This is a genomic window from Allobosea sp. P4_C6 (genome assembly GCF_056402015.1).
Genome location: NZ_JBFUIF010000018.1, coordinates 56,411 through 111,162, shown reverse-complemented (window position 1 = coordinate 111,162; position 54,752 = coordinate 56,411). Strand labels below are relative to the sequence as shown.

General features: G+C 67.1%; 54 protein-coding genes and 1 pseudogene (1 of these 55 cut by a window edge). 31 read left to right on the top strand and 24 right to left on the bottom strand.

Going from position 1 to position 54,752, the window contains the following annotated elements:
- From AC1DVA_RS15265 to xdhA, 5 genes are all read right to left on the bottom strand, one after another.
- Window positions 1-600, bottom strand: a 600-nt coding sequence (locus AC1DVA_RS15265; protein ID WP_476806407.1) for an ABC transporter permease, incomplete at its 3' end; no start/stop codon positions are given.
- Complete coding sequence (locus AC1DVA_RS15260) at window positions 593-2,137, bottom strand: ABC transporter ATP-binding protein (protein ID WP_476806406.1); 1,545 nt, start codon at window positions 2,135-2,137, stop codon at window positions 593-595. The genes AC1DVA_RS15260 and AC1DVA_RS15265, both read right to left, overlap by 8 nt.
- Complete coding sequence (gene xdhC, locus AC1DVA_RS15255; protein ID WP_476806405.1) at window positions 2,121-2,963, bottom strand: xanthine dehydrogenase accessory protein XdhC; 843 nt, start codon at window positions 2,961-2,963, stop codon at window positions 2,121-2,123. Before xdhC ends, AC1DVA_RS15260 begins: the two co-directional genes overlap by 17 nt.
- A 175-nt stretch (window positions 2,964-3,138) precedes the next feature.
- On the bottom strand, window positions 3,139-5,499 hold the full coding sequence (gene xdhB / locus AC1DVA_RS15250; protein WP_476806404.1) for a xanthine dehydrogenase molybdopterin binding subunit: 2,361 nt from the start codon (window positions 5,497-5,499) through the stop codon (window positions 3,139-3,141).
- Window positions 5,492-6,982, bottom strand: coding sequence for a xanthine dehydrogenase small subunit (gene xdhA, locus AC1DVA_RS15245; protein WP_476806403.1), 1,491 nt, complete (start codon window positions 6,980-6,982; stop codon window positions 5,492-5,494). The genes xdhB and xdhA overlap by 8 nt, the downstream gene beginning before the upstream one ends.
- Window positions 6,983-7,225: 243 nt before the next feature.
- Between xdhA and guaD the strand changes: the two genes are divergently transcribed.
- Window positions 7,226-8,551, top strand: coding sequence for a guanine deaminase (guaD, locus tag AC1DVA_RS15240; RefSeq protein WP_476806402.1), 1,326 nt, complete (start codon window positions 7,226-7,228; stop codon window positions 8,549-8,551).
- Window positions 8,552-8,634: 83 nt separating this feature from the next.
- On the opposite strand, the gene AC1DVA_RS15235 is transcribed toward guaD, so the two are convergent.
- The 5 genes from AC1DVA_RS15235 to AC1DVA_RS15215 all read right to left on the bottom strand — a co-directional run bounded on the left by AC1DVA_RS15235 (window position 8,635) and on the right by AC1DVA_RS15215 (window position 15,071).
- Window positions 8,635-9,492, bottom strand: coding sequence for a D-amino-acid transaminase (locus AC1DVA_RS15235; RefSeq protein WP_265052460.1), 858 nt, complete (start codon window positions 9,490-9,492; stop codon window positions 8,635-8,637).
- A gap of 112 nt (window positions 9,493-9,604) precedes the next feature.
- Window positions 9,605-11,206, bottom strand: coding sequence for a peptide ABC transporter substrate-binding protein (locus AC1DVA_RS15230; protein WP_476806401.1), 1,602 nt, complete (start codon window positions 11,204-11,206; stop codon window positions 9,605-9,607).
- A 143-nt stretch (window positions 11,207-11,349) separates the two neighbouring features.
- Window positions 11,350-13,650 (bottom strand): NADP-dependent malic enzyme, encoded by a 2,301-nt coding sequence (locus tag AC1DVA_RS15225; protein WP_265052462.1) that lies wholly within the window; start codon window positions 13,648-13,650, stop codon window positions 11,350-11,352.
- A 247-nt stretch (window positions 13,651-13,897) separates the two neighbouring features.
- Complete coding sequence (locus AC1DVA_RS15220) at window positions 13,898-14,134, bottom strand: Lrp/AsnC ligand binding domain-containing protein (protein ID WP_038361355.1); 237 nt, start codon at window positions 14,132-14,134, stop codon at window positions 13,898-13,900.
- Between the two features lie 112 nt (window positions 14,135-14,246).
- Entirely contained in the window at window positions 14,247-15,071 is an 825-nt protein-coding gene (locus AC1DVA_RS15215; RefSeq protein ID WP_265052463.1) for an alpha/beta hydrolase, read from the bottom strand.
- A gap of 140 nt (window positions 15,072-15,211) precedes the next feature.
- On the opposite strand from AC1DVA_RS15215, the gene AC1DVA_RS15210 reads away from it, so the two are divergent.
- A complete protein-coding gene (locus AC1DVA_RS15210; RefSeq protein ID WP_476806400.1) occupies window positions 15,212-16,210 on the top strand; it encodes an asparaginase in 999 nt (332 codons plus the stop codon).
- Window positions 16,211-16,217: 7 nt separating this feature from the next.
- Here the strand turns inward: AC1DVA_RS15210 and AC1DVA_RS15205 are convergent.
- Both AC1DVA_RS15205 and meaB read right to left on the bottom strand, forming a co-directional pair.
- Window positions 16,218-17,528 (bottom strand): annotated as a pseudogene (locus tag AC1DVA_RS15205) (TIGR03808 family TAT-translocated repetitive protein).
- Window positions 17,529-17,683: 155 nt separating this feature from the next.
- On the bottom strand, window positions 17,684-18,670 hold the full coding sequence (gene meaB / locus AC1DVA_RS15200; RefSeq protein WP_476806399.1) for a methylmalonyl Co-A mutase-associated GTPase MeaB: 987 nt from the start codon (window positions 18,668-18,670) through the stop codon (window positions 17,684-17,686).
- Between the two features lie 117 nt (window positions 18,671-18,787).
- Between meaB and AC1DVA_RS15195 the strand changes: the two genes are divergently transcribed.
- Window positions 18,788-19,951, top strand: a complete 1,164-nt coding sequence (locus AC1DVA_RS15195; RefSeq protein ID WP_476806398.1) for an alpha/beta hydrolase — start codon at window positions 18,788-18,790, stop codon at window positions 19,949-19,951.
- Between the two features lie 132 nt (window positions 19,952-20,083).
- Window positions 20,084-21,088 carry an alpha/beta hydrolase gene (locus AC1DVA_RS15190; protein WP_265052468.1) on the top strand — a complete coding sequence of 335 codons (1,005 nt, stop codon included), beginning with the start codon at window positions 20,084-20,086 and terminating at the stop codon, window positions 21,086-21,088.
- Here AC1DVA_RS15190 and AC1DVA_RS15185 read toward each other — a convergent pair whose 3' ends face one another.
- On the bottom strand, window positions 21,089-21,559 hold the full coding sequence (locus AC1DVA_RS15185; RefSeq protein WP_442864920.1) for an Lrp/AsnC family transcriptional regulator: 471 nt from the start codon (window positions 21,557-21,559) through the stop codon (window positions 21,089-21,091).
- Window positions 21,560-21,689: 130 nt separating this feature from the next.
- Here AC1DVA_RS15185 and AC1DVA_RS15180 point away from each other — a divergent pair, with 130 nt between their 5' ends.
- Window positions 21,690-22,973 (top strand): cystathionine gamma-synthase family protein, encoded by a 1,284-nt coding sequence (locus AC1DVA_RS15180; protein ID WP_265052470.1) that lies wholly within the window; start codon window positions 21,690-21,692, stop codon window positions 22,971-22,973.
- Window positions 22,974-22,997: 24 nt separating this feature from the next.
- On the opposite strand, the gene AC1DVA_RS15175 is transcribed toward AC1DVA_RS15180, so the two are convergent.
- The 3 genes from AC1DVA_RS15175 to AC1DVA_RS15165 form a co-directional block, all read right to left on the bottom strand.
- Window positions 22,998-23,321 (bottom strand): type II toxin-antitoxin system PemK/MazF family toxin, encoded by a 324-nt coding sequence (locus tag AC1DVA_RS15175; protein ID WP_476806397.1) that lies wholly within the window; start codon window positions 23,319-23,321, stop codon window positions 22,998-23,000.
- The gene (locus AC1DVA_RS15170; RefSeq protein WP_476806396.1) at window positions 23,318-23,539 is read right to left on the bottom strand and encodes an antitoxin MazE-like protein; all 222 of its coding nucleotides are present in this window, start codon (window positions 23,537-23,539) and stop codon (window positions 23,318-23,320) included. Before AC1DVA_RS15170 ends, AC1DVA_RS15175 begins: the two co-directional genes overlap by 4 nt.
- A gap of 72 nt (window positions 23,540-23,611) precedes the next feature.
- Entirely contained in the window at window positions 23,612-24,349 is a 738-nt protein-coding gene (locus tag AC1DVA_RS15165) for a DUF3750 domain-containing protein (RefSeq protein WP_265055043.1), read from the bottom strand.
- A 285-nt stretch (window positions 24,350-24,634) separates the two neighbouring features.
- On the opposite strand from AC1DVA_RS15165, the gene AC1DVA_RS15160 reads away from it, so the two are divergent.
- The 5 genes from AC1DVA_RS15160 (at window position 24,635) to AC1DVA_RS15140 (ending at window position 29,206) form a co-directional block, all read left to right on the top strand.
- The gene (locus AC1DVA_RS15160; protein ID WP_476806412.1) at window positions 24,635-25,699 is read left to right on the top strand and encodes a polyamine ABC transporter substrate-binding protein; all 1,065 of its coding nucleotides are present in this window, start codon (window positions 24,635-24,637) and stop codon (window positions 25,697-25,699) included.
- Between the two features lie 25 nt (window positions 25,700-25,724).
- Window positions 25,725-26,879, top strand: coding sequence for an ABC transporter ATP-binding protein (locus AC1DVA_RS15155; RefSeq protein ID WP_476806395.1), 1,155 nt, complete (start codon window positions 25,725-25,727; stop codon window positions 26,877-26,879).
- A 181-nt stretch (window positions 26,880-27,060) separates the two neighbouring features.
- Window positions 27,061-27,954, top strand: a complete 894-nt coding sequence (locus AC1DVA_RS15150) for an ABC transporter permease subunit (RefSeq protein WP_265052474.1) — start codon at window positions 27,061-27,063, stop codon at window positions 27,952-27,954.
- Complete coding sequence (locus AC1DVA_RS15145) at window positions 27,951-28,739, top strand: ABC transporter permease (protein WP_476806394.1); 789 nt, start codon at window positions 27,951-27,953, stop codon at window positions 28,737-28,739. Before AC1DVA_RS15150 ends, AC1DVA_RS15145 begins: the two co-directional genes overlap by 4 nt.
- 194 nt (window positions 28,740-28,933) lie before the next feature.
- The gene (locus tag AC1DVA_RS15140) at window positions 28,934-29,206 is read left to right on the top strand and encodes a hypothetical protein (protein WP_265052476.1); all 273 of its coding nucleotides are present in this window, start codon (window positions 28,934-28,936) and stop codon (window positions 29,204-29,206) included.
- 65 nt (window positions 29,207-29,271) lie between these two features.
- Here AC1DVA_RS15140 and scpA read toward each other — a convergent pair whose 3' ends face one another.
- The 4 genes from scpA to AC1DVA_RS15120 form a co-directional block, all read right to left on the bottom strand.
- On the bottom strand, window positions 29,272-31,434 hold the full coding sequence (gene scpA / locus AC1DVA_RS15135) for a methylmalonyl-CoA mutase (RefSeq protein ID WP_476806393.1): 2,163 nt from the start codon (window positions 31,432-31,434) through the stop codon (window positions 29,272-29,274).
- Window positions 31,431-32,255: a bifunctional hydroxymethylpyrimidine kinase/phosphomethylpyrimidine kinase gene (gene thiD / locus AC1DVA_RS15130; protein ID WP_476806392.1), complete on the bottom strand. Its 825-nt coding sequence runs from the start codon at window positions 32,253-32,255 to the stop codon at window positions 31,431-31,433. The genes scpA and thiD overlap by 4 nt, the downstream gene beginning before the upstream one ends.
- A 13-nt stretch (window positions 32,256-32,268) precedes the next feature.
- A complete protein-coding gene (locus AC1DVA_RS15125) occupies window positions 32,269-34,245 on the bottom strand; it encodes a methylmalonyl-CoA mutase subunit beta (RefSeq protein ID WP_476806391.1) in 1,977 nt (658 codons plus the stop codon).
- A gap of 159 nt (window positions 34,246-34,404) precedes the next feature.
- Window positions 34,405-34,791 carry a DUF2267 domain-containing protein gene (locus tag AC1DVA_RS15120; RefSeq protein WP_476806390.1) on the bottom strand — a complete coding sequence of 129 codons (387 nt, stop codon included), beginning with the start codon at window positions 34,789-34,791 and terminating at the stop codon, window positions 34,405-34,407.
- A 153-nt stretch (window positions 34,792-34,944) separates the two neighbouring features.
- On the opposite strand from AC1DVA_RS15120, the gene AC1DVA_RS15115 reads away from it, so the two are divergent.
- On the top strand, window positions 34,945-36,486 hold the full coding sequence (locus AC1DVA_RS15115; protein ID WP_265052481.1) for a helicase HerA-like domain-containing protein: 1,542 nt from the start codon (window positions 34,945-34,947) through the stop codon (window positions 36,484-36,486).
- A 9-nt stretch (window positions 36,487-36,495) separates the two neighbouring features.
- On the opposite strand, the gene AC1DVA_RS15110 is transcribed toward AC1DVA_RS15115, so the two are convergent.
- The gene (locus tag AC1DVA_RS15110) at window positions 36,496-37,839 is read right to left on the bottom strand and encodes an Nramp family divalent metal transporter (RefSeq protein ID WP_265052482.1); all 1,344 of its coding nucleotides are present in this window, start codon (window positions 37,837-37,839) and stop codon (window positions 36,496-36,498) included.
- 186 nt (window positions 37,840-38,025) lie between these two features.
- Between AC1DVA_RS15110 and AC1DVA_RS15105 the strand changes: the two genes are divergently transcribed.
- From AC1DVA_RS15105 to AC1DVA_RS15070, 8 genes are all read left to right on the top strand, one after another.
- Window positions 38,026-39,408 carry a M20/M25/M40 family metallo-hydrolase gene (locus AC1DVA_RS15105; RefSeq protein WP_476806389.1) on the top strand — a complete coding sequence of 461 codons (1,383 nt, stop codon included), beginning with the start codon at window positions 38,026-38,028 and terminating at the stop codon, window positions 39,406-39,408.
- The gene (locus tag AC1DVA_RS15100) at window positions 39,405-39,986 is read left to right on the top strand and encodes an LOG family protein (RefSeq protein ID WP_265052484.1); all 582 of its coding nucleotides are present in this window, start codon (window positions 39,405-39,407) and stop codon (window positions 39,984-39,986) included. The genes AC1DVA_RS15105 and AC1DVA_RS15100 overlap by 4 nt, the downstream gene beginning before the upstream one ends.
- Before the next feature lie 159 nt (window positions 39,987-40,145).
- Window positions 40,146-40,523 carry a hypothetical protein gene (locus AC1DVA_RS15095; RefSeq protein WP_476806388.1) on the top strand — a complete coding sequence of 126 codons (378 nt, stop codon included), beginning with the start codon at window positions 40,146-40,148 and terminating at the stop codon, window positions 40,521-40,523.
- Window positions 40,486-41,787, top strand: coding sequence for a DNA-packaging protein (locus AC1DVA_RS15090; protein ID WP_476806411.1), 1,302 nt, complete (start codon window positions 40,486-40,488; stop codon window positions 41,785-41,787). The genes AC1DVA_RS15095 and AC1DVA_RS15090 overlap by 38 nt, the downstream gene beginning before the upstream one ends.
- 148 nt (window positions 41,788-41,935) lie before the next feature.
- Window positions 41,936-43,117 carry a phage portal protein gene (locus AC1DVA_RS15085; RefSeq protein ID WP_476806387.1) on the top strand — a complete coding sequence of 394 codons (1,182 nt, stop codon included), beginning with the start codon at window positions 41,936-41,938 and terminating at the stop codon, window positions 43,115-43,117.
- Complete coding sequence (locus AC1DVA_RS15080) at window positions 43,114-43,314, top strand: hypothetical protein (protein WP_265052487.1); 201 nt, start codon at window positions 43,114-43,116, stop codon at window positions 43,312-43,314. Before AC1DVA_RS15085 ends, AC1DVA_RS15080 begins: the two co-directional genes overlap by 4 nt.
- Before the next feature lie 172 nt (window positions 43,315-43,486).
- Window positions 43,487-43,993 (top strand): HK97 family phage prohead protease, encoded by a 507-nt coding sequence (locus AC1DVA_RS15075; RefSeq protein ID WP_476806386.1) that lies wholly within the window; start codon window positions 43,487-43,489, stop codon window positions 43,991-43,993.
- A 23-nt stretch (window positions 43,994-44,016) separates the two neighbouring features.
- Window positions 44,017-45,276 (top strand): phage major capsid protein, encoded by a 1,260-nt coding sequence (locus AC1DVA_RS15070; RefSeq protein WP_476806385.1) that lies wholly within the window; start codon window positions 44,017-44,019, stop codon window positions 45,274-45,276.
- A 6-nt stretch (window positions 45,277-45,282) separates the two neighbouring features.
- Here the strand turns inward: AC1DVA_RS15070 and AC1DVA_RS15065 are convergent, their stop codons facing one another.
- Together AC1DVA_RS15065 and AC1DVA_RS15060 are read right to left on the bottom strand one after the other, a co-directional pair.
- A complete protein-coding gene (locus AC1DVA_RS15065; RefSeq protein WP_476806384.1) occupies window positions 45,283-46,128 on the bottom strand; it encodes a S1 family peptidase in 846 nt (281 codons plus the stop codon).
- A 59-nt stretch (window positions 46,129-46,187) separates the two neighbouring features.
- Window positions 46,188-46,964, bottom strand: a complete 777-nt coding sequence (locus tag AC1DVA_RS15060) for a S1 family peptidase (protein WP_476806383.1) — start codon at window positions 46,962-46,964, stop codon at window positions 46,188-46,190.
- 81 nt (window positions 46,965-47,045) lie between these two features.
- Here AC1DVA_RS15060 and AC1DVA_RS15055 point away from each other — a divergent pair, with 81 nt between their 5' ends.
- Genes AC1DVA_RS15055 through AC1DVA_RS15020 form a run of 8 tightly spaced genes read left to right on the top strand, consistent with a single transcriptional unit; the run spans window position 47,046 to window position 50,624 of the window.
- Complete coding sequence (locus AC1DVA_RS15055; protein WP_476806382.1) at window positions 47,046-47,615, top strand: head-tail connector protein; 570 nt, start codon at window positions 47,046-47,048, stop codon at window positions 47,613-47,615.
- Window positions 47,616-47,651: 36 nt separating this feature from the next.
- Window positions 47,652-47,957 (top strand): phage head closure protein, encoded by a 306-nt coding sequence (locus tag AC1DVA_RS15050; RefSeq protein ID WP_476806381.1) that lies wholly within the window; start codon window positions 47,652-47,654, stop codon window positions 47,955-47,957.
- The gene (locus AC1DVA_RS15045; protein ID WP_476806380.1) at window positions 47,954-48,364 is read left to right on the top strand and encodes a DUF3168 domain-containing protein; all 411 of its coding nucleotides are present in this window, start codon (window positions 47,954-47,956) and stop codon (window positions 48,362-48,364) included. The genes AC1DVA_RS15050 and AC1DVA_RS15045 overlap by 4 nt, the downstream gene beginning before the upstream one ends.
- 19 nt (window positions 48,365-48,383) lie before the next feature.
- Window positions 48,384-48,794 carry a phage major tail protein, TP901-1 family gene (locus tag AC1DVA_RS15040; RefSeq protein ID WP_265052495.1) on the top strand — a complete coding sequence of 137 codons (411 nt, stop codon included), beginning with the start codon at window positions 48,384-48,386 and terminating at the stop codon, window positions 48,792-48,794.
- Between the two features lie 10 nt (window positions 48,795-48,804).
- Window positions 48,805-49,149, top strand: coding sequence for a gene transfer agent family protein (locus AC1DVA_RS15035; protein WP_476806379.1), 345 nt, complete (start codon window positions 48,805-48,807; stop codon window positions 49,147-49,149).
- Window positions 49,146-49,343, top strand: a complete 198-nt coding sequence (locus tag AC1DVA_RS15030; RefSeq protein ID WP_476806378.1) for a rcc01693 family protein — start codon at window positions 49,146-49,148, stop codon at window positions 49,341-49,343. Before AC1DVA_RS15035 ends, AC1DVA_RS15030 begins: the two co-directional genes overlap by 4 nt.
- Window positions 49,344-49,379: 36 nt before the next feature.
- The gene (locus AC1DVA_RS15025; RefSeq protein WP_476806377.1) at window positions 49,380-49,973 is read left to right on the top strand and encodes a phage tail tape measure protein; all 594 of its coding nucleotides are present in this window, start codon (window positions 49,380-49,382) and stop codon (window positions 49,971-49,973) included.
- Between the two features lie 12 nt (window positions 49,974-49,985).
- A complete protein-coding gene (locus tag AC1DVA_RS15020; RefSeq protein WP_476806376.1) occupies window positions 49,986-50,624 on the top strand; it encodes a phage distal tail protein, Rcc01695 family in 639 nt (212 codons plus the stop codon).
- Window positions 50,625-50,640: 16 nt separating this feature from the next.
- On the opposite strand, the gene AC1DVA_RS15015 is transcribed toward AC1DVA_RS15020, so the two are convergent.
- Window positions 50,641-51,588 carry an IS110 family RNA-guided transposase gene (locus tag AC1DVA_RS15015; RefSeq protein ID WP_476806375.1) on the bottom strand — a complete coding sequence of 316 codons (948 nt, stop codon included), beginning with the start codon at window positions 51,586-51,588 and terminating at the stop codon, window positions 50,641-50,643.
- Window positions 51,589-51,776: 188 nt separating this feature from the next.
- Here AC1DVA_RS15015 and AC1DVA_RS15010 point away from each other — a divergent pair, with 188 nt between their 5' ends.
- From AC1DVA_RS15010 to AC1DVA_RS14995, 4 genes are all read left to right on the top strand, one after another.
- Window positions 51,777-51,974 carry a baseplate hub domain-containing protein gene (locus tag AC1DVA_RS15010; RefSeq protein WP_476806374.1) on the top strand — a complete coding sequence of 66 codons (198 nt, stop codon included), beginning with the start codon at window positions 51,777-51,779 and terminating at the stop codon, window positions 51,972-51,974.
- A 10-nt stretch (window positions 51,975-51,984) separates the two neighbouring features.
- Window positions 51,985-54,207: a baseplate megatron protein TIM-barrel domain-containing protein gene (locus AC1DVA_RS15005; RefSeq protein ID WP_476806410.1), complete on the top strand. Its 2,223-nt coding sequence runs from the start codon at window positions 51,985-51,987 to the stop codon at window positions 54,205-54,207.
- Between the two features lie 63 nt (window positions 54,208-54,270).
- On the top strand, window positions 54,271-54,594 hold the full coding sequence (locus AC1DVA_RS15000) for a PepSY domain-containing protein (protein WP_476806373.1): 324 nt from the start codon (window positions 54,271-54,273) through the stop codon (window positions 54,592-54,594).
- 39 nt (window positions 54,595-54,633) lie between these two features.
- Window positions 54,634-54,752: the start of a response regulator transcription factor gene (locus AC1DVA_RS14995; RefSeq protein ID WP_265052504.1), read on the top strand. It continues 550 nt past the right edge of the window; 119 of the gene's 669 nt are visible here — the first part of the coding sequence; its start codon is at window positions 54,634-54,636; the stop codon falls past the right edge of the window.

The following is a 54,752-nucleotide window of genomic DNA, read 5'->3' as shown; positions in this document are numbered from 1 at the left end:
GCCGAGATGGACGAGAGAGCCCTCCCACATCGTCGGCAGCGTCTGGTCGGCGGTGAACATCCGCGTCTGCGGGAAGTTGAAGCCCTCCGGATCCTTCCACGGCCCGCGCACGAGGAAATACAGGAACTGGACCGCGACATAGGTCAGCATCAGGCTGGTCAGGATCTCGCTGACCTGCAGTTTCACCCGCAGGAATGCCGGGATCGCGGCCCAGGCCATGCCGCCAAGGATACCCGCAAGCACCATGGCGGGCAGGATCCACCACCCGGTCATGCCGTAGGTCAGCAGGGCGACTCCTGTGCCGGCGATCGCGCCCATGATGTACTGCCCCTCGGCGCCGATGTTCCAGACATTGGCCCGGAAGCCGATCGCGAGCCCGAGTGCGATCATGATGAGCGGCGCGCCCTTGACGCCGATATCGGCCCAGCGCTGCGGTTCCAGGAACGGCGTCAGGAAGATGCTGCCGACGGCATGGAAGCCGTCATAGCCCATGGCGGTGAAGACGATCATGCCGAGCAGCATGGTCAGCACGATCGCGATCAGCGGGCTCAAGGCCAGCATCAGCATGCTCGGCTCGCGGCGGCGGCGCCACTCAAGCATGCGCCGTCTCCGCGCCGTGGACACCGCCCATCATCAGGCCGATCTCATCGATGCCGAGGCTGGCGACGGGGCGCGGCACCGACAGCCGGCCTTCGTTGATGACGCAGAGCCGGTCGGCGAGTTCGAGCAGCTCGTCGAGATCCTGGGAGATCACCACCACCGCCGAGCCCTTGGCCGCGAGGTCGACAAGCTCCTGCCGGATCGCGGCGGCGGCGCCAGCATCGACGCCCCAGGTCGGCTGCGAGACGACGAGCACGGCCGGCTGCTGGCCGATCTCTCGGCCCATGATGAACTTCTGCAGATTGCCGCCCGAGAGCGAGCGGGCGAGGGCGCCATTGCCTGTGGTTCTGACGTCGAAGAGCTTGATGACGCTGTCGGCGAAGCGCCGGACGCTGCCGCGGCTGATGAAGCCGTGAGGCGCCAGCGGCAGGCGGTGGCGCGCGGTCAGGACGCCGTTGTCGGCGAGCGAGAAATCCGGCACGGCGGCATGGCCGTTGCGTTCCTCGGGCACGCAGGCGAGGCCGAGAGCCCGACGCGGGCCGGCGCCTTCGAAGCCGATCGCCTTGCCGTCGAGCCTGATCGCCTCGGCATTGGCGGCCAGCTGTTCGCCCGAGAGTGCGGTCAGCAGTTCTGCCTGCCCGTTGCCGGCCACACCGGCGATGCCGAGGATCTCGCCGGCCCGCGCCTCGAACGAGACGTTCTCCAGATCGGTACCGAAAGGCGGCTCGCCCGGCAGGGAGAGCCCCTTGGCCTCCAGCCGGACCGCTCCGGCCACGGCCGCCTTGCCGTGTTCGATCTTGCGCAGCTCCGCGCCGATCATCAGCTCGGCCATGCGCTTGGTCGTCGCGACCTTGGGGTCGCAGGTCGCGACCACGCGCCCGCCGCGCAGGATGGTGGCGCTGTCGCAGAGCGCCTTGATCTCGTGCAGCTTGTGCGAAATGTAGAGGATCGAGCAGCCCTCCGCCGCGATCTGTCTGAGTGTCGCGAACAGGCGCTCGACCTCCTGCGGCGTCAGCACCGAGGTCGGCTCGTCCATGATCAGCAGTTTCGGCTTCTGCAGCAGGCAGCGCACGATCTCGATGCGCTGGCGCTCGCCGACCGAGAGCGTATGCACCTCGCGTTCGGGATCGAGCGGCAGCGAATAGGATTGCAGGATGGCGGCGACGCGGCGCTTGAGCTCCTCGCGGTCCACCGCCTCGTCGAGCCCGAGTGCGATGTTCTCGATCACCGTCATGGCGTCGAACAGCGAGAAATGCTGGAAGACCATGCCGATGCCGAGCCTGCGCGCGGCCTTGGGCGAGGAAATCGCGACGGGCGAGCCGTTCCAGTGGATCGTGCCTTCGTCGGCCTGCTGCACGCCGTAGATGATCTTGACCAGCGTCGACTTGCCGGCCCCGTTCTCGCCGAGCAAAGCGTGGATTTCGCCCGGCTCAACGCTCAGGCTGATGTCTTCGTTGGCTTTGACGCCTGGGAAGCTCTTGGAGATATGGGCGAGCGCCAGCCGCGGCGGCACATCCTGCTCACGCGGCGGATTCATGTCTGGCCCGTCTCCCTTTCGCCGGCTGCCGGCGGCCAAGCAAGCAACGCACCAGCTCGGCTGCCGTCAAGGCCGCGATCACCTCCGGGCGCTTGTCGTCCACATCCGAACCACCGATCGGGCATGTCAATCGCGCCAGCGCCTCGCGCCGGCCGCCGCTGCGCAGGAAGCTCGCCTCGAAGCGCGCGCGCTTGGTGGCGGAGCCGATCATGCCGACATAGGCGGCATCGCCCCGCGCCAGCGCCGCTTCCGCCAGCCGGTAATCCAGCGCGTGGCTATGCGAGAGCACGACGACAGCGGCACCTTGCGGCGCTCCCGCCATCGCATCCACGGGGTCGGCCATGCGGATGCAGGTCACGGTCGGGGGCAGCCCGGTCATGACGTCGTCGCGGTCGTCGATGAGGGAGACCGAAAAGGGCAGGGTCGCCAGCGCCTTCGCCAGCGCACGCCCGGTATGGCCGGCGCCGAAGATCAGGACCGGCGGCCGCGCCGCCGCTTCCGCCTTCTCGCGCGTCGCGATCATGGCGCGCTCGGCCGCACCGCAATGGCGCAGTGAAACGCGCACCCGGCCGCCGCAGCACTGCCCCATCTGCGGGCCGAGCGGGATGTCGAGCAACTGGCCCTCGGCGCCTTCGCTCAGCATGTGCCGGGCGAGGTCGATGCAGTGAAACTCGAGCTGACCGCCGCCGATGGTCCCGGCGACGGCACTCGCGCTGACGGCGATGCAGGCGCCGGCCTCGCGCGGTGTCGAGCCTTCGGCGGCTTCGATCCTTACGAGGACGATGCCTTCGTGGCGATGTGCGGCGAGGAAGGTGGAGAGGGTCATGTCTCACCTCCGCCGTCATTCCGGGGCGGGCCGCAGGGCCGAGCCCGGAACCCATAACCGCAGCTATGGCAGGAAAGAGCGGGTACCGTGACGCTCTTGCGAGCACCATTGGCGGTTATGGGTTCCGGGCTCTTCGCTGCGCGAAGCCCCGGAATGACGGGGGAGGTTCCGAACCTCACCGCCCAACCTCCACCGTGACCCGCTCCACCGCATCCAGCACCCGCTCGGGCGTCGCCGGCGCATCGAGGCGCGGGCAGACCCGATAATCCCCCACGCTCGCCACCGCATCCGACAGCGCATGCAGCACCGAGATCGCCAGCATCAGCGGCGGCTCGCCCACGGCCTTCGAGCGATGGATCGTCGCCTCGCGGTTCGGTGAGTTCTCGAGCAGATGCACGTTGAAGATGCGTGGCCGGTCGGAAGCGACGGGAATCTTGTAGGTCGAGGGCGCATGCGTCCAGAGCCGGCCCTTCTTGTCCCAGACCAGCTCCTCGGTCGTCAGCCAGCCCATACCCTGCACGAAGCCGCCTTCGATCTGGCCCTTGTCGATCGCCGGGTTCAGCGACTGCCCGCAATCATGCAGGATATCGACCCGCTCGACCTTGTATTCGCCGGTCAGCGTATCGATGGCGACCTCGGCTGCCGCCGCGCCATAGGCAAAATAATAGAAGGGATGGCCGCGCCCGGCCTTGCGGTCCCAATGGATCTTCGGCGTGGCGTAGAAGCCGGTCGCCGAAAGCTGGATGCGGGCCATGTACGCGGCCTGGACCAAATCCCCGAAGGCGATGTCGCGGGGGCCGATCTTCACCCGCCCCGGCAGGAAGGCAATGTCCTCGGGCCGCTCCTGCCAGTGCTTCGCCGCGAATTCGGTCAATCGCTTCTTGATCGTCTCGCAGGCATCGAGCGCAGCCATGCCGTTGAGGTCGGAACCGGAGGAGGCGGCAGTGGCCGAGGTGTTCGGCACCTTGCCGGTGGTGGTCGGGGTGATCTTGATCTGGTCGAGCCCGATGCCGAAGGCCTGCGCCACCACCTGCGCCACCTTGATGTAGAGCCCTTGCCCCATCTCGGTGCCGCCATGGTTCAGCGCGACCGTGCCGTCGGTATAGACATGCACCAGCGCGCCGGCCTGGTTGAACCAGGTCGCGGTGAAGGAGATGCCGAACTTGACCGGTGTCAGCGCGATGCCTCGCTTCACGATGAGGCTCTTCGCATTGGCCTCCCGGATCGCCGCCTTGCGGGCCTGGTAGTCTGAGCGCCGCTCCAGCTCGGCGATGACCTCGGCTGCGATATTGTCCTCGACCGTCTGGTGATAGGGCGTGACGTCCCGGCCAAGTCCTTCACTGGAAGAATTGCCGCCATAGAGATTGCGCCGGCGCACCTCCAGCGGGTCGAGCCCTGTCGCGAAGGCGACCTCCTCGATGAAACGCTCGGCCCCGACCATCCCCTGTGGCCCACCGAAGCCGCGAAAGGCGGTGTTCGAGCAGGTATGGGTCAGCAGCGGCTCCGAGCGGGCGCGCACGGCCGGGTAGAAATAGCAATTGTCCATATGGAACAGGGCGCGGTCCGTTACCGGGCCTGAGAGATCGGCGTTCCAGCCGCAGCGCGCGGCATAGACCGCGTCGACGGCGTGGATGCGGCCCTCGTCGTCGAAGCCGATCTCGTAGTCGCAGACGAAATCATGGCGCTTGCCGGTGATCGCCATATCGTCGTCGCGGTCCGGCCGGAGCTTCACCGGGCGCCTGAGCCTGCGCGCGCAGATCGCCGCGACGCAGGCGAAGAGATTGGCCTGTGTCTCCTTGCCGCCGAAACCGCCGCCCATGCGCCGGACCTCGACGGTCACCGCATGCGAGCCGACACCGAGCACGGCGGCGACCATGTGCTGGACCTCACTCGGATGCTGGGTCGAGACCAGCACGAGTATGTCCTCGTCCTCGCCGGGGACGGCGAGCGCGATCTGGCTTTCGAGGTAGAAATGCTCCTGACCGCCGATCGCCATCGAGCCGGTCAGCCGACGCGGGCTCGCGGCCAGCGCCGCGGCGAGGTCTCCGCGTTCGAGCTTCAGCGGATCGGTGACGAGCGTCCCGCCCGCGGCTCTTGCGGCGGCGATGTCGATGAGCGGCGCTTCCTCCGCATAGTCGGCCTTGGCCAGAGCTGCTGCATGGCGCGCCTGCTCGCGTGTTTCGGCTACGACGGCAAAAAGCGGCTGGCCGTGGAAGAGGATCGCATCCGTCGCGAAGAGCGGCTCGTCGTGGCGGTGCGTCGAGGAGATGTCGTTGGCGCCGGGCAAATCCGCGGCCGTCAGCACCGCGACGACGCCGGGCGCCTGCCTCACCGGATCGAGATCGAGCGAGATCAGCCGGCCGTGGGCGATGCCGCTCGTGCCGAGATAGGCGTGGAGCAGGCCTTCCGGCGCGGCGATGTCGTCGATGTAGAACGCTTCGCCCGCGACATGCTTGATCGCCGAGTCGTGGATGCGGGCGCTGCCCACCGGCCCGGCCTCGATGGCGATATCCAGCTTGCGGCGCGCGTCAGCCATGGGCGACCTCCGCCAGCAGGCCGGCAACGCGGGTTTGCCCCGTGGGCGCGGTCGTCTCGATCAGGAAGCGCCGCAGCAGATTGCCGGCGACCTTCAGGCGATAGGTGGCCGAAGCGCGCATGTCGCTGAGCGGTGTGAAATCCTGTGGCAGGGCGGCGATGGCAGCGGCGACAGCTGTCTCATCCCATGGCTGGCCGAGCAGTGCCTCTTCCGCCGCCTTCGCCCGCTTGGGGATGCCGGCCATGCCGCCATAGGCGAGCCGCGCCTCGCTGACGTGGCCATCCGGCCCCAGTCGCAGGCGGAAGGCGCCGCAAATGGCGGAGATATCCTCGTCGAAGCGCTTCGACACCTTGGAGACGTGGAACTGCGCGTCCGTCCCCAGTTTCGGCACCAGCACCGCCTCGACGAACTCGTCCGGGTGCCGGTCCTGCTTGCGGTAGTCGAGGAAGAAGCTTTCGAGAGGGATCGTACGGCGTTCGATGCCGTTTGCGCCTTGGCGCGCCAGCACCAGCGTCGCGTCGAGCGCGATCAGGGCCGGCGGCAGGTCTCCGATCGGCGAGCCGTTGGCGATGTTGCCGCCGATCGTGCCGGCATTGCGCACCTGCTCGCCGCCGAACCGCCGCATCAGCTCGTCGAGCTGCGGCGAGAGTCGGGCGAGGGCGGTCCTGACGTCGATATGACCAGCCATCGCGCCGAAGCGCAGATGGTCGCCCTCGTCTTCGATACCGCGCAACGCCTCGATCCGCCCGAGATAGATCACCGGATCGAGCCGCTTCATGCCCTTGGTGACCCAGAGCCCGACATCGGTGGCGCCCGCCACCAGAGTCGCCTGCGGATGAGTGGCGACGAGCTCGGCCAGGGCCTCGGTCGTCGCGGGCGCATGGAAGCTCCGGCCGGAGCCATCGAGCTTCAGCGTCTCCTCGTCTTGCAACGCCATGAGCCGTTCGGCAACGGCCGCGCGGTCGCGCAGGAAACGGTCCTGCTCGCGCGGCGCGATTTCGTCCATGCGCCGTCCGGCGGCGATGATCGGCTCGTAGCCGGTGCAGCGGCAGAGATTGCCGGCCAGCGCATCCTCGATCCGCCCGATGCCGGGCTCGGCTTCGTTCAGGCGTAGCGCCAGCAGCGACATCACGAAGCCCGGCGTGCAGAAGCCGCATTGCGAGCCATGGCATTCCACCATCGCCTGCTGCACCGGGTGCAGGCTGCCATCCGATCCCTTGAGATGCTCCACCGTGAGAAGCTGGCAGCCGTCCAGCGTCGGCAGGAAGCGGATGCAGGCGTTGATCGCCTCATAGCGCAGCCGGCCGCCGTCGAGCCGGCCGACCACGACGGTGCAGGCGCCGCAATCGCCCTCGGCACAGCCTTCCTTCGTGCCGGTCATGCGCCTGTCGAGGCGCAGCCAGTCGAGCACCGTCAGCGTCGGGTCGCAGCGATCGATCTCGATCAGCGCGTCGCCGAGCAGGAAGCGCAGGGTGTCACGCATGGTGCGGACCTCCGTCCGGCTTCCATTGTAACGAGGTCATTCCGGTCTTGGCCCGGGATCCATGCCGGAGCGCGTCCGGCGAAGGTTCAGGCATGGATCCCGGATCTTCGCTTCGCTGCGTCCGGGATGACCACCGCCGGGTAATGCACAACTTCATGCCCTCAGATTAGGCACGATCCGCGCTTGGCCGGAAGCTTTGATTTGGTGCAGATGTGACGTGGATTTGTGCTGGAGCCGCCGAACGTGACTGCCCCCACCGCCATCCGCGCGCTGCGCGGCCGCCTGCTCTGGTTCGTCGATGATCCCTGGACCGCGGGAGAGGCCGCGCATCGGTTCATTGCGGATGGGCTGCTCGTCATCGAGGGCGGGCTCGTCAAGGCGGCGGGCGAGGCGAAGGCGCTGCTGCCGACGCTGCCTGCCGACGCCGAGATCGTGGACCACCGGCCGCATCTGATCATGCCCGGCTTCATAGACGCGCACATCCACATGCCGCAGACGCAGGTTGTCGCGTCCTATGGCGCGCAGCTGATGGAGTGGCTGAACAAATACACCTTCGTCGAGGAGCAGAAGCTCGGCCAACAGGGCCATGCCGAGAAGCTCTCGCGCTTCTTCCTCGACGAATTGCTTGCGAGCGGCACCACCACGGCGGCGGTCTACTGCTCGGTGCATCCGCATTCGGCGGACGCTTTCTTCGCCGAATCCGAGCGACGCAACACCCGCATGATCGCCGGCAAGGTGATGATGGACCGCAACGCGCCGGAAGCGCTGACCGATACGGCCGAAAGCGGCTATCGCGACTCGAAGGCGCTGATCGCGCGCTGGCACGGCAAGGGGCGGCAGCTCTATGGGATCACGCCACGCTTCGCCATGACCTCGACGCCGGAGCAACTGGCCGCGGCCGGGCAGCTTGCGGCCGAGCATCCCCACTGCCACGTCCAGACCCATATCAACGAGAACCGGGCCGAGATCGCCTTCGCCCGCAAGCTCTATCCCCAGGCCGCGGATTATGCCGACATCTACAGGGGCTACGGCCTGCTCGGACCCAGGAGCCTCATGGGTCATTGCATCCACATGACTCACAACGAATGGCAGGCTTTTGCGGAGACCGGCGCGGTCGCGGTGTTCTGTCCGACCTCGAACCTGTTTCTCGGCTCAGGCCTGTTCGACTGCGCCCATGCCCGCCAGCGCGGCGTCAAGGTCGCCATCGCGACCGATATCGGCGGCGGAACCTCCTATTCGATGCTACGGACCATGGCCGAGGCCTACAAGGTGCTGCAATTGCAGGGGCAGTCGCTGTCCGCCTTCGCGGCGCTGCACGCGATCACGCTGGGCAACGCCGCCGCGCTCGGCCTCGATCATCTGATCGGATCGTTCGAGCCCGGCCGCGAGGCGGATGTGGTGGTGCTCGATACCGGTGCGACACGGGCGATGGCGCACCGGATGGAGACGGTGCGCGATCTGGCCGAGGAGCTTTTCGTGCTCGTCACCCTCGGCGACGAGCGCAATGTCGCCGCGACCTATGTGATGGGGGAACGCACCGCTGGAGCATCATTCTCGGGCGGCGCCTAGCGCCGACCCGAGAATCTCATGCCGAGATAGCTGGTTTCCGAGATGGTCGGGTCAAGCCCGACCATCTCGGCTGTTCAGGCAATTCAGCCCAGCGCGCCGCCCTTGCGGGCGTGGTCGATATAGATCTCGCGCAGGCGCAGCGTCGCCGGGCCGGGCGCGCCGTTATGGATCGTGTGGCTGTCGATCGTGGTCACCGGCATGACGAGGCTGGTCGCGGAGGTGATGAAGGCCTCCTCGGCGTCGATCGCCTCTTCCAGCGTGAATTCGCGCTCCTCGAAGGAGAAGCCCGACTCCGCCAGGAAGGCCAGCACGGCCTTGCGGGTGATGCCCGGCAGCACCTTGTTCGAGAGCGGGCGCGAGATCAGCGTCTTGCCCTTGACGATCCAGGCGGTGGAGGAGGCGCCTTCCGTCACCACGCCGTCCTCGACGAGCCAGGCTTCCTGCGCGCCGCTCTCCAGCGCGAACTGCTTGGCGAGGACGGGGGCGAGCAGGTTGACGCTCTTGATGTCGCGGCGAGCCCAGCGCAGGTCGGGCGTCGAGACGACCTTGATGCCGGTCTTGGCGCCCGGCGCGTTCACGAAATTGCGGGCCTGGGTGAACATCACCAGCGTCGGCTGGACATCCTTGGGGAAGGGGAAGTCGCGATCGGCCGCGCCACGCGAGACCTGCAGGTAGATGCCGCCCTCGTCGAGCCCGTTGCGCTTGATCAGCTCCTCGTGGATCGCGACCAGCTCGGCCTTCGCCCAGGGCAGCGCCAGCCGGATCTCGCCGCAGGAGCGTTCGAGGCGGGCCAGATGCGCCTCGCAATCGACGAGCTTGCCGCCGATCACCGCCGAGACCTCGTAGATGCCGTCGCCGAAGATGAAGCCGCGGTCGAACACGGAAATCTTCGCCTCTTCCTCGGGAAGATAGGCGCCATTGACATAGACGATACGGCTCATCGCTGCGGACTCGCTGGATGGAAAAGGACGCGCCCTTCCTAGCGAAGCTTCGCAGCGGTTGCGAGCACCAAGGCAGGGAAACCGCCCGGCGTCTGGCGCAGGGCCGGCTTGCCTATGGTTTAAGGCTCAGGAAGCGGGTTGGGATCGCGCCGCGCAGGTTCTGCTCGAAGCCGGCGAGCTTCGGCGAAACCAGGTTCTTCGTCGAATAGTGAAGCACCGGAATCCAGGGTTCCTCGGTGATGACGATGCTGTCGGCCTCGCGCAGGATCGCGGCGCGTCGGGCGATATCGAGTTCGTCGGCGGCGAGCTTCATCAGCGCGTCGAATTGCGGATTACTGTATTTGCCGATGTTGAAGCCGGCATTGTCGCTCTGGAACAGGAACAGGAAGTTCTGCGGGTCGGAATAGTCGCCGATCCAGCCATAGCGCGCGACATCGAAATCGCCGCCTTCCCGCAGATAGGCAAAATGCGTGCGGTAATCGGTCTCGACGAAGCGGGTTTCGACCCCGATGGCGCGCCACTGCTCGGCGATCGCTTCAGCCGTGTGGCGGTTGTTGTCGGTGGTGTTGAAGCGGAACTCGATATCGAGCGGCACGCCGCTGCCGAAGCCGGCCGAGGCCAGCAGGCGCTTGGCCTCGTCCTCGCGCTCCAGCACCGAGCTGTAGCGGAAATCGAGTTCGGCGCGCTCGCCGTAATTGCCGATATGCGGCGGCACCACGCCATAGGCCGGCAGCATCGTGCCGCCCCAGATCCGGTCTGCGATGAATTCGCGGTCGAGTTGCAGCGACAGCGCCCGGCGAACGCGAGCGTCGTCGAAGGGCGGCTTGGCGCTGTTGATGATCAGGAAATAGGTCGCGAGATAGGGGCCGATGCGGACCTGCTCGCCGAGCTTTTGCTTCAGCTGCTTGAATTGGTCGGCCGGAATGTCCGTGGTCAGGTGCAGTTCGCCGGCCTGGAAGCGCCGCGCCGCCGCCACGAGGTCGGAGGCCGGATAGAAGATCACCGTATCGATCTTCACATTCGCCGCGTCGTGGAAATGCGGATTGCGGTCGAGCCGGATATGCGAATTCGGGGCGAACTCCTTGATGCTGTAGGCGCCGTTGGTGATCAGGTTCTCTGCCCGTCCCGGCTCCGGCGTCGCGGTGGCGGCGCTCGCCGGGTGGACGGGCAGGGCGCTCTGATGGGTCAGCAGTTCGAGGAGATAGGGCGTCGGCCGTTCGAGCGCGATTTCCAGCGTCCGCTCGTCGACAGCCGAAACGCCGAGACTGTCGAGCGACGAGCCGGCCGCCGCCTTGTGGATCGCCTCGGCATTGCGGAGCGGGTAGAGCAGGTTGGCGTATCTGGCGCCGGTTTCGGGGTTCAGGATGCGGCGGAAGGAATAGACGAAGTCTGCGCCCCTGACCGGATCGCCATTGGACCATTTCGCATTGGCGCGCAGTGAAAAGCGCCAGAGCTTGCCGTCCGGGCTCATCGTCCAGCTCTCGGCGACGCCGGGGACGACTTCCCCCCTCATGTTGTGGATGACGAGGCCTTCGCGCAGATCGCGCAGCAGGTGGGCTTCGGCGACTGTCGAGGTCTTGTGCGGATCGAGCGTTTCCGGATCGCCATCATTGCCGCGATGGAAGACGATCCGGCCCTGTGCCGTCGCGGCACGGGTCGCGGCCAGGATGGCGGCGAGCGCCAAAGGTGCGTTGCGGCGCGTGACATCGAGCATGGCAACCTCCCTCGATCGGGCGTCGTTGCGAGCGATGCCCGACTTGAAAGGAAGTAGAACCCGACTGAGTGAGTCTGCCAAGCCGGAAAACGACGCTCACGTCGTCGTTTTCCGGCCTGGACTGTCAGGAGCTGGCTACAGGCCTAGCGGCCCGCCGCCTTCGCCGCGCTCTCCTGCGCCTCGACGACGGCGACGGCGGTCATGTTGACCACGCCGCGGGCCGTCACCGAGCTGGTGAGGATATGGGCCGGCTTCGCCGTGCCGATCAGGATCGGCCCGACCGGCAGCGCATCGGCCAGCACCTTGGCGAACTGATAGGCGATGTTGGCGGCGTCGAGATTGGGGAAGATCAGGACGTTGGCCATGTCCTTCAGCGTCGAGGAGGGCAGGACGCGCTCGCGGATCAGCGGCACCAGCGCCGTGTCGGCCTCCATCTCGCCGTCGCATTCGAGCTGCGGCGCCCGCTCGCGGATCAGCTTCAGCGCCTTGCGCATCTTGAGCGAGGTCGGGGTGTCCGCCGCGCCGAAATCCGAATGCGAGAGCAGCGCGATCTTGGGCTCCAGGCCGAAGCGCTGGACGTGATTGGCCGCCAGCACGGTCATGTCCGCGATCTCCTCGGCGGTCGGATCGTGCTTCACATGCGTGTCTGAGAGGAAGAAGGCGCCCTTGTTGGTGATGATCAGCGTCATCGCCGCGATGTCGCAGACATTGGGCGCCAGGCCGATGATGTCCTTGATGTGCCGCAGCCGCGACATAAACCGGCCTTCGAGACCGGAGATCATCGCATCGGCCTCACCGCGCGCCACGGCCAGCGCCGCGATCACCGTGTTGTTGGTGCGCACCAGTGCGCGCGCCGCCTCCGGCGTGATGCCGCGCCGGCCGGCGATGTCGAGATAGGTCTGGACGTAGTCGCGATAGCGCGGGTCGTCTTCCGGGTTGATCACCTCGAAGTCGACGCCCGGCTTCAGCGACAGGCCGAAGCGCTGGATGCGGGTCTCGATCACGCTCGGGCGGCCGATCAGGATCGGGATGGCGAGCCCTTCCTCCAGCGCGACCTGGGCGGCGCGCAGCACGCGCTCGTCCTCGCCCTCGGCATAGATCACGCGCTTGGGGTCGGCCTTGGCCTGCTGGAACAGCGGCTTCATCAGGAAGCCGGAGCGGAAGACGAAGCGCGAGAGCTGGTCGCGATAGGCCTCGACATCGACCAGCGGCTTGCGCGCCACGCCAGTCGCCATCGCGGCCTCGGCCACGGCGGGGGCGATGCGCATGATCAGGCGCGGATCGAACGGGTTCGGGATCAGCGAGTTCGCGCCGAAGGTCGAGGCCTCGCCGCCATAGGCGCGCGCCGCGATGTCGGAGGTCGCCTCGCGGGCGAGCGCCGCGATGGCGCGCACCGCGGCGAGCTTCATCGCCTCGTTGATCGTCGTCGCCTGCACGTCGAGCGCGCCGCGGAAGATATAGGGGAAGCACAGGACGTTGTTGACCTGGTTCGGGTAGTCCGAGCGGCCGGTGCAGATCATCGCGTCGGGGCGCACCGCGAGCGCGTCCTCGGGCGTGATCTCGGGATTCGGGTTGGCGAGCGCCAGGATCAGAGGCTTCGCCGCCATGCTCTTGGCCATCTCGGGCTTGAGCACGCCGGCAGCCGAGAGGCCGAGGAAGACATCCGCGCCGCCGATCACGTCGGCGAGCGTGCGGGCGTCGGTCTCCTGCGCATAGATCTCCTTCCAGCGATCCATCAGCGTGTTGCGGCCCTTGTAGACCACGCCGTCGAGATCGGTGACCCAGATGTTCTTGCGCTGCGCGCCCAGCTCGACCAGCAGGTTCAGGCAGGCGAGCGCGGCGGCGCCCGCTCCGGAAACCACGATCTTGACGTCGGCGATCTTCTTGGCGGCGAGGTCGAGCCCGTTCAGCACTGCGGCCGAGACGATGATCGCCGTGCCGTGCTGGTCGTCATGGAAAACCGGAATCTTCATCCGGGCCTTGAGCTGCTCCTCGATCTCGAAGCATTCCGGGCCCTTGATGTCCTCGAGGTTGATGCCGCCGAAGGTCGGCTCCAGCGCCGCGACCACCTCGACGAACTTCTCGATGTTCTTCTGTTCGACCTCGATGTCGAAGCAGTCGATCCCGGCGAATTTCTTGAACAGGACCGCCTTGCCCTCCATCACCGGCTTGGAGGCGAGAGGGCCGATATCGCCGAGGCCCAGCACGGCGGTGCCGTTGGTGATGACGGCGACGAGGTTCTGGCGGGAGGTGAGCTCGGCGGCTTCCGACGGATCGTCGACGATCGCCTCGCATGCGGCGGCGACGCCGGGCGAATAGGCAAGCGCCAGGTCGCGCTGGTTGCCGAGCGGCTTGGTAGCCTGGATCTCGAGCTTACCGGGCCGGGGCTGGCGGTGATAGACGAGCGCGCCCGAGCGCAGATCGTTAGAGAGAGTGCTTTTCATAGCGCGCGTTCATCCCCGCAATCCGAATGTTGCTGGTCGCGCGAAAGCCCCTACGGCGTCAAGCGGTCAGGATGCCTCAACTGGCAGCGCGTTGCCGGGGAGGGGGCCACGCCCGGTTGAATCAATCTGTGAAGGACGTGAATCACGCTCTGAGCCAACCGTTGCAACCTGCTGGCCTGATTCAGGAAATGGCATCCTGAAACGACGCTGGACCGGTCAGGCCCGGATATCGATGGCCGATGCGGGCTCAGAACGCCTTGAAGGTGATGATCGTGTGGGTGTCGGCGATCTCGGGGATCGACTGCACCTTCTGCGCGACGAAATGGCCGATATCGACATCGGCCGCGACATGGAACTTGGCCAGGATGTCGTAGTTGCCGGCGGTCGAGTAGATCTCGGAGGCGATCTCGCGATCGGCCAGCTCGCTGGCGACCTCGTAGGTCTTGCCGAGCTTGCATTTGATCTCGACGAAGAAGGTCTGCATCGCGCGCTCCGAAACTCTGATGCGGTCTGGATAGGGCATCGGCCCGAAAAGTGGAATGCGGTTTTCGGACAAGGCCGATGCGGAAACAAGGGCGATCCTCCGCGCCGGAAGATCAGGCTCCGGCGAGGGCGGCGATGCGCCGGGTCATTGGATTGTCCGGCTCCGCCAGCCCGGCGATGACGGTGAAGTGATTGGCGCCGGGGATCTCCTCATAGCGTGTCGTCACGCCTTCAAGGCCCCAGACATCGACGAGCCGGCGGCTCTGCTTGTGGTACTCGTCGCTCTCTGCGCCGCCGACCACGGCATCCATCGTCAGCCGCGACGGTGCCGACCAGAACAGCGGGCTTTCGAGCTCGGCCGCCTCCATGCTGAGGCCGAGCGCCTTGTTGATGCTCGTCTCGGTCAGGGGCTTGAGGTTGTAGAGGCCGGAGATGCCATAGGCGGCCGGCACCAGATGCTCGGGCAGATCGGCGTCGACATTCTTCCAGTCGGTGGCCAGCGTGCAGGCGCTGAGATGCCCGCCGGCGGAATGCCCGGTCGCGACGACGGGCAGGCCGAAGCGCCGCCATAAGGCAGCAGCTGCCTGCTGCAGCTCCCAGACGATATGGCCGAGATCGACCTGCGGGCAGAGGTCGTAGCCGACAACCGCGACGGGCAGGCCGAGCCCGTTCAACCCCCGTGCCATATGCGAGAAATGGCTGCGATCCAGTCTCTGCCAGTAGCCGCCATGGATGAACATGACGAGCGCGTTGCCTTGGATCGTTTCGGGTTTGAACAGATCGTAGAACTGCCGCTCGCCCTCGCCATAGGAGACGCCGAGTTCGCACAGCGCCGTGGCGCGGTAGGCCGCGGCATCGGCCTGCCAGCCGGCGACGATGCCGGGATGCTCCGGCACGCGGGCGCGGTTGTCGTATTCGGTCTCGTAATCCGGCGACATCGGTATCCTGCTCGGGAGAAGGCTCGGCTGACTTCGGAACTACGGTGGCAGCCGCGCGCGGTTTCCGCCAGCGCTTTTGACAGGTCGTACTGTCGGCGCCAAAACCGGCTATCCGCAGCAAGCGGAATCTGGAGGCCGCCATGGAAAACCCTGTCCTCGCCGAAGTCACGCGCGGCAATGTCGTCGAATCGCGGCATCGCGGTTCCGCGATCGTGGTCGATGCCGATGGGGCGGTGGTCTTCGCCACCGGCGATCTCGATCGGCCGGTGTTTCCGCGTTCGGCCGTGAAGGCGATCCAGGGGCTGCCGCTCCTGGAGAGTGGCGCTGCCGATCGTTACGGGCTGACGGAGGCCGAGATCGCGCTCGCGGTGTCCTCGCATTCCGGCGAGCCGCTTCACGCCCAGACCTCGCTCGCCATGCTGAAGAAGGCTGGGCGCGATGCCGGCTGTCTCGAATGCGGCGCGCACTGGCCGATGAACGAGGCCGTGGCGCGCGAGCTGGCTAAATCGGGCGCCGAACCCAGTGCGCTGAACAACAACTGCTCCGGCAAGCATGCCGGCTTCGTCTGCCTCGCCTGCGGTCTGGATGAGGACCCGGCCGGCTATGTGAAGGCGATCCACCCCGTGCAGCAGGCGGTGCGGGACGCGCTGGAGACGGTGACCGGCGCGCCCCATACCTCCGAGCGCATGGGCATCGACGGCTGCTCGATTCCCTCCTACGCCGTGCCGCTCAAGGCGCTGGCGCTCGGCTTCGCGCGGCTGGGCACCGGCCATGGCTTCGGCCCCGAGCGGGCGAAAGCGGCCGCGCGCATCCGCGCCGCCGCAGCCGCCCATCCCTTCATGGTGGCCGGCACAGGCCGCTACGACACGCGGCTGATGGAGCTGCTGGGCGCGCGCGCCTTCACCAAGACCGGGGCCGAGGGTGTCTATTGCGCCGCCCTCCCGGAGCTGGGCTACGGCATCGCGCTGAAATGCGATGACGGCGCCGGTCGCGCCGCGGAGGTTGCGCTCGGCGCGCTGATCGCCCGCTTCCTGCCAATGGACGAGCCGACGCAGGCGGCTTTTGCGCCGCTGCGCGAGACCGTGCTGAAGAACTGGAACGGCATCGAGGTCGGTCGCATCCGCGCGCCGGCCGCCTGAGGCCGTCTCAGCGCACCGCGTTGTTCGCGATTGTGATCCCCGCGGCCTTCGGGTCGGGGGCCTTGGCGAGGTCGCCAGTGACGGGCTTGCCGTATTCGGTGCCGACGATGGCGCCGTCGCGGGCTTCGTCGATGACGTTGTTGGCGATCAGCGCGTTGCGTTCCTTCGGCACCAGCGAGACGGAGATGCCGATCCCGGCTTTGCGGACCACGTTGCCGGTGGCGGATAGGTTGCGCATGCCCCAGGACCAGCCGAGCGAGATGCCGATCTCGCTGGCGTTCTCGATGGCGTTGCCGGTCACGGCTGCTTCCGCCTCGACATGGACGCCGATGCCGCCGACCGGCGCCTTGCCGTTAGGGGCGATGGCCCGCCGGGCATTGCGGATAATGTTGTTGGCGAAGACGGCGAGCCGCCCGCCATGGTCGAGATTGGTGATGTTGGCGCCCTGGGCGCAATCCTCGACCAGGTTGTTGGCCATGATCGTGCCCTCGAAGGCGAATTCGGCATAGAGCCCGACCTCGCCGCAGCGCCGCCCCTGATTGCCGAGAATCTGCACGCCGGAGCCCGAATTGTTGCGGATGAAGGTCATGGCGCAATCACGCAGCTGGTTGCCTTCGATGATGACGCCGCCGGCGCGATAGAGACTGATGCCGTTGCCGTTCTGGCCGTCGCCGCCGGCATCGGCGCGGACGCGGCTCACCCGGTTGCCGCGGACGATCGAGCGATCGTCGCCGGGCTGGCTGCGCCAGATCTGGATGCCGTTACTGCCGCAGTCCTCGACCTCGTTCTGCTCGATCGCCAGACCGGCCTAGTCGAGCGAGAACAGGGCGGAATCGCGCATGCCGCGGAACTTGCTGGTCGCGATGCGCCCGCCGCAGCGGTTGAGCACAAGGCCGACCGAGCCGGCCTTGGCGAATTCGCAATCCGAGATCGCGATCTCGCCGACGGTGTCGCAGGCCACGAGCCCTGCCTTCTGGGGCGAGGGGATATCGAGGCCGTCGAAGGTCAGTCCGGAAAGGCTCGCGCGGCCGATATTGGAAGCGACGAGCAGCGGGCCGCCGCTCGCGGTGACGAGGCGCGTCTTGCCGGAAACCCCGATGAGCTGCGCGCCGTCCGGCAGCTGGACGGCACTGAGGCGGTAACGGCCGGGCGGCAGGACAAGCGGCGCGCCGCGCTTCGATGCCTCGTTCAGGGCAGCTTGCAGCCGCTGCGACTGATCCTCGACCGCGCCGGGCCGCATCCCGAAATGGCTGGCGTCCAGGCCGAGATGGCCGAGCGGGCCTCTGTTCGCCGGGGTGGGCTGTGCCCAAGCCGGCAAGGTGGGTCAGGCCGCGCCGACGAGGCCGGCCGCCAGCAATCCGCGCCGTGAGAGGGCCATGAAACCTCCTGTTCGGTCGAGCCACGATCAAGCGCCGTGCCAGCGCTGACGTGCCGATTTGGAACGGGCTTGTGAAGAGAGGCGGCCGATTTCGGCTAGAGCCCAAGCGCCTGCGCGATCTCCTCGGCGGCAAGCGTCGGGGCCAGCTTGCCGGATGAGACGGCGGCCTCCAGCTCCGGGGTGCGCGCCTTCAATGCGGGATCGTGCCGAAGCCTGGCCTGCAAGCGGTCCTGCACCATCGCCCACATCCATTTGACGTCCTGGCGCCGGCGCTTCTCGTCGATCAAGCCTTTCGCCTCGAAGCGGGCATGGTGCTCCTCGACCTTGGCCCAGAGCGCGTCGAGCCCATCGCCGGTCAGCCCCGAGATGGTCACGACCGGCGTGCTCCAGAGCGGCGACGCGGGCGCGAGGATGTGCAGTGCCGCCTTGTATTGCGCGGCCGCTGCGCGGGCGGCGGTCGCGCCGGTGCCATCGGCCTTGTTGACCGCGATCATGTCGGCAAGCTCGATGATGCCCTTCTTGATGCCCTGCAACTCGTCGCCGGCATTGGGCAGCATCAGGACGAGAAAGAAATCGGTGAGATCGGCGACCGCCGTTTCCGACTGGCCGACACCGACCGTCTCGACCAGGATGATGTCGAAGCCAGCCGCCTCGCAGAGCAGCATCGTCTCACGCGTCTTGGCGGCGACGCCGCCCAGCGTGCCGGAGGAGGGCGAGGGGCGGATATAGGCGTTGGGGTCGACGGCGAGCTGCGCCATCCGCGTCTTGTCGCCGAGGATCGAGCCGCCCGTGCGCGTGGAAGAGGGATCGACCGCGAGCACCGCGACCTTGTGGCCCTTGCTGGTGAGATAGCCGCCGAGAGCATCGATCGTCGTCGATTTGCCGACGCCGGGCACGCCGGTGATGCCGACGCGGATCGCGCGCCCCGTATGCGGCAGCAGCCGCTGGATCAGCGCCTGCGCCTTCTCGCGATGATCGGCGCGGCGCGACTCGACCAGCGTGATCGCGCGGGCCAGCGCGGCGCGCTCGCCGGCGAGGATCGCATCGCCGAGCGATTCGGCTGGGGAAGTGCGGTCGGCCATGGCGCCAGTTAGCAAGCAGGCGCCGCGGGCGACAAGGCATCCCGCGCATCACTTGCATCATCACTGTGTCATGCAGGCATCTTGAAGATTTGGGCCTGTGGTGAGACGACTTGGCGAATGAAGGGCGTGGTGATGCGGCTTCGTGGTGTTCTGTTGGCGTTGGTGCTGCCGCTGCTCGTGGCCGCCTGTGCAACGCCGCGCGTGCTGGAACTGACCCAGGCGCCGGCCGCCGATATCGCCGGCAAGGTCGAAATCTACGTTGCGACGACGCGTGAGCCTTCGGCGCAGCCCGTCTACTTCAGCGGCGAGCGCGGCCCCAAGCTGTCCTTCGCCCGGCTCGACATCACCGTTCCGCGCGACCACAAGGCCGGCAATCTGGAACTGCCGAGCTCGGGGCCCGGCGACCCGGCCAAGCACTTCACCGCTACCTATGTCCAGCGGCTCGATCTCGCGCCCATCGTCTCCGACGTGCGCAGGGAACTGCAGCGGCGTCCGGCATCGCAGCGCGACGTGCTGGTCTTCGTCCACGGCTACAACACGAATTTCGCGGATGCCGCCTATCGCTTCGCCCAGATCGTCTATGATTCCGGCTTCAAGGGCGTGCCAGTGCTGTTCTCATGGCCGTCGCGCGGCGAGCTCCTCGCCTATCCCTACGATCGCGAGAGCGCCTTTTACTCGCGCGATTTCCTCGAAGGGAATTTGCGGGCGATCGCGCGCGATCTCGGCACCTCGCGCATGGATATCCTCGCCCATTCGATGGGGACGCTGCTGACGCTGGAAACGTTGCGCCAGGCCGCGATCCGTGGCGACGGCGCTTTCGGCGGCAAACTGCGCGACGTGATGCTCGCGGCGCCCGACGTCGATCTCGACGTCTTCAAGACGCAGATGAATCAGATCAGGCGACCAGTTACCGTCTTCGTTTCGGCCGACGACAGGGCGCTCGACTTCTCCCGTCGCTTCGCCGGTGACAAGAGGCGCCTCGGCGCCGTTTCGGCGAAGGATGCGGAGATCGTGGCCGAGCTGGAGAAGCTCGGCGTGCGTATTGTCGATATCTCCGAGGTGACGTCGGCCGACAGCCTGAACCACGCCAAGTTCGCCTCCTCGCCCAAGGTCGTGCAGCTCATCGGTGAGCGGTTGCGGCAGGACAAGGGGATCGGCTTCGCCGGGCCGCAATTCGGCGATCGGATCGGCGATGTTGCAGGCGGCGTCGTCGGCACGGTGGGCTCGACGGTCGGGTTGGTCGTGACCGCGCCGTTGACGATCCTGTCCGGCGGACGCTGATGTCACATCGCTGCAACGACCGCGAACCTCCGCGCGCTGAGCGCGGGCTCGCCGCATTCTGGCCGCGTTAGCCTGCCCTTAAGGGCGCGGCCGGCCAGTTCGGCCCTCACGATTGATCGGATACCTGTCACCATGCCTGTCACGAGGCGCGCCTTTTCATGCCGTTCGCTGGCGCTCGCCACATTGCTGCCGCTCGGGCTCGCCGCCTGCGCGCAGAGCGAGGCGAGCGTTTCGCCCTTCAGCGAGCCCGAGAGGGCCGACACCTCGTCGCTCGGCAAGGATCCGCGGCTACTGGTGATGACGACGCGCAGATCGACCGGCAATGCCCCACCGTATTTCGGCACCGATCGCGGAGCACTGACCTTTGCCGAGGTGCGCCTGTCCCCGCCCGGGCGCGGCATCACGGGGCGGGTCTCGTCCGCCGTGAGCGGCGATTGGGCTGTGCTCGGTGTCGGCCGCGAGGTGACCAACGAGGCGGCCCGTGCGCTCTCCGAAGCCGTCAACGGCCGCGACGTGCTGCTCTTTGTCCACGGCTTCAACGAGACGTTCGAATCGGCGGCGCGCAGCGCCGGCCAGCTTTCGCATTCGCTCGAATTTCAGGGCCGTACGGTGCTCTTCACCTGGCCGTCGGGCGGCAAGCTCTTCGACTATGCCTATGATCGGGAGAGCGCGCTCTGGTCGCGCGATGGCTTCGCCCAGACCCTGCAGGCGCTCGTCGCCAACCCCACGGTCGGGCGCATCCACATCGTCGCCCACTCGATGGGAACCTTCCTGACGCTAGAAGGGCTGCGCGAGTTGCGCGATTCCCAGGATGTCTATGCGCGGATCGGCTCCGTGGTGCTGGCCTCGCCCGATGTCGACATCGACGCCTTCGAGCAGACGGTGAAGCGGCTCGGCCCGCTGGCGCAGCGCATGACCGTGATCATCGATCCGGGTGACCGTGCGCTGGCGGTCTCCGCGCGCATCGCCGGCGGCGTCGCTCGCGCCGGTGCTGCCGATCGCTCGCGGCTCGATGCATTGGGCGTGCGCGTCGCCGACACCTCCGGCCGGGGCTGGAGCATGCTGCGCCATGACCTGTTCCTGTCGAACAGCGAGGTCACGCAGGTCGTACGCCGGGCGATGGAACGCGGCGTCTGATCAGATCGGCGGCAGGCCGGAGCGCTTCTTGATCGTCGCCAGAGCGAAGTTGGATTCGACCGACTGGATGCATTTCAGCCGCGTCGCCTTCTGCTTCAGGAAGCGCTCATAGCCTTCGATGCCGTCGGTGACGACGCGCAGCAGGTAGTCCTGCGAGCCGGTCATGAGGTAGCATTCGGCAACTTCGCTCCAGCCTTCGACCGCCTTCTCGAATTCGGCGATCTGCTCCTGGTTCTGCTGCGTCAGCCGCACCGAGACGAAGACGCTGAACGGCAGCCCGTAGGCCTTGGGGTCGACGATCGCGGCATAGCCCTGGATGACGCCGGTCTCTTCGAGTCGTTTGAGGCGGCGCAGGCAGGGTGTCGGCGAGAGCCCGACCCGCTGCGAGAGGTCCTGGTTGGTGATCCGGCCATCCTCGCGCAGCACGGCGAGGATTCGGCGATCGATCGTGTCGAGCATGATATGCTCCATATGAAGACAAGATGAGCAGGAAGATGCGCATCAGGGTGTAGGACGAGCTTCATCGACCAAGCAATGGCGCTGCGAGAAGAATATTCTGGGTTCTGGAAAACGACCGCCGCAGGCACATAGGGAGAAGGCCATGAGCGACGACAGCTATCACAAGGACCGGATCGCCAACCGCAAGCTTCATCCGGAGACGCTGATGATGGGGTTCGGCTATTCGCCGGCCATGTCGGAAGGCTCGCTCAAGCCGCCGGTCTTCCTGACCTCGACCTTCGTCTTCGAGAATGCACAGCAGGGCAAGGATTTCTTCGACTTCACCTCGGGCCGGCGCCGGCCGAAGCCCGGCGAGAAGCCAGGGCTGGTCTATTCGCGCTTCAACCATCCCAACATGGAGATCCTCGAGGATCGCCTGGCGATCTGGGACGAGGCCGAGAAATGCGCCGTCTTCGCCTCGGGCATGGCGGCGATCGCTACGACCTGCTTCGCCTTCCTGAGGCCGGGCGACACGATCCTGCATTCGCGCCCGCTCTATGGCGGCACTGAGACGCTCTTGAAGAACCAGATGGGCGCTTTTGGCGTCACGCCATTCGGCTTCACCGACGGGCTCGACATCGAGCAGATGCGGGACGTCGCGCGGGCCGCCGCAGCCAAGGGCCGCGTCGCGATGATCCTGGTCGAGACGCCGGCCAACCCGACCAACGGCCTCGTCGATCTCGCCGCCTGCAAGATGATCGCGGACGAGCTCGAGAAGTCGCAGGGGCATCGCCCGCCGGTCGTCGTCGACAACACCATGCTCGGCCCGAAATACCAGAAGCCGCTGAAGGAGGGTGCCGATCTCTCGCTGCTCTCGCTGACCAAATATGTCGGCGGCCACAGCGATCTCGTGGGCGGCTCGATCAGCGGCTCGGATGCGCTGGTGCGGCAGGTCAAGAGCTGGCGCGGCTCGCTCGGCACGCAGGCCGATCCGAACTCCTGCTGGATGCTGATGCGTTCGCTGGAGACGCTCGACATCCGCATGAGCCGCGCCAATGAGAACGCCAAGCTGGTGGCCGACTATCTGGAGAGCCACCCCAAGGTGGCCAAGGTCCACTATCTCGGCAATCTCAAGGACGGCGACCCGCGCAAGGCTGTCTTCGACCGACAATGCACGGCGGCGGGCTCGACCTTCGCCTTCGACGTCAAGGGCGGTGAGAAGGAAGCCTTCGCCCTGCTCGACAACCTGCAGATCATGAAGCTCGCGGTCAGCCTCGGCGGCACCGAGACGCTGGTCTCGCACCCGGCCGCCATGACCCATTCCGGCGTCGCCAAGGAATTGCGCGAGGAGATCGGCCTGACCGACGCGCTGATCCGCATCTCGGTCGGCATCGAGAACATCGAGGACCTGATCTCGGATCTGGCGCAGGCCTTCGAAGCCGTGTGATCTCGCCGGTCGCCCGCGCTCGCTTCAGCCGAGACCGAGGAAAAGCGCGAGCGAACGGTTGACTGCGATCATCATGTCCGGATCGACGCGGCCAACAATCTGGCCGATCCGGTCCCTGCGCACGGTCATCGCCTTGTCGACCATGATCTGGGAGGCAAGGCGCAGCCCGTTCGCGGCATTGGGTTGAATGGTCAGCCTGATCAGCGGCGCGTCGACGAGGTCGCTGGAGAGCAGCAGAACCGTGACCGTCGCCGTCAGATCGAACGGGTCTGCCTGGACGATCAGGGCAGGGCGGGGTTTGCCGAAATCGCCGGCGAGCGCGACGGTGACAAGATCGCCGCGCTTCATTCAGGAGCGCGGTCTAGGTCTTCCAGAGCCGCGTCGAGAAAACCGTCCAGATCATGGTCGGCGCTGTCGGCCGCTGCGGCCATTCGCGCTTGCCGTCGGCATTCCTCGTTGAAGCCGGGCTGTCGCGTATCGGGGATCCAGATCTGGATAGGCCGCAAGCCGGCTGCCCGCAATGCTTCACGGCGCTTCTGGACGCGTCTGGCTGTCGATGCCGCCATGTCGATCCCTCGCTTCGATCGTTACATGTAACGCTTTCGGCGTTGCTGTTCAAGGCGTCAGGCGGAGGCCGCTCACACCCCGATCCGCCCCCAGCCCGGCAGCTTCAGCGCGGGGCTGCGCAGATCGAAGCCGGCGACGAGGCCCAGGAGATTGATCTCGACCCCCTCGACCCAGCCGACGGTCACGCCGGCCAGCCCGTAAAGCGAGGCCTGGACGCCGGTCCGGCTGGGGGTGAGACCGGCGAACAGGCCATCGGCGCGCCAGTCCTTGCCGATCGCCGTCGGCGGCAGGGCCTCTCTCAGCTCCGGAACCTCCGACAGGACGTGCTGGACGAAGCTGTTCGAGTTCGGCCCGGGCCAGGCGAGATAGCTGCCGGGGCTGGAATAGCTGTAGCTTGCCACGGCCGAACGGATGCGCGGGATCAGGCGCTCGGCCGCCTCGCCGCGGATCTCGGCCACCGGTTCCGGCACATTGCCGAACCAGCGCCCGTCCGCGTCGCGATGATTGACCCGCACAGGGGCGCCCCAGCCGACCACGTCGAAGCGCGTATAGGTGCTGGCGCCGCGTTCCTTCACCACGACCCAGGAATGATGCGCGAAGATGCCGCGCCAGCGGCCGACCCGGGCTGCGAAGACGTGGATCGTCGCCTCGGGCTCCGTCGCGGCGGCAGGCAGAAGCTTCGCACTCGTCCAGTCGGCGCGGCGCCAGTCGGGGGCGTGCGTCTGCCAGACCCACCAGCCGGCATGGGATGCCAGCGGCAACAGGAAGGCGAGAGTGAAGAACAGCAGGAAACGGCGGAAAAGATGCATATGGCACGATATGTGGCGCTCGCACGCGCCGGCAAGGAGCGAGCCGATCACGCTCCTGTCAGCCCGGCCGATCGACAAGCTTCCGGGCAGGGCGCCTGGCCGAGTCCGCGCCATGCAGCATGGGCCGATTATTTCGGCAGGTCTTGCCTGTGTGCGGGCGTTCCGTCGCGCCCGATGTCGGTTGATGCCGGGGGGAAAGCTGGTAGCGTGCGCGGCGCCAAACGATGGAGGGGCGGATTGGGTAGGACGACGAAGCGACTGACCGCGGCGATCGCGGCCTGTGCGATGGGACTGGGATTTCTCGCCGCGCCGGCGGCCGCGCAGGACAAGCAGCTGCGCATCTTCAACTGGTCGGACTATGTCGATCCGGAGGTGCTCGACGCCTTCAAGAAGGAAACCGGCATCACGGTCGTCTACGACACCTTCGACCAGATGGAGACGGTCGAGACCAAGCTTCTTGCCGGCAAGACTGGCTATGACCTGATCGTCGTCACGGCCTCCTTCCTGCCGCGCCACATCCCGCTCGGCCTCTACCAGCCGGTCGACAAGGACAGGGCGCCGAACCTGAGGAATCTCTGGCCGGAAATCCAGACGCGTCTCTCCAAATACGATCCCGGCAACAAATACGCCGTGAACTACATGTGGGGCACGACCGGGGTCGGCTACAACGTCGCCAAGATCAAGGAACGCCTCGGCCCCGACGCAGGGATCGACAGCTGGAAGATCGTCTTCGAGCCGGAGCAGCTCAAGAAGCTCTCCAACTGCGGCGTCCATGTGCTCGATGCGGTCGAGGAGATGTTCCCGGCGGCGCTGCGCTATCTCGGTCTCGATCCCGACTCCAAGAACGAGGCCGATCTCAACAAGGCCGGGGAACTCCTGCGCAAGATCCGCCCTCACATCCAGAAATTCCACTCCTCGGAATACATCAACGCCCTGGCGAACGGCGATATCTGCCTGGCCGTCGGCTATTCCGGCGACATCCTCCAGGCGAAGAAGCGCGCCGAGGAGGCCAAGAACGGCGTCCAGATCGCATATTCCATCCCGAAGGAAGGCGCGCTGATGTGGTTCGATTCCTTCGTGATCCCGAAGGGCGCCGGCAATGTCGACGCGGCGCTGAAGTTCATCGACTTCGTCAACCGGCCCGCGATGGCGGCGAAGAACTCCGACTTCATCCAATATGCCAACGGCAACATCGCCTCGAAGCCGCTGCTCTCGGCGGCGGTGCGCGACAACCCCGGCATCTACCCGTCCGACGCGGTGATGGCGCGGCTCTATACGATCACGCCCTATGACCAGAAGGCCCAGCGGCTGGTGAACCGGCTCTGGACCCGCGTGAAGACCGGCAAGTGACCGGCTCTCGGCAGGGGCGGCGGGCATGAAGAAGACCTCGCCCGGCAGCGTGCGCCGGGCTTTCCAACCCTGGAACGACCCGGCGGCGAAGCCGCTGGTCACGTTCCGGGGCGTGACCAAGCGTTTCGGCGACGTGACTGCCGTGGGCGATCTTTCGCTCGCGCTCTATCCCCGCGAGTTCTTCGCGCTGCTCGGGCCTTCCGGCTGCGGCAAGACCACGCTGATGCGCATGCTCGCCGGCTTCGAGAGGCCGGACGAAGGCACGATCCTGCTGGACGGGCAGGACATCACCGGCATTCCGCCGCATCTGCGGCCAATCAACATGATGTTCCAATCCTACGCGCTGTTCCCGCATCTGACCGTGGCCGGCAACATCGCCTATGGGCTGAAGCGCGAAGGGCTGGCGCGTGCCGAGATCGACCGGCGCGTCGACGAGATGCTGGCGCTGGTCAAGCTCTCCGGGCTCGGCGGGCGCAAGCCGCATCAGCTCTCCGGCGGCCAGCGCCAGCGCGTCGCGCTCGCCCGCTCACTGGCCAAGCGGCCGAAGCTGCTGCTGCTCGACGAGCCGATGGCGGCGCTCGACAAGAAGCTGCGCGAGCAGACCCAGTTCGAGCTGATGGACCTGCAGAGCGAGCTCGGCCTCACCTTCATGGTCGTCACCCACGATCAGGACGAAGCCATGACGATGGCCGACCGCATGGCGGTGATGGATCACGGCAAGCTCGTCCAGATCGGCCCACCGGACGTGATCTACGAGGCGCCCGCCAATCGCCACGTCGCCGAGTTCGTTGGCGACATCAACATCTTCGAGGGCCAGGTCGAGGGGGTTCAAGGCGAGCTCGTCCGGGCGCAGGTGCCACTCGTCGGCGCCGTCGAGCTCGACGAGGAGGCCCCGGTGCTGAAGCCGGGCGAGGCCTTGCTGGTCGGCATCAGGCCCGAAAAGATAGAGATCGGCCATGACGAGCCGGGCCAAGTGGTCAACAAGATCGCCGGCGAGATCTGGGATATCGGCTATCTCGGCGACTTCACCATGATCCAGGTGATGATCGGGGGAGAGGGCGGCCAACTGGTCAAGGTCGCGCTCGCCAACCGCACGCGCCGGATGGCGCGGCCTTTCGCCTGGGACGACAAGGTCTGGCTCTCCTGGGATGTCGAGGCCGGCGTGGTATTGCCGCCATGAGGCGTGTTGGGAACCTGACCGTCATTTCGGGGCTTCGCGAAGCGAAGAGCCCGGAACCCAGAACCGATGCCATTCCGGCGGTGTGCTCGGCGGCGAGGGCGCCTTCTCATGGAAAGTGCATCGGTTCTGGGTTCCGGGCTCAGGTCTGCGACCTGCCCCGGAATGACGGCGGAGCGTGGACATGAGTGCTGGGGCCAGTCTTCGCCGCCTCGTCGTGGCCGTGCCCTATCTCTGGCTGGCGCTGTTCTTCCTCGCGCCCTTCGCCATCGTCCTGCGCATGGCGTTCTCGCAGGCGGCGACCGCCCTGCCGCCCTACGCACCGCATTGGGAGGGCTTGGCCCAGCTCGGCGAATTCCTCTCCCAACTCGACCTGGCGAACTTCAGCCTGCTCGGCGACGATGCGCTCTACTGGCAGAGCTATCTCTATTCGCTGCGCATCGCGGGCTTGACGACGCTGTTCGCGCTCGCGATCGGCTATCCGCTCGCCTATGCCATGGCCTCGGCACCGCCGCGCTGGCGCGGCATGCTGCTCGTCTTCGTCATCCTGCCGTTCTGGACCTCCTTCCTGATCCGCGTCTACGCCTGGATCGGCATCCTCAGGCCCGACGGGCTGCTCGATGCGTCTTTGGCCTTCCTTGGCTTCGAGGCCGAGCCGCTGCGCCTGCTCAACACCGAGACGGCGGTGCTGCTCGGCATGGTCTATTCCTACTTGCCATTCATGGTGCTGCCGCTCTTCGCGACGCTGGAGAAGCTCGACCGCGGCCTGCTCGAAGCGGCCGCCGATCTCGGCGCGAGGCCGTTGACGGCATTCCTCACCGTAACCCTGCCGCTCTCCTTGCCGGGCATCCTCGCCGGCTCGGCGCTGGTCTTCATCCCGGCGGTCGGCGAATTCGTCATCCCCGACCTGCTCGGCGGCCCCGACACCGTGATGATCGGCAAGGTGCTGTGGAACGAGTTCTTCTCCAACCGCGACTGGCCGCTGGCCTCGGCCGTAGCGGTGGTGCTGCTCGTCGTGCTGGTCTTGCCCCTCGTCCTGCTTCAGCGAGCGCGGCTGCGGCGAGAGATGGCGGCATGAGGAGGCTCGGCCCCGGACTCATTCTCGCGCTGATCGTCGGCTTCGCCTTCCTCTATCTGCCGATCCTGACGCTGATCGCGTACTCGTTCAACGCCTCGCGGCTGGTGACGGTCTGGGGCGGCTTCTCGACGCATTGGTACGGCGCGCTGATGCGGAACCAGCCGCTGCTCGACGCCGCCTGGCTTTCGATCCGCCTCGGCTTCGTCTCGGCGACGCTCGCGACGATCTTGGGCACACTGGCGGCGCTCGCTCTCGCCCGCCATGGGCGCTTCACGGGGCGCACGCTCTTCTCCGGCATGGTGCTGGCGCCGCTCGTCATGCCCGAGGTGGTGACGGGCCTGTCGCTGCTGCTGCTCTTCGTCGCTGTCGATGTCGAGCGCGGCTTCTGGACCGTTACGGTGGCCCACGCGACCTTCAGCCTCGGCTTTGCCTGCATCGTCGTCCAGTCGCGGCTGGCCGGCTTCGACCGTTCGCTGGAGGAGGCGGCGCAGGACCTTGGCGCCACGCCCGTCGTCACCTTCTGGACCGTGACTTTGCCCCTGATCTGGCCGGCGGTGGCGGCGGCCTGGATGCTCGCCTTCACGCTTTCGCTCGACGATCTCGTCATCGCCAGCTTCACCACCGGCCCGGGCGCGACCACGCTGCCGATGCGGCTCTATTCCGCGGTCAAGCTCGGCGTCTCGCCCGAGATCAACGCCGCCTGCACGATCATGATCGGGGCCGTGGCTGTCGTCGTGATCGCGGCTTCACTGCTGCTGAAGCGCGAACAGCTGTCCGGCAGTTAAAGCAAGCTTGGTGTGCGAGGCACCACGACGTCCGGGCTCAGGCCTACGGCCTGCCCCGGAATGACGCTGGTTCCGTCGAAAGTCAGCACTCCCTAAACGGCGGCTGAACGGCGCCCTCAAATCCCGTTCAGCCGCAATCTGCGAATGTCCGTTTCAAGGCAGGGATCTTCCGGCCTCCAGACAGGACAGGGACAATGTTCCGCAATCGCGCCCGCATCGGTTTTGCCGCATTCGCCCTCGGCGGCGTCGCGCTCGCAGCCTCGACATTCGCCGGGACCGGCAATGCCCAGGCCTTCGGCGATCGCTACGAGCGTGGCTACGAGCGCCCGGCATATGGCGCCGGCTGGCGCCCGGCACCGCCGGCCATGCACGGCTTCTGGGGCCAGCGCCGCTGGCACCGCTATTCCGACGGATATGGCATGCGGCCGCCTCCGCCGCGCTACGGCTATGGTTACGGCTGGCGGTAAGTGTCGCCACGTCGGCCGTAATCATGGGGCGGGCGCGGCCTAGGGGCAGCGCCCGCCTTCTTGTCTTACTCCGCCGCTGTCCGCTGCACGTAGCCGAGGCGCTTGTTCAATTCTTCGAGCAGCTTCTCTGCGGCATCGGCGATGACCGTGCCGGGCGGGAAGATCGCCGAGGCGCCGGCCTCGATCAGCGCCTCGAAATCCTGCGGCGGGATGACGCCGCCGACGACGATCATGATGTCGGGTCGGCCGGCCTGGGCAAGCGCGGCCTTCAGTTCCGGCACGAGCGTCAGGTGGCCGGCCGCGAGCGACGAGACGCCGACGATATGGACGTCGTTCTCGACCGCCTGCCGCGCCGCCTCGTCCGGCGTCGCGAAGAGCGGGCCGATATCGACGTCGAAGCCGAGGTCGGCGAAGGCCGAGGCGATCACCTTCTGGCCGCGATCATGCCCGTCCTGCCCCATCTTGGCGACGAGGATGCGCGGGCGGCGCCCATCGGCCTCCTCGAACGCCTGGCACATCATCTGGACGCGCGTGACGGCTGGGTTCATCTCGCCGACCTCCCGCTTGTAGACACCCGAGATAGCCTTGATCTCGGCCCGATGGCGCCCGAAGACCTTTTCCATCGCCATCGAGATTTCGCCGACAGTCGCCTTGGCGCGAGCCGCCTTGACGGCGAGGTCGAGCAGGTTGGCATCACCCGCCGCGCCGTTTGTCAGCGCGGTCAGCGCCGCCTCGACGTCGCCCTCGTTTCGCTCGGCCTTGAGGCGCCTGAGCTTGTCGAGCTGCTGCGCGCGGACCGAGGCATTGTCGACCTTGAGCACCTCGATCGCGGCCTCGTTGTCCGGCTTGAAGCAGTTGACGCCGATGATCGCCTGCTGGCGGCCATCGATGCGCGCCTGCGTCTTGGCCGCGGCCTCCTCGATCCGAAGCTTCGGGATGCCGGCCTCGATCGCCTTGGCCATGCCGCCGAGCGCCTCGACTTCCCTGATATGCTCCCAGGCCTTCTTCGCCAATTCGGCGGTCAGCCGCTCGACATAATAGGAGCCGCCCCAGGGGTCGATGATGCGAGTGGTGCCGCTTTCCTGCTGCAGCACGATCTGCGTATTGCGGGCGATGCGGGCGGAGAAATCGGTCGGCAGCGCCAGCGCCTCGTCGAGCGCATTGGTGTGAAGCGACTGGGTGTGGCCCTGCGTCGCCGCCATCGCCTCGATCATCGTGCGCGGCACGTTGTTGAACACGTCCTGCGCCGTCAGCGACCAGCCGCTCGTCTGGCAATGCGTGCGCAGCGGCAGCGACTTCTCGTTCTGCGCGCCGAAATCCTTGACGAGCTTGGCCCAGATCAGCCGTGCCGCGCGCATCTTGGCGACTTCCATGAAGAAGTTCATGCCGATCGCCCAGAAGAACGACAGGCGCGGCGCGAAGATATCGACGCCCAGGCCCGCCCGCTGGCCGGCGCGGATATACTCGACGCCATCGGCGAGCGTGTAGCCGAGCTCGAGGTCCTGCGTCGCTCCGGCCTCCTGCATGTGATAGCCGGAGATCGAGATCGAGTTGAATTTCGGCATGTTGGCCGAGGTGAAGGCGAAGATGTCGCCGATCGCCCGCATCGAGGGCCCGGGCGGATAGATATAGGTGTTGCGGACCATGAACTCCTTGAGGATGTCGTTCTGGATGGTCCCGGAGAGCTTGGCCTGCGATACGCCCTGTTCTTCCGCCGCGACGATGTAGAGCGCCAGGACGGGCAGGACCGCGCCGTTCATCGTCATCGACACGCTCATCTGGTCGAGCGGGATGCCGGAGAACAGCGTGCGCATGTCGTAGATCGAATCGATCGCGACGCCGGCCATGCCGACATCGCCGCCGACGCGCGGATGGTCGCTGTCATAGCCGCGGTGGGTCGCGAGGTCGAAGGCGACGGAGAGGCCCTTCTGCCCGGCGGCGAGGTTGCGCCGGTAGAAGGCGTTCGAATCCTCCGCCGTGGAGAAGCCGGCATATTGCCGGATCGTCCAGGGCTGGTTGACGTACATGGTGGGGTAGGGGCCGCGCAGATAGGGCGCGATGCCCGGCAGCGTATCGACGAAAGGCAGCCCGTCGCGATCCTCGGCCGTAAAGACCGGCTTCACCGGGATGCCTTCCGGCGTCAGCCAGGCTTCGCCTGTCGGCAGCACCGGGGATGCCGGCGCCACATCGGCGAAGGCGAGCTTCGTGAAATCCGGGATCGCGGTCATGGCTGACTCCCGTCGGTCTTGTCCCACCAATGGTGGAAATGATGCACCGGGCCGTGGCCATGGCCAACCGGAACCTGATCGGCGGCGGCGATCGCGGCGGAGATATAGGTCTTGGCGTGGCCGACGGCCTCCGGCAGGGGCAGTCCCTTGGCGAGGTTGGCGGCGATGGCGGAGGATAGGGTGCAGCCCGTGCCATGGGTGTTGCGGGTTTCGAGGCGCGGGGCGTTGAAGCGCTGGCGCGCACCGCCAGCGAGCCGCAGCAGGTCGCTGCTGATATCACCACCGCCATGGCCGCCCTTGATCAGCACGTTCGCGGCGCCGAGCGCAGCGAGCTTCTCGGCCTGGTCATCGACGGCCTGGTCGGTCTCGGCGATGCTGGAGCCGAGCAAAGCCGCCGCCTCGGGCAGGTTGGGGGTGATCAGCGTCGCCAGCGGAAAGAGATGCTTGCGGATCGCCGCCACGGCCTCTTCCTCGAGCAATCGCGCGCCGGAGGCGGCGATCATCACCGGATCGAGCACGATGTTCTTCGCGCCGTGCCGCTTCAGCCCGGCCGCGACCGTCTCGATCAGCTCGGCCGTCGCGAGCATGCCGATCTTGACCGCGCCGACATCGAGATCCTCGAAGACGGCGTCCATCTGCTTCGTCACGAAATCGCGCGGAACGGCATGGATGGCGCTGACGCCCCTGGTGTTCTGGGCGGTAAGCGCGACGATGACGCTGGCGCCATAGACCTGATGCGCCGCGAAGGTCTTGAGATCGGCCTGGATGCCGGCGCCGCCGCTCGAATCCGAGCCGGCGATGGTGAGGGCGATGGCGGTCAAGGCATGTCTCCGGTCAGGCGGTCGCGATGGCTTGCGCGCGTTCGAGCGTCTCGACCACGTCGCAACCCATGAAGACGAACGAGGACACGCCGGCCTTGTTCAACGCGGCTTCGCTCTCGATAGGGCGCCCGGCGAGCCAGACGGTCGCGCCGGCCTTGGCGAGTGCCTCGGCGGCTGCGGCGCCTTCATTGGCATAGGCGGCGTCGCTGCCGCACAGGCAGGCTAGCTTCGCGCCCGAGGCCTGGAAGCCGCCGACCAGCGCGTCGAGATCGGTGGCGCCGTCGCTGGCAAAACCGTCCCCGCTAGGCGCGGCGAGCCCACTGGCCTCGAACAGGTTACGGGCGAAGCCGGCGCGTGCAGTGAAATCGGCGATCGGGCCGAGCGTGGCGAGGAATACGACGGGGCGCTGCGGCAAGGCATCTGCCCTGTCGCGCAGGATCTCGAACGGCTCCGACAGTCTCAGCGAGGGCAGGGGCTCTGCGCGCAGGCTTTCGCCGGCGGCGATCAGGGCCTCCGCCCTGCCGGCGCCATCGACGAAGGGGCGGATGAGCTCGCCCTGGTTCTGCTCGGCGGCGTTGCCTTTGGACGCAAGCTTGGACGATTCCACCGGCGCGACCGCGAGCACTGCGACGGCGTTTTCGCGGATATTGGGGAACTCGCTGGTGCCTGTGATCGGCTCCCGGCGCGTGGCGATGGCCTTTGCCCGGCTTGCCCGCTGATCCGCGAGGGTCTTCTGCATCTGGCCGCTGGCGAGCCCGGCGACGATGCCGCGCAAGCCCTCGCTGCTCTGTTGCTCGATCTCCTGGAATGCCTGCCACGCCTTGTCGCAGATCGCCTGCGTCAGTGCCTCGAAGCCGCCGGCCCCTGCCGCCGGATCGGCGACGCGCCAGAGACTGGCCTCTTCGAGCAGGATGAGCTGCGTATTGCGGGCGACGCGGCGAGCAAAGACATCGGGCAGGCCGAGCGCGGCGGTGAAGGGCTGGACGGACAGGGAGTCGGCGCCTCCGACTCCGGCGGAGAAGGCGGCGATGGTCCCACGCAGCAGGTTGACCCAGGGATCGCGCTTGGTCAGCGAGCGCCAGGCGGTCTCCGCATGGATCGTGACGGGCTTCGGCGTCAGCCCACAGGCCTGCTGGACGCGGTTCCAGAGCAGCCGGGCAGCGCGAAACTTCGCGACCGCCAGAAACTCGTCTGTGTCCGCGACGAGGGTGAAGGCAATCGCATCGCGGGCCTCGGAGAGTGTCAGCCCGTGCGTTTCGAGCGCGCGCAGATAGGCGACGGCGGTGGCCAGCATCGCGCCGAGTTCGTGCGCCTCGCTGGCACCGGCCTCATGATAGGGGCGGCTGTCGACGGCGATGAACGGCCCCGTGAAACCGCGTTCCTGCAGGGCGCGGATCGTACCGGCGAGCCGGCGGCCGATCTCGGGCCAGGGTGCGCCGAGGGAGCCGTGGCTGGCGAGAACGCCGATCGGATCGAGGCCGAATTCTACGGAAAGATCGGCTGGCGCATGCCCGCGCTTCTCGATCAGAGCGGCGAGCAGAAGGGCGTTGATGCGCCCCTGCGGCGCGGGATCGAGCCGCAGGCGGATGAGATCGAGCATGACATCGTCGAGCGCGGTATCGAGCGCGGCGACATCGTCGGCGACGAGACCGTAGCCGCGCGCCGCCCGCGCGCCTGCAAAACTGATGGTCAGCGTATCGGCGCCGCCTTCGAGGTCTGCCAGTGCGATCGCCTTGGCCTGGCCCGGCTCCGGATGGTCGATCCGCGCCGCGACCCGCCAGCGCCCAGCCTCGCCGCGCAAGGCGCGGCCGGCGGGAGTGGCAGCAGGGTAGAGCGGCTCGATCCGGATGCCGTCGGCAGTGCGGCCAACCAGCTTTTTCTCGAAATCGGCGCCCTTCAGAACCTTGTCGACCGCCGCGCGCCAAGCGTCGCCGGACGGCGCCGGAAAGGCGTCGAGATAAGGCAGGTCGGATGGGGCAACCGAATTCATGCGCGCCGATGCTCCTCTCCGCACAATGTGCAGCCGTGGAGCGCTGATTGCCATGGGCGCGCACGCACCGCCATCCCTACTTCGTCGCAAGGCAGGTGCAGGAATACAAAAATGCCGTCGCAGCGCCATCCGAAGACGGTGCTGCGACGGCCGAATCCGTCAGACGAACTGGCCGAGGCCGGGAATCGCGCCGACGATGGCGCCCATCGCGTCTTCGCCAGCTTTTTCGCGGCCGACGGCGAACATCTCCTTCGAGACGCTCTGGATCTGGCCCATCGACAGGCCGGCGCCCATCAGCTGGCCGCCGAGCGCCATGACGCCGCCGCCGCCGCCCATCAGGCCACCGACGGCACCGAGCAGGCCGCCCTTGGCGCCGCCTTCGGCGTTGGCGAGATCCTGCGCGCCCGGCAGCGCGGCCATCAACTGGCCGATCTCGGCCGGCGGACCCTCTTTCTGCAGGAAGGCGAGGATGATGCCGATCGCCTTGCGGGCGAGTTCCTCGTTCAGCCCGGACGCCGCAGCGACCCGCGTAATCAGTTCTTCCATCTCGCAAAACCCCTCGCCAACGGCTTCGCCGCGAAGCCTTCGAAAAATAGTTTACATATTTACGATCTGATTCCAACGGCCACGGGCTTCCGCCTTCTGCGGCGTTTGGTTACATCCTTTCTGAGACAGTTCGGAACTCGATAGGCGGATGCGATGGCGGATGACGGCGCGATTCTGATCGGCAAGAGCGGCAAGCCAGAGAACCTGCTGCTCAAGCTCGCCAACCGCCACGGCCTCGTGACGGGGGCGACCGGCACCGGCAAGACGGTGACGCTCCAGGTCATGGCCGAGGGCTTTGCCCGCAACGGCGTCCCGGTCTTCGCCGCCGATATCAAGGGCGATCTCTCCGGCATCGTCGCGCCGGGCGATTCCAAACCCGCCTTCGTCAACCGGGCCAAGGAACTCGGCCTGAAATACGAGCCGGACCAGTTCACCACGGTGTTCTGGGACGTCTTCGGCGAGCAGGGCCACCCGGTCCGCGCCACGATCTCGGAGATGGGCCCGCTGTTGCTGGCGCGCCTGCTCGATCTCAACGACACGCAGGAGGGCGTGCTCAACATCGCCTTCCGCATCGCCGACGAGCAGAAGCTCCTGCTGCTCGATCTCAAGGATCTGCGCGCGATTCTGGCCTTCATCGCCGAGAACGCGCAGGAGCTGACCACGAAATACGGCAACGTCACCTCGGCGACGGTCGGCACCATCCAGCGCGCGCTGCTGGTGCTTGAGAACCAGAAGGGCGACCTGTTCTTCGGCGAGCCGGCGCTCGACATCAACGACCTGATGAAGACGGATCGCGACGGCCGCGGCATCGTCAACATCCTCGCCGCCGACAAGCTGATGAACAATCCGCGGCTTTACGCGACCTTCCTGCTCTGGCTGCTGTCGGAGTTGTTCGAGCAACTGCCGGAGGTCGGCGACCTCGACAAGCCCAAGCTGGTCTTCTTCTTCGACGAGGCCCATCTGCTCTTCAACGGCGCCCCCAAGGCGCTGCTCACGGCCGTCGAGCAGGTCGTCCGGCTGATCCGTTCCAAGGGCGTCGGTGTCTATTTCGTCACGCAGAACCCGCTCGACATCCCCGATACGGTGCTGGCCCAGCTCGGCAACCGCGTCCAGCACGCGCTGCGTGCCTTCACCCCGCGCGACCAGAAGGCAGTGCGTGCCGCTGCCGAGACCTTCCGCCAGAACCCCAAGATCAAGACGGAAGAGGCGATCAGCCAGCTCGCCGTCGGCGAGGCGCTGATCTCGATGCTGGAGGGCAAGGGCTCGCCGGAAATGGTCGAGCGCGCTCTGATCGCGCCGCCGATGGCCCAGGTCGGCCCCTGCACGCCGCAGCAGCGCCAGCAGGCGATCAACGGTTCGCCCGAGAAGGGCAAGTACGACACCATGGTCGACCGGGAGTCGGCCTATGAAGAGCTGATGAAGCGCAAGAACCTCAATCCGGACGGCTCGGCCATCGAGGCGTCGACGACTGGGGGAGGCGGCATTCTCGACACGATCGGCGGCTGGCTTGGCGGAGGGACGCCCCAGCAGCGCCCGAAATCGGGGCCCGGCAGCCGCGGTGGCCCGCTGCCGCAGAGCATGGCCGAGAAGGTCATAACCTCGGCCGCCCGTTCGGCCGCGACCTCGATCGGCCGGCAGGTGGGCAATGCCATCCTGCGCGGCATCCTCGGCTCGATGTCCGGCGGCAAGCGCTGAGGCCTTCGATCACGCGCCGGTCGCGAGGTCGAACAACAGCTTGAGGTTCAGCACGATGATGACCGCGGCGACGAAGCCTGCGGTTAGGCTGAGCCAGCGCGGTGCGACGAGCGCGCCCATCTTGGTCTTCGAGGCGGTGAACATCACCAGCGGCACCACCGCGAACGGCAATTGCAGGCTGAGCACGACCTGGCTGAGGATGAGCAGCTTCCCGGTCTGCCCCTCACCATAGATCAGCGTGACCGCGATCGCCGGCACGATGGCGACGAGGCGCGTCACCAGTCGCCGCATCCAGGCCGGCAGCCGGATACGCAGGAAGCCCTCCATCACGATCTGCCCGGCCATGGTCGCGGTCACGGTCGAGTTGAGACCGCAGCAGAGCAGGGCGATGGCGAAGAGCGAGGGCGCGATCGAGGCACCGAGCAGCGGCTGCAGCAGTTCCTGCGCCTTGCCGAGCTCGGCGACATCGGTGTGTCCGGCCTTGTGGAAGGTCGCGGCTGCCAGGATCAGGATCGAGGCATTGATCAGCAGCGCGAAGCACAGCGCGACGGTCGAGTCGATCGTCGCGAACTTCAGGGCCTCGCGCTTCTCCGGCAGCGTCTCGCCATAGGCGCGGGTCTGCACGATGCCGGAATGCAGGTAGAGGTTGTGGGGCATCACGGTCGCGCCGATGATTCCGAGCGCGATGTAGAGCATGTTCGGGTTGGTCACGATCTCCGTGGTTGGCGCAAAGCCCCGGATCACCTCGCCCCAGTTCGGGTCGGCAAGGGCGATCTGGATACCGAAGCAAACGGCGATGACGCCGAGCAGCGTGATGATGAAGGCCTCGATCCAGCGGAATCCACGCGTCTGCAGCCACAGGATGATGAATACGTCGAAGGCGGTGATCAGGACGCCGATCTCGAGCGGGATGCCGAAGAGCAGGTTGAGGCCGATCGCCGTGCCGATCACCTCGGCAAGGTCGGTCGCGCAGATCGCGAGCTCGGCGAGCAGCCAGAGCGGCCAGGACATATAGGGCGGATAGGCGTCGCGGCAGGCCTGGGCGAGGTCGCGGCCGGTGGCGATGGCGAGACGCGCGCAAAGCGACTGCAGGATGATCGCCATCATGTTCGAGACGAGCGCGACGACGAGCAGGGTGTAGCCGAACTGAGCGCCGCCGGCGAGCGAGGTCGCCCAGTTGCCGGGGTCCATATAGCCGACGGCGACGAGATAGCCCGGTCCGAAGAAGGCCAGGAACTTGCGCCAGGACGACGAGTTCGGCGTCACGGCGACAGTTCGGAAGACGTCCGTCAGCGAGGGCTCACCCCGGGATCGAAGCCAGATCGAGGTGGATTCCGGGGCGCCTTGCGACATGATGGGACCTTGCTGCAACTTGTTCGCAATAAGGAGTATCTGCCGCCTTGGGCCCTGTCAATGCAGTTGCGAAGCGTTGTCAATTAGAGCTTGCGGAAGGGCCGGGCGGCAATGCACGATTGTGGGCTGACGCCCGCACGGGGGCTTGCCATGATGCCGTCACCTGAATCGCATCCGATGGTTGTCATGACGAAGCTTCCCGCCATTCTCGCCCGTCTCGACGATGGGCTCGACGCCTCGCTCGCGCGCCTGTCTTCTTGGCTGGAAATTCCCTCGATCGGCACGGACCCAGCCTACAACGCGCAGACGCGCGCCGCCGCAGAATGGCTGAGGGCCGATCTGGAATCGCTCGGCTTCAAGGCGGAGCTGCGCGAAACCGGCGGCCATCCCGTCGTTCTGGCTCATCGGCCCAAGCCCGGTGCCCCGCATGCGCTGTTCTACGGTCACTACGACGTGCAGCCGGTCGATCCGTTGAATCTTTGGGACACCGATCCGTTCAAGCCCGTGGTCCGCGAGCCTGAACCGGGCCGCAAGGTCATCTCGGCGCGCGGCGCCTGCGACGACAAGGGCCAGGTCATGACCTTCATCGAGGCCATTCGCGCGACGCTCGCGGAAACCGGCGACCTGCCGATCGGCCTGACGATCCTGGTCGAGGGCGAGGAGGAATCCGGCTCGGTCAACCTGCCGGGCTATATTAAGGCCAATGCCGCCGAACTGAAGGCGGACTACGCCCTCGTCTGCGACACCGGCATGTGGGACCGCGAAACGCCGCTGATCACCTCGACCCTGCGTGGCATGGTCTATCAGGAGGTGACGCTGACCGCGGCCGATCGCGATCTGCATTCCGGCCTGTTCGGCGGCGCGGCAGCCAACCCGATCCATATGCTGGCGAAGATTCTCGCCGAAATCCACGATGAAGCCGGCCGCATCACCATTCCCGGCTTCTATGACGGCGTCCATGAGCCGACCAACGCCCAGAAGGCGGAATGGGCCGATCTTGGCCTTACCGAGAAGGAATTCCTCGGTCAGGTCGGCCTGAAGCACTCCATCGGCGAGCGCGGGCGCATGCTGATCGAGCAGATCCAGTCGCGCCCGACCTGCGACGTCAACGGTATCTGGGGCGGCTATACCGGGGAGGGCAGCAAGACCGTCATCCCCGGCAAGGCCTCGGCCAAGGTGTCCTTCCGCCTCGTCGGCGATCAGGACCCGGTCAAGATTGCGGCTGCGTTCCATCAGTTCGTCCGCGACCGCCTGCCGGACGATGTCACGGCCGAGTTCATCGGCCATTCCGGCTCCCCGGCTCTGGCGGTGCCGACGGATTCGCCGGTGCTCCAGAAGGCCCGCACGGCGCTTGCCGACGAGTGGGGCGGGCGCGTCGTCTCGATCGGCAGCGGCGGCTCGATCCCTGTAGGCGGTGACTTCAAGCGCACGCTCGGCATCGACACGCTCTTCGTCGGCTTCGGCCTCGACGACGACCGGGTTCATTCGCCCAACGAAAAATATGATCTCTCCTCCTTCCACAAGGGCCAGCGCTCCTGGGCCCGCATCTTGCAGGCTCTGGGTTCATGAGATCGGTTTGCGTCTTCTGCGGTTCCAATCCGGGCAATGATCCGGTCTTTGCGGCCGGTGCCCGCGCCATGGGGGCGGAAATCGCCCGGCGTGGCCTGACGTTGGTCTATGGTGGCGGCGCGGTCGGGCTGATGGGCGTCGTCGCCAATGCGGCGATGGAGGCGGGCGGCGAGGTCCATGGCGTCATTCCCAAGGCGCTGAAGGACAAGGAGGTCGGCCATGTCGGGCTGACCCGGCTCGAAATCGTCGACACCATGCACACCCGCAAGGCGCGGATGGCGGCCCTGTCGGAAGGCTTCATCGCCATGCCCGGCGGCATCGGCACCTTCGAGGAGTTGTTCGAGATCTGGACCTGGGGCCAGCTCGGTATCCACGCCAAGCCGCTGGGCCTGCTCAATATCGCCGGCTTCTACGATCCGCTGGCGACCTTCCTCGACCAGACCGTCGAAGCGGGATTTCTGAAGCAGAGCCATCGCGCGATGGCGATGACCGATACCGAACCGGCGACGCTGCTCGATCGCATGGAGAATTACGTCCCGGCCGCGACCTATAAATGGATCGAGAAGGAGCAGGCCTGATCTCGCCCCGCGAATGCGCTCAAAGGTTGTAGGAATATTGTCTTGACATCGTGACGCTGATCGGGTAGAGATCAGGAACGCTCACGAAATGTGCCCGAACGAAGCCGCCGCGCTCCCCAGCCGGCGGCTTTTTCGTGCCCGCCATTCGGGAAGGAACACATGGCCGAAGACGATAGCGATACCCCGCCGGCTGTGCCGGCGCAGAAGCCGAAGAAGCCCTCGATCTCCCGCAAGGCGGTGGTGGGCCAGCTCTGGCGGGCCGCCAAGCGCCAGCTCGACACGCATGAGGAGCATCTTGCCGATCTGCCGAAAGGGGCAACCGCGAGCGAGGCCGACGCCAAGGCGCTGGCGACGCTCGCCCGCACGGTCCGCGAGCTGGTCGCGATCGAGGAGCCGCAGGCCGTGAAGAGGGACAAGCAGACTGATGAACTCTCTGCCGCTGACGGCCTGCGACATGTCGCACAGCTCCGTCAGGAGCTTGCTCGACGCCTTGAAGCTCTTGCCCGCCGCGAGCTGGGCGAGGCTGATCAAGGGTAATCTCCACACGTTCGAACCGGAGCTCCTGCCCGTCCTGGAGGAATTCTGGCGGATATGGTCGCGTATCGATCAACGGCCTACCGAGCCGCCCAAGCCGATCTGGCTCGTCCTCGGCGGCCGGGGCGCCGGCAAGACGCGCACCGGTGCCGAATGGGTGAAGGGCATGGCGCTGGGCCATCCCCCCTTCGCGGACAAGCCCACCGGGCGGATCGCCCTCGTCGGGGAGACGCAAGGGCAGGTCCGCGACGTCATGATCGAGGGCGTCTCCGGGCTGCTGTCGATCCACACGCGCTGGGAGCGGCCGACCTGGCAGCCCTCGCTGCGCCGCCTGCAATGGCCGACCGGTGCGATCGCGCAGGTCTTCTCCGCCGAAGACCCCGAAGGGCTGCGCGGCCCGCAGTTCGGCGCCGCCTGGTCCGACGAACTGGCGAAATGGCCGAACCTTCAGGAGTGCTGGGACATGCTGCAGTTCGGACTGCGCCTTGGCGATCATCCCCGTCAGATCGTCACGACGACACCGCGGCCGGTGCCGCTGATAAAGCGCCTCCTGACCGACCCGCACGTCGCCGTCAGCCGGGCGAGAACGCAGGACAACCATTTCAACCTGGCCGCCGAGTTCGTGCGCACCGTCACCGAAACCTATGGCGGCACGCGGCTCGGCCGGCAGGAACTCGACGGCGAGATCGTCGAGGAGAGCCCCGACGCACTCTGGACGCGGGCGATGATCGAGGCGTCCCGCGAAGGACAGCCTGCTTCGCTGGCCCGGATCGCCGTCGCGGTCGATCCGCCGGCTTCCTCCTCGCAGCGGGCCGACCGGTGCGGGCTGGTGGTGGCGGGCATCGATGGCAACGGCATCGGCCATGTGCTGGAAGATGCGACGCTCGCCGGCGCCAGGCCGCATGAATGGGCCGAAAAGGCCGTCGCGCTCTATCACCGGCACGAGGCGGATGCGCTGGTCGTCGAGGTCAACCAGGGCGGCGAAATGGTCGGGAGCATCATCCGTGAGGTCGATGCCGGCGTTCCTGTCGTCTCCGTCAGGGCGACGCGGGGCAAATATCTGAGGGCCGAGCCGGTGGCGGCGCTCTATGCGCAGGGCCGGGTCCGGCATGCCGGCGCCTTTCCCGAGCTGGAGGACGAGATGTGCGCCTTCGGCCCGGGTGGCCTCGAAAGCGGGCGCTCGCCCGACCGGCTCGACGCACTCGTCTGGGCGCTGACCCATCTGATGCTCGCGGCGAAGGGCAGGCCGCGGGTGAGGGGGATGTAGCCCCAGTCGTCATTCTCGGGCGCCGGAAGGCGCTGACCCGAGAATTCCGCGACGGGAGAATGCTGGTTTCCGAGATGCTCGGGTCAAGCCCGAGCATGACGGCTGGTTACGCCGCCAATTCATTTCACGCTCCAAAAGCGAGATCTCCATGTTCGATTTCCTTCGCAGCCTGCGCGGGCATGCCGCGCCGGATCAGAAGCGTTCGCGCGTCGGGCCGCTGATTGCCCTGCATGAAGCCGGGCGCGCGGTCTGGACGCCGCGCGACTACGTCGCGCTGTCGCGCGAAGGCTATGAGCGCAACCCGGTGGTGCATCGCTGTGTCCGGCTGATCGCCGAGGCGGCGGCCCAGACCCCGCTCATCGCCAAGGTCGGGTCCCGCGAGATGCCGGACCATCCGGCGCTCGCACTGATCGAGCGGCCCAATCCGCGCCAGGGCGGCATCGCCTTCCGCGACATGCTGTTCGGCCATCTGCTCGTCGCCGGCAACGCCTATGTCGAGGCAGTCAGCACCGGGCGGGAACCGCGCGAGCTCTATGCGCTCAGGCCGGACCGGATGCGGGTGGTGCCCGGCCGCGACGGCTGGCCGGAAGCTTACGATTATACGGTCGGCGGCGACACGGTGCGGTTCCGGCAGGACGAGGCCGGGTTGCCGCCCATCCTCCATCTGACGCAGTTCCACCCGGTCGACGACCACTATGGCCTCTCGCCCATCGAGGCCGCAGCCATCTCCCTCGATATCCACAACGCCGCCAGCAACTGGCACAAGGCTCTGCTCGACAACGCCGCAAGGCCCTCCGGCGCACTGGTCTATGACGGGCCGGAAGGCGCGACGCTGACCGAGGCGCAGTTCGAGCGGCTGAAGCAGGAGCTGGAAGAGTCCTTCCAGGGCGCGCGAAATGCCGGCCGGCCGCTGCTTCTCGAGGGCGGTCTCGACTGGAAGCCGCTGTCGCTGACACCGGCGGAGCTGGATTTCGTCGCGGCCAAGGGTGTCGCGGCCCGCGAGATCGCGCTCGCTTTCGGCGTGCCACCGCTGCTGCTCGGCCTGCCCGGCGACAACACGCGCGCCAATTTCGCCGAGGCGAACCGCGCGCTCTGGCGGCAAACGGTGATCCCGCTGGTGAAGCGCACCGCGCAGTCCCTGGCGCAATGGCTTGGGCCCGCCTTCGGGGACGACCTCATGCTGGAGCCCGACCTCGATGCCGTGGAAGCGCTGGCAGACGAGCGGGAGTCGCTCTGGCGGCGCCTGGGCGCCGCAAGCTTCCTCGACGATGACGAGAAACGCGAGGCCGTCGGCTACGGCCGGCGTGCCTCGGGGAAGGAGCAATCATGAACATGCTCGACCAGATCGTCACGGCCTTCGTCGGCCGGGCCGATGTCGGCCATCTCGGCCTGCTGCTCTGGGCCGCCAGCGCCTCAGGCCTCGCCTGGATCGTCCTGCGCGAGCTGACGGCAGCCAATCGCCGCTTCGACGATTTCGTCCGCGAGCTCAACCGTTTCAACGCACGCCATGAGGGGGATCAGTCTTGAGGGGCACCAATGATGCGAGACCGCCGTCGAAACGGCCGCCCGCTGGCCGGGCACAACCCGCCAAGGCGCGCCCCGGCGGCGTGACGGCGGACACCTTCAGCAGCTTCGTGCGAAATCTGTCGAAGCTCGAAGGCGGGCGCCCGCAGGCCGGCAAGGGCGGCGAGGGCGGCCGATGAACACGCCGTTCCGCCTGCCGCTCGAATCCAAGCTCCTGCCTTTGCAACCTTCGCGTATCGCGCCCGACGGCAGCTTCGAGGGCTATGCCAGCCTCTTTCGCATCCCCGATCTCGGCAAGGACGTGGTCGAACCCGGCGCCTTCCGCGACAGCCTGTTCCGTCGCGGACCATCCGGCATCAAGCTGCTCTGGCAGCATGATCCGGCGGAGCCGATCGGACGCTGGCTCAGCCTGATCGAGGACAGCCGGGGCTTGTTCGTACGCGGCAGGATTTCGCTCGCCGTCGCCCGCGCCCGCGAGATCCATGCGCTGATGCGGGAAGGCGCCGTCGACGGGCTGTCGATCGGTTTCCGCCCCGAGAAGGCGCGCAACGAGCCCCGGACGGGGCTGCGCCGGCTGGAACGCGTCGATCTCTGGGAAGTCTCGGTCGTCACGTTCCCGATGCTGCCGCAGGCCCGCATCAGCGCCGTCAAGACGGCCTTCCGCGCGCCGGCTTTCGCCTGACCTTTCACCCCCGAGGAAAATCCATGACCCATCTCGACCACGCCCCCGAGACCAAGGCGTCCGGCGCCGACCTGACGCTCGCCTTCGAAGACCTGCGCTACACGCTCGAAAGCTACCGCGCCGCCAATGACGAGCGCCTTGCGGGAATCGAAGCCCGCCACGGTGCGGATCCGCTGACCGAGGAGAAGCTCGTACGGCTCGATTCCGCGCTCGACGACACGATGCGCCGCATCGACCGCCTGACGCTCGACCGCGCCCGTCCGGCGCTCGGCCATGAAAGCGGTCATCAGGGCGGCCATCGCGATCCGCTCGTCGCCGAGCATAAGGCGGCCTTCGCGGCCTATGTCCGCAGCGGCGAGGCGGGTGGCCTGAAACGGCTCGAGTCCAAGGCGCTGTCGGCCGGCTCCGGCCCGGATGGTGGCTATCTCGCGCCTTCCACGGTGGAAGGCGAGATTCTGCGTCGCCTGGCGAATGTCTCGCCGATCCGCTCCCTGGCGACGGTGCGGACCATCTCTTCCGGCACCTACAAGAAGGCATTCTCGACCACCGGCCCGGCCTCCGGCTGGGTGGCGGAGACGGCGGCGCGGCCGCAGGCCGGCTCGCCGACGCTGGCGGAACTGTCCTTCCCGGCCATGGAACTCTATGCCATGCCGGCTGCGACGCAGACGCTGCTCGACGATGCGATCGTCAATATCGACCAGTGGATCGCGGAAGAGGTCGAACACGCCTTCGCAGAGCAGGAGGGCGCCGCCTTCGTCAACGGCGACGGCATCGACAAGCCCAAGGGCTTCCTCGCCTTTCCGACGATTGCCGACGCCAGCTGGAGCTGGGGCAATATCGGCGTGCTCAACTCCGGCGTCGCCGGCGCCTTCCCGGCCTCCAACCCCTCGGATGTGCTGGTCGATCTGGTCTATGCGCTGAAGGCCGGCTACCGCCAGAACGCCTCCTTCGTCATGAACCGCAAGACGCAGGCGGCGATCCGCAAGTTCAAGGACACCAGCGGTCAGTATCTCTGGCAGCCCCCGGCCTCGGCCGGCGCGCCGGCGACGCTGCTCGGCTTCCCGGTGGCTGAGGCGGAGGACATGCCCAATATCGCCAACAACGCGGTTTCCATCGCCTTCGGCGACTTCCGGCGCGGCTATCTCGTCGTCGACCGGGCCGGGGTCCGCATCCTGCGCGATCCGTACTCCGCCAAGCCCTATGTGCTGTTCTACACCACCAAGCGCGTCGGTGGCGGCGTCCAGGATTTCGCCGCGATCAAGGGGCTGAAGTTCGCGGTCTGACGCCGGTCAGCGCGAAAACCACCAGCTGAAGGCGGCACGCGGCTGCGACGCTTCGTCCGGCCGCGTCTCGCTTCCGAACGAGAGCAGCCGGGCGCTGCCTTCCGAAATCCAGCTGCTGTGCTCGCTGACGGGGGTGATCGCGGTGAAGCCGCCGCAGATGAGGCGAGCCCGCGTGTTGAGCGGCCCGCTCGACCAGCTGACGATCCCGACCAGATCGCGCGAGCGGGGCGGGCCGCGCAGCACCGGGCCGCCGGAATCGCCCCTGCAGGCGCCGGCACCGGGCGATTCGCCGCGCGCTTCGACATCGACCGCGACCTTGACCGTGTTCTGGGTCGTGTAGTTGCCGGCGTTGAGCAACTGGGTCTCGCGCAGGCGCCGGGCCGTGCGCTTGTTGTTCTCGGCCGAGAGGCCGTAGCCCGCCATGGTCAGGGTCTCGCCTTGCCAGAGGCCGCCGCCCAGGGTGAGCGGTTCGATATCCTGCGGCAGCGGCTGCGCCACACGCAGCAAGGCGAGGTCGGTACCGGGCTGCGTGCGCGGTGTCGTGCCGGGCACGAAACTCGGATGAGGCAGGACGGCGACAACGAGCTGCCGGCGTGCCCGGAAACGGGAATCGAGGCTGACGATGCTGATCGAGCCGCCACCCATCAGGCAATGGGCCGCGGTCAGCACGATTTCCGGGGCGATCACCGCGCCCGAGCAGAGCTCGCCGCGGCTGGTTTCCACTCGCACCGTCCAGGCGCGGGCGCCTTGGGCATCGCGCGAGTCGACGCCGCCCACCACAGCAAGGGCAGGCTGTGCCGTCACGGCGGCGACCAGAGAAAACGCGAAAGCGGACAGCGAGCGCAGGGTCATGATGCGAACCAGTGAATGGCAGATCAATCTAGGAGGTGGTGCGGCGCAGTCCAGCGTTTTCACCGGCCCTTCGACCAGCGCGCCGTTTCTCCCCATTGCGACAGCGTCGCGTCGATCCAGTGCCGCTGCGGCGCCACCAGAACGCCCTGGCTGAGAAGGCCGCAACTGCGGCCCTTCGGACCGGTCGACCAGCTGGTGACGGCGCTGACTCCCCCATCGGCGAAGATGGGCCCGCCGGAATCGCCCTGACAGGCACTGGCGCCGGGCTGCTTGCCGGCACCGGCCGGATCCGCGGCCCAGAGCAGGATGCGGCCGGGGCCATAGGGTTCGACAGCCATCAGCGCGGCGGATCGGTAGGTTCCCGTGCTGCGGGCTTCGCCCTCGCGCGCCACGCCATAGCCCGCGAGCGTCACCGGACTGCCTGCACGTGGCAGCGAGCCATCGACGAGATCGGCAGGCGCGAAACGCGCCGGCAAAGGCTCGGCCAGCCGGATCAGGGCGAGATCGATCGACCGCCGGCGGTTGCGGATCGCGCCGGCGTCGAATTCGGGGTGCAGGCCGACCGATGCGGGCGCGATCAGAACGGGCTCGCTCGCCTCTCGCCAATGGATGCGCAACTCGGTTCCGCCAGCTGCGCAATGCGCCGCGGTCAGGATGGCGCGCGGCGACAGCACGATCCCGCTGCACACGCCGCCGCGTGCGTTGAGCACCATCAATGTCGAGCTGGCGGCCGGCCCGCCCTCGCGCCCGCCGACGACGGCTTCTGCCGGTGGGGCTCCAAGCCCGCAGGCAATGGAGCCAAGTCCGGCGGCGACAATCCAGTTCGCGATGCGCATCGGGCGCTCCTTTTCCAGGGAACGCTGATAGCGCGCCGCGCCCCGCAAATGAACCTCTCAGACACTTCGAAGGGGACGATCATGACGCCGCTTGCCCTGGCTCCACCAGCGACGGAACCGGTGACGCTCACCGAGGCCCGGCAATTCCTGCGCCTGGACCAGGGCGACGAGGACGAACTGCTCTCCACGCTGCTCACGGCTTCCAGGCTGATGATAGAGGCGGCGGCCGGCCGCTGCCTGATCGAGCAGCGCTGGCGCATCGTGCTGGATCGCTGGCCCGCCAAGGGCGAGATCCGGATGCCGCTGTCGCCGATCGCGCGGATTGAAGCGGCCCGTGTCTACGACATGCTTGGCGCAGCGCAGACGGTGGCCGAAGCGGCCTTGACGCTCGACAGGAGCGCCGACCCGCCCGTGATCCGCCTGACCGCAGAGGTGCCCGAGATCGGCCGCGATCACGGCGCCATCGAAATCGATGTCATGGCCGGCTACGGAGAGACCGCCGCCGCCGTTCCCGCTCCGCGGCGCCAGGCCGTGCTGCGATTGGCGGCCCCCTGGTTCGAGGAACGCGGCGATGTCGCCAGCCGCGATGCGCGGGCGCTGCCGGGCGCGATCGCCGCATTGGTCGCGCCATTCCGCCGCGGAAGGCTTTGAGCCATGGCGAACGCTGCATCTGCCGCGGTTGGTCGCTTGAGGCGCAGGCTCCTTCTGGAGGCGCCGGTCACGACGCCGGACGGCATCGGCGGCGCGACGCAGGCCTTCGAGACGGTGGCGGCCTTCTGGGCGCAGCTCGAATGGGTCTCCGGCGCGGAGCAATGGCGCCAGGGGCGCCCGGAGCAGAGCGCAACCTATCGCGTGACCCTGCGCTGGCGCGGCGATGTCGATGCCGCAAAGCGGCTGCGCGACGGCGACCGCATCTTCGACATCCGCGCGGTCGCCGATCCGGATGGCTCGCGCCGGCGCCTCGTCTGCCTGGTCGAGGAGGTGAAGCCATGAGCGACGCTATCCTGGCTATGCGCGCGGCGATCCAGACCCGTCTGGCGGCCGACGCCGCGCTGACCGCGCTGATCGGCCCGGGGCGTGTCCATGACGAGGCGCCGCGTGCGGCGCGCGGGCTCTATGTCGTTCATGGCGAGGTCGACGCGCGTGACTGGTCGACCGGCAGCGACCGCGGCTGCGAACAGGAGCTCGCTCTCGTCGTCTGGGCCGCCCAGAGCGGTTCGTCGCGCCAGGCGCTGGAGGCGGCGGGCCTGATCGTGAGCGCGCTCGATGACGCCGAACTCGCCCCCGAGGGGCACACACTGGTCAATCTGCGCTGGCTTTCCAGCCGGCTCGCCCGCGAGCCCCGCAACGGGCTCAGCTTTGTGACGATCCGCTTCCGCGCCGTCACCGAAACACTCTGATCGTGGAAGGAGAAGCTGCATGGCGGCACAGAAGGGCAAGGATCTGCTGCTCAAGGCAGCAGATGGCGCCGGCGCTTTCGTCACCGTGGCGGGCCTGAGGGCACGCCAGATCGCGTTCAACGCCGAGACCGTCGATGTCACCCATTCGGAATCGGCCGGGCGCTGGCGCGAATTGCTGGCCGGAGCCGGCGTGCGCCGCGCCAGCATCAGCGGCGCCGGCATCTTCAAGGATGAAGCCTCCGACGCTCTGGTGCGCCAGGTGTTCTTCGATGGCGCAATCCGGGATTGGCAGGTCATCGTGCCAGATTTCGGGGCGATCACAGGCCCGTTCCAGCTGACGAGCCTGGAATATCGCGGCGACCATGCCGGCGAGGTCACTTTCGACCTCTCGCTGGAATCGGCCGGGCTGCTGGCCTTCGCAGCACTTTAGGGAGGCGGGGATGGTCAATCGTCATCGCGGTGAGACCGCGCTCATGGTGGCCGGCGAGACGCTGCCGATGCGGCTGACGCTGGGCGCTCTCGCCGAGCTCGAGCAGGCCTTTGCCGTCGACAGCTTGCCGGCTCTCGGCGAGCTCTTCGTCGACGGCCGTCTCTCGGCCCGCGACATCATCCGCATCATCGCTGCCGGCCTGCGGGGGGCTGGCAAGGCGATCCGCGACGAGGACGTCGCGGACCTCTCGTTCGACGGCGGGCTGAACGGCGCGATCAAGGCGGCGATCGCGCTGCTCGAAGCGACCTTCGGCGAAGGGCAGGGCGCCCACCCTCCGCAGCCGCCGGAGCTGTGACGGCGCCGGCGGCCTTTCCCTGGGAGGAGGTAATGACCTTCGGGCTTGGACGTTTGGCCTGGCCTCCGGAGCAGTTCTGGGCGGCGACGCCGCGCGAGATCGCAGCAGCGCTGAAGGCGCAGCGTGGCGGCGCAGGCGGCACGACGGAGCGCGTCACCTTGGCGGCGCTGATGGCTGCCTATCCAGATGCCTGACGCAGAGTCTTCAAGCATTTTCTCAAGAGGATGACCATGGCCAGCGACGAAAGCGTCGATTCCACCCGTCTGTCCGATCTTCAGTCGATGGACAAGTTGACTCAGTCTCTGAGTAAATCCTCGGAAAGCTTTGGTAAATCGATCATCAATGCGTTTTCGCGTGGTATCGTGGAGGGCAAGCGCTTCGAGGATGTGCTGCGCAGTGTCGGCCGTTCGATGACCGACAGCCTGCTGAAGACGGCGCTGAAACCACTGCAGACCGGGCTCTCCAGCCTGCTCGGAACAGGCATCAAAACCCTCACCGGTCTCTTCAGCGGCGTCAGCTTCGGTTCCATGGGCGGAAGCGTTCCCGTCAAGGCTTTTGCCGAGGGCGGCGTTGTCTCCTCCCCCTCATATTTTCCGACGGGGCGCGGTCTCGGCCTGATGGGCGAGCGCGGTGCCGAGGCGATCATGCCGCTCTCGCGCGGCCCGGACGGGCGCCTTGGCGTGCGGGCCGGGAGTGGGGCATCGCGTCCACTCAGCGTCGTCGTGCAGGTCTCGACGCCCGATGCAGACAGCTTCCGCCGCTCGGAAGCGCAGGTCTCGGCCGCGATTGCCCGCGCCGTCGCACGCGGCAACCGGGCACTCTGAGGGAGCGACGGCATGGTAGATTTTCACGAGGTCCGCTTTCCGCTCGATGTGGCCCGCGGTGCGCGCGGGGGGCCGGAGCGCCAGACCCAGATCGTCACGCTCGCCTCCGGTCGCGAGGTCCGCAACAGCCGCTGGGCCCATTCACGGCGTCGCTACGATGCCGGGCTCGGTGTCCGCAGCTTCGACGCGCTGGCGGCGGTGGTGAGCTTCTTCGAGGAGCGCCGCGGCAGGCTCTACGGCTTCCGCTGGCGCGACCAACTCGACTGGAAGAGCTGCCCGCCATCGCACGCCCCGGCAGCTATGGACCAGATGATCGGAACCGGCGACGGCGTTACCGCCGTGTTCCAGCTCTGCAAGGCCTATGGTTCGGGCGCATCGGCATACAGCCGCATGATCGCCAAGCCTTGCGGCGGCACCGTGCGGATCGCGCTTGATGGAGTCGAGCAGATGGCGGGGGCGCTCGCCTGCGACCTGGCGACCGGGCGCGTCACCTTCCCGCCCGGTGCGATCCCGCCGCCTGCCGCCGTGATCACGGCTGGCTTCGCTTTCGATGTGCCCGTCCGGTTCGACATCGACGCGATCGAGGTCGATCTCTCCGCCTTCGAGGCCGGCGAGATCCCACGCATTCCTGTCGTCGAGATCATCCCCTGAGCGACTGTCTTTCGCGTCAAGCGTTTTGCCATGGCGTCGCGCTCCGGATGATCGCGTTGAGGATGGTGAGGAGGCGCCGCATACAAGCGACGAGGGCGACTTTCTTCGGACGCCCTCGTGCCAGTAGCCGCTGATATTGATCTTTGAGAACGGGGTTCCAGCGCACGCCGACGAGAGCAGCCATGAACAGCGTTCGCCGTACGGTTGGGCGCCCGCCKGCTATCGCACGATGGCCGCGCCAGGTGCCACTGTCGCGGTTGACGGGCGCYACGCCGACAAGGGARGCRATGCTTCGCCGATCGAGGCGYCCGAGTTCTGGAAGATCAGCAATCAGCGTACGAGCTGTGACGCTGCCGACGCCTGGAACGGACAGAAGAAGGTCATCCGCGGCACGCCAGAYAGGCGAGGCGCGAACCGTATTGTCGATGTCGTGATCGAGAGCGGCAAGTTGCGCCTCAAGCATTTTGAGCGTTGCCCTCAGACTCTTCTGGATAAGCGGAGTGTGCGCCTGGCGTAGGCGGTTGCCTTCCATGCCGATCATCTCGACCAGTTGACGCCGCCTYGCGACCAGATCCGMAAGTGCYTGTGCATCTGRYCCAGGCAAGYGGCGYGCTTCCGGGCGGATGCGCTCAGCAAACAACGCGATAACCTCGGCATCGAGCGCATCGGTCTTCGCCAAYCGCCCGGTRGCACGAGCRAAATCCCGAATCTGACGCGGATTAACAACGGCGAGCGGTAGATCGGCAGCGGCAATTGCGGCTGATACCGTGAGTTCATATCCTCCGGTCGCTTCGATCACGATGAGGCCTACGGATCGGCAGCGAAGGGCTGTCAGCAGTTCGTCCARGCCTTTGCCGTTACGGGCGACCGCGAACGCGTCGCCAGACGGCAAAACATGGACATCGAGACGATCCTTCGAGACATCGATGCCGACGAAGCTCGGCGGCGCTGGAGGTTGTTCCATGACCCGTCCTTGCAAATCCGGGCTCGCACTGCGGCCCAAGCGACTGTTCGGGCTCCCTCTGGAACCGACGGGCGGGGCCCCATGCTCAGAGGCGGGCTCAATCACCCAAGGCCTGTACGGGCTCCCGTCCGTCGACAGCTTCCCCGGCTCAGAGCCGGTCGGCAACCGTGAGATACAAGGCCTGCATCATGCGCGACATCCCTGCCGCTCTCGCCACCCATCTCGAAGGCGGCGCGACCACATTGTGCCGTTGCTGGACCCTGACGCGCCGCGATGGGCTGGTGCTGGCTTTCACCGATCATGACCGCTCTCTGACCTTCGATGGCCTGACCTTTGCGGCGGTGACCGGTCTGGAAGCGGCCGAAGCGACGTCGGAGATCGGCTAGTCCCGCTGATCTGACCTATCTGCGAAATCGCCTGACCTCCGGCGAGGCCCATGACTGGTACTACGCCGATGACGCGGCCCGCGCCGCGCATGCCCGCCTGCCGATCACCGATGGCACCTACGCGAAGCCGTGGTTGTTCCGGCCGAAAGATCTCCACGGCTGGTGGAGCCATCCTCATATCCGGCGTTCTGGCGGGGTGGAGACGACCGCCACACCCTTCGTGCCGGGTGCGAGGCCGATCTGGCTGACCGAGATCGGCATTCCGGCGGTGGACAAGGGCGCGAACGCGCCCAATGTCTTTCCCGATACCCGTTCCGCCGAGGGCGGCTTTCCGCCGTTCTCCAGCGGCGCGCGCGACGATCTTGTGCAGGCGCGCGGGCTGGAGGCGATCATCTCCGGCTTCGATCCGGCCCGGGTCGGATTCGATGCCGCGCGCAACCCAGTTCATCCGACAAGCGGCATCAGGATGATCGACCCGGCGCATATCGTCGTCTGGAATTGGGATGCGCGGCCATTCCCGGCCTTCCCGAATCTCGGCGGTATCTGGGCTGATGGCGCCAATTACGAGACCGGGCACTGGCTGAACGGCCGGCTCGAAGGCACGCCGATCGATCGGCTCGTTTCGAAGCTGCTCGCCGATTTCGGCCTGCCGCCGGCCACGGACATAGCCGTCGACGGGTTCGTGGACGGTTATGTGCTCGATCGCCCGCTATCGGCGCGTCAGGCGCTCGAGCCGTTGGCCCAAACCTTCGGCTTCGATGCCGTGATGAGTTCCGGGCGGCTTCGTTTCGAAGGACGCGGCGGCCAGGTATCCCGGCTCCTCGTCTCCGACGATTTCGTCCCGAACCGCGACGGCGAACCCTTCACATTGCGCCGCAACCAGGAAACCGAGCTGCCGCTGGAACTGCGCCTCGGATTCAGCGACAGCGAGAGCGATTATCGCAGCGCCGCCGCGCGTTCGCGCCGCCTTGCCGGCGCCGCCCGCCGCGAGGTCGCGGTCGAGACGGCCATCGTGACGCGATCCGCCGAGGGGCAGCGCTTGGCCGATCAGCGCCTGCAGGAGGCCTGGGCGGCGCGCGAGACGCTGGAATGCGAGCTTTCCCCCCGCTGTGTCGATCTGGAGCCGGGTGATGTCGTTTCCCTGCCCGTCGATGGCGACAGGAGGCTGTTCCGTGTCGTGCGCATCGCCGACGGAGCGACTCGCCAGATCAATGCGCGCGCCGTCGAGCCGGCGATCTACTCGATCGCTGGTGCAAAGGGCGGAGGCCGTCCGCCGCGAACGCCGCCAGCCTTGCCCGGACGGCCGCTCGCCGTCCCGCTCGCCCTTCCGATCGTTGCCGCGCAGCCTCCTGCGTTGCTGTCGCTCGCGGCCTTCGCCTCGCCCTGGCCCGGTGCACTAGCGATCTGGGCAGCAAACGAGGCCGGGCTGTTCGATGTCGCCGGATTCGTCGAGGCTCCCTCGATCATCGGCGAAACGCTGACCGAGCTGCCGCCGGGACCAACCTGGCGGACCGACCGGCGCGCGGTGCTTGAAGTCAGGCTGCGCGGCGGCGTCCTTTCATCGGTATCGCCGGAGGCGGCACTGGCCGGCGCGAACGCCCTGGCCTTGATCGGCGAGGACGGCGCCATCGAGATCGTCACTGCGGCGCAGGTCGACCTCGTCGGCCCACAACGCTTCCGCCTTTCGGGTTTCGTTCGCGGGATCGGGAGATCAGAGGCGGCGGCATCGCGCCATCTGCCGCCCGGCGCCCGCGTCGTCGCGCTCGATGGATCGGCGGCGACGCTGAAGACCGATCTCTCCGACATCGGCAGGGAACTGCGCTATCGGATCGGCCCTGCACGTCATGACGTCGGTGATTCGACGATGGCGGAGGTCACGACGACGGTTGCGGGGGATGCGTTGCTCCCGATGTCTCCTGTCCGACCGACAGCGCGGCGATCCGGGGCCGGCATCCAGCTGAGCTGGATCCGGCGCACACGTCTCGACGGCGACTCATGGGAGCTGGTGGAGGTGCCGCTCGGGGAGGACAACGAACGCTATGAGATTCGCGTTCTCGATGGCGACACACTCGTCCATGCCGAAATCGTGAATACGCCGGGGTGGCTCTATTCCACTGCGCAGGAACTCGCCGATTTCGGCTCCAGCCAGGCCGAACTCGCCTTGTCGGTAGCGCAACTCAGCACAACCATGGGGCGAGGGCGCGAATGGCGTGGACGGATCGCCGTGGCATGATCTAGTCTAGGTTGTGGACGGGGTGGTGCATTCATGGCGCATTCACGCGGATGGGGTTAGCCCATGTCGATGATGCCGGTCGAACCGATCCTCGCTTTCGCGCTCATGATGTCTCCGCCGATGCCGATCATCCGCGTCGACGACGCGACGCCTATGTCCTGCCTGTCTTCCGACGAGACGCGCGATGCGGTTGCAGAGGGCAGAGTCATGCAGCCGGTCGAAGCCTCGCGCCATGCCCGCCACGCGGCTCCGGGCGAGGTCGTCCGCATCAGGCTCTGCCGCCAGGGCGACGAGTTCGTCTATGTCGTCACCACGCTGAAGCGCGACGGACGCGTTGCCCGGGTGACGCTGGAAGGACAATCCGGCAAGATCGCCACAATCCGCTGACCACCTTGCGGACATCTGCACAACTGGAGCGTACCGACCGTGAGACTGCTCGTCGTCGAGGACGACAAGGACCTCAACCGCCAGATCGTGACCGCGCTGGAGAACGCCGGCTACGCCGTCGACAAGGCCTTCGACGGTGAGGAGGGGCTCTATCTCGG

What these genes read in the sequence shown, in the direction of transcription:
- AC1DVA_RS15040 (WP_265052495.1), top strand. Translation starts at nt 48,384, where the DNA reads ATGGCGGCACAGAAGGGCAAGGATCTGCTGCTCAAGGCAGCAGATGGC.
- AC1DVA_RS15070 (WP_476806385.1), top strand. Translation starts at nt 44,017, where the DNA reads ATGACCCATCTCGACCACGCCCCCGAGACCAAGGCGTCCGGCGCCGAC.
- AC1DVA_RS15115 (WP_265052481.1), top strand. Translation starts at nt 34,945, where the DNA reads ATGGCGGATGACGGCGCGATTCTGATCGGCAAGAGCGGCAAGCCAGAG.
- meaB (WP_476806399.1), bottom strand. Translation starts at nt 18,670, where the DNA reads ATGGCCGACCGCACTTCCCCAGCCGAATCGCTCGGCGATGCGATCCTC.
- AC1DVA_RS15025 (WP_476806377.1), top strand. Translation starts at nt 49,380, where the DNA reads ATGGCCAGCGACGAAAGCGTCGATTCCACCCGTCTGTCCGATCTTCAG.
- AC1DVA_RS15035 (WP_476806379.1), top strand. Translation starts at nt 48,805, where the DNA reads ATGGTCAATCGTCATCGCGGTGAGACCGCGCTCATGGTGGCCGGCGAG.
- AC1DVA_RS15095 (WP_476806388.1), top strand. Translation starts at nt 40,146, where the DNA reads ATGGCCGAAGACGATAGCGATACCCCGCCGGCTGTGCCGGCGCAGAAG.
- AC1DVA_RS15190 (WP_265052468.1), top strand. Translation starts at nt 20,084, where the DNA reads ATGCCTGTCACGAGGCGCGCCTTTTCATGCCGTTCGCTGGCGCTCGCC.
- AC1DVA_RS15225 (WP_265052462.1), bottom strand. Translation starts at nt 13,650, where the DNA reads ATGAAAAGCACTCTCTCTAACGATCTGCGCTCGGGCGCGCTCGTCTAT.
- AC1DVA_RS15185 (WP_442864920.1), bottom strand. Translation starts at nt 21,559, where the DNA reads ATGGAGCATATCATGCTCGACACGATCGATCGCCGAATCCTCGCCGTG.
- AC1DVA_RS15175 (WP_476806397.1), bottom strand. Translation starts at nt 23,321, where the DNA reads ATGAAGCGCGGCGATCTTGTCACCGTCGCGCTCGCCGGCGATTTCGGC.
- AC1DVA_RS15105 (WP_476806389.1), top strand. Translation starts at nt 38,026, where the DNA reads ATGACGAAGCTTCCCGCCATTCTCGCCCGTCTCGACGATGGGCTCGAC.
- AC1DVA_RS15125 (WP_476806391.1), bottom strand. Translation starts at nt 34,245, where the DNA reads ATGAATTCGGTTGCCCCATCCGACCTGCCTTATCTCGACGCCTTTCCG.
- AC1DVA_RS15120 (WP_476806390.1), bottom strand. Translation starts at nt 34,791, where the DNA reads ATGGAAGAACTGATTACGCGGGTCGCTGCGGCGTCCGGGCTGAACGAG.
- AC1DVA_RS15020 (WP_476806376.1), top strand. Translation starts at nt 49,986, where the DNA reads ATGGTAGATTTTCACGAGGTCCGCTTTCCGCTCGATGTGGCCCGCGGT.
- AC1DVA_RS15180 (WP_265052470.1), top strand. Translation starts at nt 21,690, where the DNA reads ATGAGCGACGACAGCTATCACAAGGACCGGATCGCCAACCGCAAGCTT.
- AC1DVA_RS15165 (WP_265055043.1), bottom strand. Translation starts at nt 24,349, where the DNA reads ATGCATCTTTTCCGCCGTTTCCTGCTGTTCTTCACTCTCGCCTTCCTG.
- AC1DVA_RS15230 (WP_476806401.1), bottom strand. Translation starts at nt 11,206, where the DNA reads ATGCTCGATGTCACGCGCCGCAACGCACCTTTGGCGCTCGCCGCCATC.
- AC1DVA_RS15100 (WP_265052484.1), top strand. Translation starts at nt 39,405, where the DNA reads ATGAGATCGGTTTGCGTCTTCTGCGGTTCCAATCCGGGCAATGATCCG.
- AC1DVA_RS15150 (WP_265052474.1), top strand. Translation starts at nt 27,061, where the DNA reads ATGAGTGCTGGGGCCAGTCTTCGCCGCCTCGTCGTGGCCGTGCCCTAT.
- AC1DVA_RS15145 (WP_476806394.1), top strand. Translation starts at nt 27,951, where the DNA reads ATGAGGAGGCTCGGCCCCGGACTCATTCTCGCGCTGATCGTCGGCTTC.
- AC1DVA_RS15195 (WP_476806398.1), top strand. Translation starts at nt 18,788, where the DNA reads ATGAAGGGCGTGGTGATGCGGCTTCGTGGTGTTCTGTTGGCGTTGGTG.
- AC1DVA_RS15155 (WP_476806395.1), top strand. Translation starts at nt 25,725, where the DNA reads ATGAAGAAGACCTCGCCCGGCAGCGTGCGCCGGGCTTTCCAACCCTGG.
- xdhC (WP_476806405.1), bottom strand. Translation starts at nt 2,963, where the DNA reads ATGACCCTCTCCACCTTCCTCGCCGCACATCGCCACGAAGGCATCGTC.
- AC1DVA_RS15000 (WP_476806373.1), top strand. Translation starts at nt 54,271, where the DNA reads ATGTCGATGATGCCGGTCGAACCGATCCTCGCTTTCGCGCTCATGATG.
- AC1DVA_RS15045 (WP_476806380.1), top strand. Translation starts at nt 47,954, where the DNA reads ATGAGCGACGCTATCCTGGCTATGCGCGCGGCGATCCAGACCCGTCTG.
- AC1DVA_RS15215 (WP_265052463.1), bottom strand. Translation starts at nt 15,071, where the DNA reads ATGTCGCCGGATTACGAGACCGAATACGACAACCGCGCCCGCGTGCCG.
- AC1DVA_RS15055 (WP_476806382.1), top strand. Translation starts at nt 47,046, where the DNA reads ATGACGCCGCTTGCCCTGGCTCCACCAGCGACGGAACCGGTGACGCTC.
- AC1DVA_RS15140 (WP_265052476.1), top strand. Translation starts at nt 28,934, where the DNA reads ATGTTCCGCAATCGCGCCCGCATCGGTTTTGCCGCATTCGCCCTCGGC.
- scpA (WP_476806393.1), bottom strand. Translation starts at nt 31,434, where the DNA reads ATGACCGCGATCCCGGATTTCACGAAGCTCGCCTTCGCCGATGTGGCG.
- AC1DVA_RS15065 (WP_476806384.1), bottom strand. Translation starts at nt 46,128, where the DNA reads ATGACCCTGCGCTCGCTGTCCGCTTTCGCGTTTTCTCTGGTCGCCGCC.
- AC1DVA_RS15235 (WP_265052460.1), bottom strand. Translation starts at nt 9,492, where the DNA reads ATGAGCCGTATCGTCTATGTCAATGGCGCCTATCTTCCCGAGGAAGAG.
- AC1DVA_RS15260 (WP_476806406.1), bottom strand. Translation starts at nt 2,137, where the DNA reads ATGAATCCGCCGCGTGAGCAGGATGTGCCGCCGCGGCTGGCGCTCGCC.
- AC1DVA_RS15160 (WP_476806412.1), top strand. Translation starts at nt 24,635, where the DNA reads ATGGGACTGGGATTTCTCGCCGCGCCGGCGGCCGCGCAGGACAAGCAG.
- AC1DVA_RS15080 (WP_265052487.1), top strand. Translation starts at nt 43,114, where the DNA reads ATGAACATGCTCGACCAGATCGTCACGGCCTTCGTCGGCCGGGCCGAT.
- AC1DVA_RS15010 (WP_476806374.1), top strand. Translation starts at nt 51,777, where the DNA reads ATGCGCGACATCCCTGCCGCTCTCGCCACCCATCTCGAAGGCGGCGCG.
- xdhB (WP_476806404.1), bottom strand. Translation starts at nt 5,499, where the DNA reads ATGGCTGACGCGCGCCGCAAGCTGGATATCGCCATCGAGGCCGGGCCG.
- AC1DVA_RS15110 (WP_265052482.1), bottom strand. Translation starts at nt 37,839, where the DNA reads ATGTCGCAAGGCGCCCCGGAATCCACCTCGATCTGGCTTCGATCCCGG.
- AC1DVA_RS15085 (WP_476806387.1), top strand. Translation starts at nt 41,936, where the DNA reads ATGTTCGATTTCCTTCGCAGCCTGCGCGGGCATGCCGCGCCGGATCAG.
- AC1DVA_RS15220 (WP_038361355.1), bottom strand. Translation starts at nt 14,134, where the DNA reads ATGCAGACCTTCTTCGTCGAGATCAAATGCAAGCTCGGCAAGACCTAC.
- AC1DVA_RS15060 (WP_476806383.1), bottom strand. Translation starts at nt 46,964, where the DNA reads ATGCGCATCGCGAACTGGATTGTCGCCGCCGGACTTGGCTCCATTGCC.
- AC1DVA_RS15210 (WP_476806400.1), top strand. Translation starts at nt 15,212, where the DNA reads ATGGAAAACCCTGTCCTCGCCGAAGTCACGCGCGGCAATGTCGTCGAA.
- AC1DVA_RS15075 (WP_476806386.1), top strand. Translation starts at nt 43,487, where the DNA reads ATGAACACGCCGTTCCGCCTGCCGCTCGAATCCAAGCTCCTGCCTTTG.
- xdhA (WP_476806403.1), bottom strand. Translation starts at nt 6,982, where the DNA reads ATGCGTGACACCCTGCGCTTCCTGCTCGGCGACGCGCTGATCGAGATC.
- AC1DVA_RS15170 (WP_476806396.1), bottom strand. Translation starts at nt 23,539, where the DNA reads ATGGCGGCATCGACAGCCAGACGCGTCCAGAAGCGCCGTGAAGCATTG.